Raw genomic sequence first — 57,671 nt, 5'->3', positions numbered from 1 at the left:
CTGCCTTCCTCTTTTTTGGAAATTTTTTTTATAATCATGATCATTCCACCCGTATCGTCGAACTGGTTTTAATGGTGTACGGGACAGCCATGCTTCCCAATCCTTCCAAAAGAGTTTCCGGATATGAAATAGCAACGGTTACATAGGTTCCCGGTTTTCTCGTTCCGGCAGGAGAAATATCTATTGTAAGCCGGGAAGAATCACCTTGTGTAAACTGATTTTTGGCATATGCCCGAATTTCGTCATCCGTTTTTCCAAGGCCACCAAGCCTTACTGACTCCTGCGAGACAAGCTCAAGCTGCATCTGGGTATAGAGGATTCTCCCAAAATCAATCACACCTATTAATAATAGAAGAAACAAGGGCAGAATGAGCGCAAACTCTACCAATGACTGGCCATCTTCCTTTCTTACCATAGGCCAGGCATCCTTTCGAACAGCAGCGAAAGGGCAGTGCCTGCTGCAATTGCCACTCCATAAGGATATGTGGCTGTTAAGGACCCCCTTGAAATGATTGCCGTATTCCGTACACCTTTTAGGAGACTATAAAAAAAGTAAATCATTGACTTCAGCACGCCGCTTCGGAACAGAACAATCCCCAGTGCGATGATTCCTCCGATCACGGCTATATATAAGAATGACTGGAAAACAAATGCTCCGCCCTTTAAGGCGCCAATTAAAGCAAGAAGCTTAACGTCCCCTGCCCCCATGCCTCCCATCAAGTAAGGAATTAGAAGGAGTCCAAGCCCGATCAAAAAGCCAATGAAAGAATGGAATAAGGCATCCCAGCCGCCGCTGGCCAGATGATAGACGAATCCTGCCAAAAGGGCTGGATAGATTACTTTGTTGTAGATTTTTCTGCTCTTTACATCGGTAATGACACATATCAATAGGATAATTACTAGAAAAAGATTCATTTGGATGCCATCCTTTCATTGGGTTTTTGAGTAATTCTTTTAAAGAGGGTGTCCCAAAAGGTTTTTGCACCCTGTTGATTGGAGCGGAAGGGGCGAGACTCCTGCGGGAGAAGCGAGTCAGCGGGAGACCCCGCAGGTGCGAATGCACCGAGGAGGCTCCCGGACCGCCCGCGGAAAGCGAGTCCCTGGAGCGGAAATCAACAGGCCAAATTTTAAAGAGCTATTGCCTTACCAAAAGAGGGTGTCCAAAAGCAATACTTTTGGGACACCCACTTTCTCTTTTCTTTTAAAGTGTTGGCTCTTTGAAACTAATTCCATTAAATAGATCGACGATTTTACCTTTTAAAGCTACTAACGCTACTATTACACCTACAGCCACTAGCCCAAGAATCATGCCATACTCAGTCATCCCTTGTCCTTCTTCTTCGATAAATAATCCTTTAATTCTGTTTAACATGTAAACTCTCTCCTTTTATATAAAAATATGATTTTATTAAGATTGTTCGTTTTTCTCCACAAAGGCTACAGCTTGTCCAGCCGCGGTTGAGGTTTGTTTTATTTTTCCGGCAGGCAGCTCGATGACCGATACAGCTTCCGGAAATCTTTTGCCTGTTTTGCCAGGCGCAAGGCTTTCCTCCAGTCCGACGATTTCATTCCGATCATTCAGATATAAAACATCAATGTTATATCTCATTAGAAAGGTATGAATGCTCGGACATGGCGAAAGATGAAGGGCCAGGTTCTCAGGCATGCTTTTTGTCAGCATCAGGCCTTTAAATCTTTTCCAAAAGGTATTAGCCGGTTTGACATCCTCCGCGATCACTTGCTTCGTATCAAGGTTCAGCAGATTCGTTTTCAGCACCTCCTGCCTTTGTGTTGATCACTTACAATGCTTATTATGCAGGGATTTATGAAAATAAAATATCCCCCGCCTTTCCCTTTATCAAAAGCGGTTTTTATAAGAATGGTTTCCTATATCAGCCCTAACACTCTTTCCAGTATTCCTATATCTATAGGAATTAAAAAAACCTCCTTAATCAGGAGGCTACGGATTGGCTGAACCATTATAGGTTAATTGATAGACTTTTGAAATCGCCTGGGTGCGGTCTGGTACATCAAGCTTTTGAAAGATTTTGGTGAGATGATTTTTAACAGTGTGTTCACTAATGAAGAGTTCCCGTGCGATTTCCTTATTATTTAGTCCCTGGATGACCAGGTCCAGAACTTCTTTTTCTCTGGAGGACAGATTCTTGTGGTTTTTAATGGTGCTCTCTACAGATTTGCTTTCCATAGTATGGCTGCTTTCAGGTTCCAGGGGTAGCTCCTGCTCCACTACCTTGCTGTCTTCCAGGTGCGATAAAAATTCCTGGCGGATCCTTTTCATGTAAGGACGGGCTATAACCGCTTCCATATCTCCTTCGTTCTTGGCATAGGAAACAGCAAGGGCAAATATCTGACTGCCAATGCCTTGTTCTTCGTTTTTAAACGCGGCATCTTCAGCAAGGACCCTAGTTCCATCCTTCACGATCTTAGGAAATTCAGCCTCCGGAAACATTTCAGCCAAATATTCATGTGAAAAGCAATGAAGCTTGCAGGCTATTAAGATGTTTTTAATAAGAGGTTTAGATATATCCAGCTCAGCAGTGAATTCTCGGGCAATTTTAACAGATTCCTCTGCAATCCGATAGGCTTCAGCATCAAACTCTTTGATCGAGGAATGAAGGACTTCGATCTTCCTTTCCATCATATTTTCCTGTCCCTCGCCTGCCAGCTGCAAAGTGACTCCCGCAATCAGGGATAGAGTCTGCAGAAATGGCAGCAGCTCTTCTGTCTCTTGATCCACGGGGCTGTTTGTCCCAGTACAAATTAGCCCTAAAAGTTCTCCCCTAAAATAGAGCGGGCATTCGATAATGGCAGAGGATCCTTCCAGCTTCTTCATACTTGGCACTAACCGATCCGGGGGTAAATCTGATGTTGCAGTGAAGTAATCCTTTGCAGCTCTTTTAAGGTAGCTGCCTTTCTCTCCCTTGATATCCCCTCTGGAAACCAGCATCATTTTTTGCTTTTGGGAATCTTTCAACATCACGGCAGAAAACGGACCTTTGACTAAACTCATGGATATATCTACAAGAATATAGGATATCTTTTTTAAATCAGGTGCAGAGACCAGCATCATGCTGATATCCGCCAGTGCAGATTGCCTGCTGAGATGGCCGCTGTTTTCTTTTCTCAGTGACTCAGCCGAAAGAACCACTTCCAACAGCATTGCCATATTCCTATCTAAATCCTTTACCGTATCCGTAATTACTTCACTTGTTCTGCTTCCGCCAAAAAAGAGAGAAAGGTTTCCATCCCTAAGCTGAATAGGAAAACAGAATAATGACTTTGGATAAAAGTGATAATGCTGAAAAAAAGTATACTTCGGATCTTTTTCGATCTCTTCCCAAAATGCCTGCTCTCCGGTCAGGAGCACCCTTCCGAGAAAGCTTTCCCCAGGCGAAAAGCTGGCTCCCTGTATTCGTTTAGCTTCTTCCCCTGCTGCATGGGAAACCTCATAAAGATCATCATTTCTCTGTTCACATATCCCCAGAAAATCAATTCCGCTGTTTTTTTCAAGGAAGCTGTAAAGAAAACGGGAAACATCCCCCTCTTCCGTTTTTACGGCTTCCTGAAGAACCTTCAAGTGTTCTGAAAACAGAGAATCTCCGCCACCTATTAATCGGGATATCATTTTTGCCGCTTTCTTTGCGGAAAGGAGCCACTCTTTCTTGTTTTCCAGTGTGAAGAGTGGTGTCTGAGACAAGATGCTATCTATATCCCCATCATCTATCAAGTGATCGATTTTATTTTTAATCATATCTCTTGAGCTTGGCTCCATTTTTACACCGCTCCATAATAAATATCCGGGGTGGCCTTCCACCGGGGCAATACAGGCATAAACACCCGGCAAAATGTCAATAAAGAAAGTTTTTGAGAGTTCAAATTCCTTTGTTACAGTCTCTATGATTTCATTCACCGCGCCACGTTCGAGCAGCAGATTAAAAAGCGCGTTATGGCCCTTTGCCAGCATTATGATATCGCCTGATTCATCCGTAATGAAATTCGTCAGGCCATATTGGCTCGCATACATTTCCTGCAATTCTTCAATGAGGTCAAATGATTGAATCATAAAGGTTCCAGCTCGCTTGTAAAACTAAATTCAGCAATAACGGCAGGTTCCTTATACCGGAAATACGCCATGGCTCCTTCTCCAGTCCTTTGAAGGATGCCTTGGGCAGTTAAACTCTCCAGGATCGGCTCCAGATCGGACATTTTTCTCCCCAGCCTTTTCTCCAGTCCCTGTATGGTCTCAAATAAATAAGGGTTGGACTGAAACAGCGTCAAACATTCCATTTCAAGTGACAAATGCTCTCTTTTCACCATATTCTTCCCTCCTCTATACTAATCGGATATATGGCTTTTGACCGATGCTTTCCAGCAGATAAGGCTTTGAAATTTGACCATCCGGAGATTTGGTTACCTGCAAGTACTGATAAGAACCATCCACCCAGGTTTTAAAAACTCCATTTGATGTGCGTTCCAAAAACGAGGCCGCCTGTTCACCGACTTCTTTAAAATTACACAGAACGAGGACCGTCATTCCAAAAGACCTTGCGAATGCTGTTTCTTTTGCAAATGACCTTAAGACATACTCGGCTCCCCGCTCATTAAATATCGTACTTAAATCATAATAGGCAAACCAATCTTTATGATTTTCCTTGCATTCTTTCACCAAGCCTTTGCACTTCTCCCACAGAAAACGGTCATAATCCTTATTTTCCATCCCCTGAACATGGAAGACTGAGCCCTCCCAGCCCGCAGGAAACGGCCGGTTATAATGCTCAATAAAATATAATCTCTTTTCTCTTGCTAATTGGTCGATATCAATGCCATAAAGATCCATAAGGGCTTTCAGCTCAGTTACAGTTTGGGTGCTCGACAGAAGGCTTAAGATACGGTTTCCAGCCTTTACCCGTTCTGCATAAATTGCCCCTACAATATGGCGGTAATTTGCCTTGCTGTTTGTATCCAGCATATATACCGCCCCTTTGGCCATGCCTCCTCCAAGAAGATTGTCCAGCTCTGGAATGCCAGTTTTAATTTTTTCATTCTGGTCGCTAATATATTTATCCGTTACGATTTGAGAAGCCAGCAGGAGGTAAATGCCTTTATCCGTTATTTGGTAGATATGCTCTCCTTCATTAATTTTCGTTCCCCTCATCTTCGTTACTTCCAATGTTCTTTTCCGGAAAATATTCATATGCTCTTTCAGTGATAAGCGGATCACACCATCTGCAATAAAATGTTCAAACGGAATCTTCCTTCTATCAAGGCTGGAAAGCTCTTGGATGAACAATGAAGTAAGCCCAAACTTTCTCACAATGTTGCGTAACGTATATAAAAGACTTCTTCCATTCTCACCTGTTTTATCTGGTAAATACTCAAATAGGCTAATGCTATCAATCACAATCCGCCTGCAATCAATCTCCCGGACCAGCTGCTCAAATAAACCATCCTTAGAAGTCATTTGGTCCAGGAAAATATCAGGAGAAATGCCAATAACCCTTAGCCTATTTTTTCTTTCTAAATCCTTTAAGTCCCAGCCGTAGCTTTCCATATCTTCATAGATTTGATCCGGAAATTCTTCGAATGTAAAAAAGATTCCTGGCTCATTATGATCAACAATTCCCTTGTACAAAAACTGCATCCCTAAAGTTGTTTTCCCTGTACCTGGCGCTCCTTCCAGGACAATGGCAGAACCTTGAGGTATCCCGCCATCCAAAACCTTGTCCAATCCCCGTATTCCCGTTGATACCTTCATAAGATTAACACCCTCTCTCTGTTGTTCGAAAAATCGCATCAGGAATGAGAAAGAGTTCATCTTATCTTAATCTAACCCTTGCGGACTGAATATCCCCCACCATTCCCATTCTGAATCGATTATTACTTATGTTCCGTATTGCAGCTATGTATTTTCCATGCCAGAGAAATAAATTTCCATCCTATAACATTTATACCCTCTATACCCAGTTATGTTTTAAACTAAAAGTTTTGTGAAATATTTCTGAGTAATTGGGAATATAGTAGGAAACATCTTTAAACAATTACTAAAAAGGGAATTTAACTAACTAAAACATGTGATTTTTTATTAATGAAGAAAAAGCAAGCTGCCCCCATCCAAAATAGGAAGGGGGCAGCTTGCTAAATATCCAAAAGATCCTGTGGAATTTTCCCGGAATTGCTTGCCGTTAAACTTTCTATATTTTTCGTAACTTTCGTAGTGTAGGTGAAGTCCCCATAACAATATGGGTAGCGGAAGTTATTTTTATCACCGCCGCAGTTATAAACTTGAGGGTTCTTTTCTGCCTGCGCAAGTGAGAACTCTTTGGCTATCTCTTCACTATGCTTCCCGCCTTGACTGGCTACAAAGTCAATATACCCAATTCCCATATTATAAGCCTGGATTACGGTTGGAAAATCTACATTTTTCTTGTTTCCGTAATTTAAAGCTCTCTTGAAATGTTTTACTCCCTGTTTGATGCTCTGTTCCGGATCCTTGATGGAGTTAGGAGGCAAGCCCGCAGATTCAGAGGCCTGCATCGGGTCTCCGCCCTTCCCTTTGCTTTCCTGCTGCATAATGGCCGCCAAAACGAAGGTATATTCTTCGAGATTTACCTCTTCCAATTCCCTTTGAAGGATAGGTGTATATTTTTGTACATCTTCAGCTACAGGATTAGGAAGGAAAGAAATTGCTTTTTCCTCTACCTTCATTTGTAAAAATTGATCGATCAATACAAAGGAAAAAATAATAAAAAATAACAATAAAGCAATATTTGAACTTCTTTTTACCCGTTTTTTACTCTTTTTGCGCTTCATCGCTGCTCTCCCAGTTTTTCTATTATTTCAGATGTTTCTATTATACTAATTTAATAGGATTACAGCAAAATGGTGATTATTTTTATATACTTCACTAGATTTCAAAGGGCTATTTTTTTACTGATAAAGATTTATCGGTCAGTTTTTTATGTTTATCGGTCAGATTCTTGATATATCGGTCATTTTTCCGATTTAACGGTCAGATTTGAATTATATCGGTCACTTCGCTTCATACCAACATTCTACTAATACAAAGGTTGGAATAATAAAAACGGAGACTCTGCGCCTCCGTTAATGTTTTAATGAATTATAATGAATAAGCCCTACCTATTTATTCCTTTTAACAACAACCCTGGCTTGCTCCTCCAGCGGCTGAATGACTGCAGACATATCCAGGTCATCCAGCCCTTTTTCTGCTGCCTTTTTAAAAGCTTGTTCAGCCAACTGCCCTGTGTATCGTTCTAGCCCTGCTTCATGCAGAAGCTGGTTGGCCAGACGGACATCTTTATGGACGTATTTCACTGCTCCGCCAGGCTCGAAATTTCGGTCAAATACGTACTGTTCCATATGCCTCCGCAGGATTCGGCTGTCTCCATAGCTTACTTTTAAAATGTTAAACAGCTGTTCGGAATCCAAACCATATGCAGCCCCGGCAACCATTGCCTCTGATGCTGCGAGTGAATGGACAGCAACAAGATACTGGTTAATCAGCTTGGCAATGCTGCCTGAACCTGGCTGGCCGAGATATTCTATCGTTTCACCAAGCACCTCCAGGATCGGTTTTGCTTTTTCAAAAGCATCCTTCTCACCGCCAACCATGATGGTTAAAGTGCCGTTTTCCGCTCCTTCCGGCCCTCCGCTTACAGGAGAGTCGAGATAGCTGATTCCTTTCGCGTTTGCCTGCCCGAAAATGGTTTTACTCGTATCAGCCCCTACGGATGTCAAATCAATGCAGACCGTTCCAGGCCGGGCATTCTCGATAATGCCGTCCGGGCCTGTGTATACCTCATTGACATCTTCAGGCATCGATAAGCATGTACAAATGACATCACATCGGCTGGCAAGGGAACTGATGGATTCAGCATATAAGGCTCCCTGCTCCAAAAGGGGTTTCGCTTTTTCAACTGTCCGATTGTAAATGTATACTTGAAATTCACGATCCAGGAGACGCTTTGCCATCCGCGAACCCATTACCCCGGTACCGATAAAGCCAATTTTCATGCTAGGCTCCTCCTTTTTCTGCTGATTTGATCCACTTAAAGCTCTCTTCGCTTCGGCCCTGAGGATTATATTCAAGGCCAATTTCGCCTTTATAAGATTCATTCAGATACTCGAAGATATCCTTATAATTCATTCCGCCAGTTCCAGGCTCATTCCTCCCTGGATGATCGGCAATCTGCACATGGCCCACGAGATCCTTATATTGTTGATAGATTTTCAGAGGATTCCCATGAATTCTCTCAATATGATAAAAATCAAATTGCAGCTTTACATTAGGCAAGCCAATGACATCAATGATTTCCACGGCTTGATCGATGTTATTTAAGAAGTATCCTGGCATATCATAAGGATTGATCGGTTCAATAAGCAAAGTAATGCCATACTTCGCCATCTCTGTTCCAGCATATAAAAGATTATCCATAAAGACCTGCCTTGCTTTTTCCAGATCACTTTCTGCAACGATTCCAGCCATACAGTGGACCTTGTCAGCATCCAGCGTTTGAGCATAGCGAATGGCTTCATCCACCGACTTTTTGAACTCTGCCGTCCGGTTTGGTATTGCCGCAATTCCCCTGTCTCCTTTTTCCCAATCGCCAGGCGGCAAATTGATCAAAACCATTGATAGCTGATTCCTTTCAAGCTCCTTTTTGACTTCTTCTTTTGAAAAAGCATACGGAAACTGGCACTCTACTTTTGAAAAGCCAGATTCGACCGTTTTTTTAAAACGCTCCAAAAAAGGCACTTCTGTAAAAATGGTTGAAAGATTAACAGCAAATTTATTCATTACAACCTCCAGTTATTAAAAAGGAAACTTCTGATCTTCCTCGAGATTTAAGATAAAAGCTTTAACCAAATCCTTAGTTGCTTCAAGATCAGTGTAATCAATTACTTCAACAGGCGAATGAGCATACCGGGATGGAATGGAGAGAACGCCCGTCGGAATGCCTTTGTTTGCATAAGCGACCGCACCCCCGTCTGTGCCGATTCCAGGGAACACTTCAAGCTGAAACGGAATGGAATTTTCCTTTGCTATCTTAACAAGCATGTCTTTCATTGTTTTATGAACAATCAAACTGAAATCCATCACCTTTATGCCCGCTCCCCGGCTCAGCCCGAGGCTTCCATCCATTGTTTCTTCCGGTGTATCACTGACTGCAGTCGTATCAATGGCAATGGCTGCATCAGCCTGTATATGTTCTGCAGCTGTTTTGGCTCCTCTTAACCCGACTTCCTCCTGAACAGCGAACAGTAATATCAATTCGCCAGCAAAAGTGGAATCTTTTAATTCATCGAGAGCTTGTATTAAAACGGCGCATCCTGCCCGATCATCCAGCGCCTTCGAACGAATTTTCCTGCTTCCTTCAGGGCCAAATACCAGGAATTCCGTACCCCAGGTTACGGGTGTTCCGACTTCAATCCCCATTTCTTCCGCTTCCTCTTTTGATGAAGCGCCAATATCAATATACATTTGCGAATGCTTTCTCACTTTATTGGGATCATCAAATTTTACATAATGAGCAGACATTGTGCCGATAACCCCGTGCACCTCACCTTCAGTTCCCATTACTTTTACAGGCTGGGCAAGAAGGATGCGGTCATCGTTTCCACCTAATTTTTCAAAACGGAGCAAGCCGTTTGACTCAATCTTTTTTATCATAAAGCCGATTTCATCCATATGGGCAGTTAATAAGATAGCAGGTCCCGGCTTGCTGCCTTTCTTGCGTGCAATTACATTGCCGATTGGATCGATCATGACAGAGTCCGTTTTATCTTCCAGATACTCTTTTATATAATAAGAAACAGCGTGCTCATACCCGCATGGCTCCGATAGATTTGTCAGTGTTTTTAATAATTCAATCATTTTTAAAGCTCCTTTTTCTGTTCAAGGTCGTAGCCATTTACAAAATACTCAATAACCTCAAGTTCATTTTCATTCAGTTCGCGGTTTTTATAAGCTCTATAAGCTTTCTTTATTTCTGCCTTTTCCCCATTCAGTTGCATGGTTAGTTGAGCAGCCTTTCTAAGCAATTCTGCTTCTTGCATATATTCAGCTCTTGAGAGTGCTTTCCAGTGGGAAAGAATATAAGTATCAGCATCGAACTTTTCGATAGAGTCCAATAACTTGAGCATTCGTCCTGAAGTGAAATTCCATTTACTTGAATAAAGATTCGCATAAATGGCATCTCCCAAAAATAAAATTTTTTCTTCCTTAATATATACCACTACAGAATCGGCAGAATGGTCCCCTCCAACATGCTGCAATTGGCAAGTAACACCCCCAAGGTCGATTTCTAGCCTTTTCTCGAAAGTAATGTCAGGCAGCTTAATCTTAATATCCCGGTCACTGCCAAACTCTTTTTTGATCGCGCTTGCGCAAAATTCAATCTCGACTCCTGATCTTACTCGTTCATCCAATGCTTCATCTGTCCATTGAAATGGCTTTAGCCTCTCCATTTCTGTTTTAGTAAGGCTTGATGCGATTGAAAGCATATCGAGTGCCGGCAATCCGAAAATATGGTCCCAATGCCAGTGTGTCAGCACCGCCATACTTGGTGCCGGTATATGATGCTTCTCTAGCTCACTTAAAAAATAACTTGCATGTGCCTCGGAATTGCCTGCATCAATCATCAGCGTCATCTTGTCACCAATTACCGCGCCTAAAATGGGCCTGTCCGTCTCTGAAACAGGGGTCTGGTACCAAAATCTATCGGTGATTTTTTTTAGTGTTTGCAAAAGATCTCCCCCTAAGGTTGCTTTCTTACTTAATTCGGTAAAAATAAATAGAACCCTTTTTTTCTTATCTTAAAATATTAAAAAGGCTGCTCTCCAGCTTAACAGCCAACATCCAGCAGACCCTCCAAATTTATTAATTATTTCATTCCATCACGGTTATTAGGGAAAAATCTAACCCTCTCCAGAGAAAAGAATTTCGCGCTCCCTGGTCAACAGCCAAAAGCAATCTGAGTAATGATCATTTTATCTTATGAAAACATCCATATAAATTTTCCACTGCTGTGCTCACAGCGAGTTTGGTCAAAATTTCATATTCAAGAAGCTTTTAATGAAAAAACCAGGTAACCTCCTTTTTCGGGAAGCTCCTGGTTTAATATAAGAATTATTGGATGTCCTGCTCGTGATAAAGATGAGGAACTTTTTGCTCCTTGCCTTTCACCGCTTCTGGCCCATGGTTTTCAGGACGGACAAGATCATATACAGCCGTTCCTACAATTTCAGCAACGTCTTGCAGCTTTTCCTTGCTGATTTTATCAATTGTATCTTCCGGAGTGTGATACCAAGGCTCCAGGGCTCTATGGATAAAGGAAGCTGAAGGAATCCCAACTTCATAGAATGAAACATGGTCACTGCTTCTGCCAGGCTGAATCGGAGTTGGTTCACCGTTTAAGCGGGCACTAGATGCCTGTGCATGACTTGAAACGACGTTATCATTTCCATCCACTGTATTTATAACGAGGTCGCCAGCATCACGGCTGCCCACCATATCAAGATTAAAGTAGCCTACAAATCGCTTCTTTTCTTCTTCAGAAAGCTGGCTTGCATAATAGCGGGACCCGATCAATCCAAGCTCTTCTGCACCAAATGTCATGAACCGGAGCTCTTTATCAGTAGGAAGATCTTTTAATATACGTGCAAGTTCGAGTGTCATGGATGTGCCGGATGCATCGTCGTTCGCGCCTGGTGCACCTGGAACAGAATCATGATGAGCACCGATTGCGACGATATCATTTGTCCCTTTATTTTTGTTTGTTGACGCCTTTGTAGCAATTACGTTGTGTGAAGTTCTGATTCCGCCTTCAGCACCCTCGATATTAACAGTTGCTGTTAAAGTCTCCCCGTTATTTAAATCTGCCAAAATAGCTTGTCCAGCGTCCCTTGTAATAGAAACAACAGGAACATAGGCATCATTTGGTCCACCAAGAGTGCCATTAATTACTCCATCTGCATTGTTAAAAATAATGACACCTTCAGCACCTTGAGCTGCAGCGTTTAAAACCTTATCAGCAAATGAGATGGCACCTCGCTCAACAAGGGCAATTTTTCCAGTTAAATCCAGCCCCTCGACTTCCGCTTTTGTCCCCAAACCAATGAACACCAATTCACCCGTTACATCTCCATCCATGCCATATGTAAAGGATTTAGGTTCCAGATTCCCTTCATATCCGTCAACGCTTAATTCAACAGTAGTTGGCGCCGTGTAGCCATAAAACTGGAATTCCTGGAGTTTGGTCTCATAGCCATAAGATTCAAATTGCTCTTTCACATATTTAATTGCATTTTGCTCTTCTACCGTTCCGGCTACACGCGGAGTCCGTGATAGATATTCTATATTATTATATATATTATCAACATTAATATTGTTTACGACCTTGTTATCGAACACATTGAAAGGCTGAACCTGCTGTAAATCGACAGGTTTTGCGTATACTTGTGCCCCCAGTGAACTTACCGCTAATCCTGCAGCTAAAGCAATTGTTAAAATTGGTTTCTTTTTCATATATTTCCTCCTAAAATAGTAAAATAGTTATTACCAGGAAAATATTAAAATATTTAGAAAATATTGAAAAGGTAATATTATCCTATTTTTTGTAGGTATAAAGACATTTTTCTAGCAGATTACTTGGAAAGAGAATTTTTAGATGAGACTTTGTCCTTGTTTTTATTTTTTCGTAGAATTTCCATATTGTGAATGGATTCGCAAATAAAAAAGCTGCTCATGCAATTGAGCAGCCCATAAAAAGGATATTAAAGTTATTAAATTTCAACGATCATTTCAATTTCCACCGGAGCCCCTCCAGGCAGGGAAGCCATTCCCACTGCTTTGCGTGCATGTCCTTTTTCTTTCCCGAAAATGTCGTGCAGCAGGTCAGAGGCGGCATTAATGACGGCAGGATGTTCTTTAAAATCGCTTGTTGCAGCAACATAACCATCCATTTTGATAATTCTTTTGACTTTATTTAAATCTCCAATGATTCCTTTAAGGGCTGCCAGCAAATTTAACGTACAAATTCTCGCAGCTTCCTGCGCTTCTTCAATGCTGATGTCTGCTCCAACAGTCCCGGTGTACTTCTGAGCGCCATTTACTCTTGGCGTTTGTCCGGATAAGAATACCGTATTTCCTGAGATGACACCCGATTCAAAGGGCATCTTAATATCAACCAGAACAGGAAGCTGTATATTTAACTCTTCCAGTCTTTCTTCAATCCCCTTTTTTAACCCTTCCATTTCTAAGCCTCCTGGGAAACACTTTGTTTTAATGAAGAATATAGTTTTTTAGTGAACTTGAAAGAGCGGTGAGTATAATAGACTTTGGCAAAAGCATGATTTTCACACAGCGAGCATTTGATTTGATATGGAGCTTTTCTGATATGAGGCGTTTCTAATAGCATCATGACTTCCTTTAGATGACTGTTGCAAACCCACATAATTTCACCCTCTTATATTTAATTTAGAGCTTTTAAGCTTGTCTGTTGATTTCCGTTCCAGGCGCTCAGCGAACCGTGGGCGGTCCGGGAGCCTCCTCGGCGCTTGCGCCCTGCGGGGTCTCCCTTTGACTCGCTCCTCCCGCAGGACATTGAAAGCTTCCCCGAGTAAACACCGCACGAAGAAAATACGAATGCATTTTCGCGGGATTAGTGCCTTCCACTCCAATCAACAGAGTGCTATAATCAATTTTGCGTCTAACAAGCCTCGTATTAAGATTCTTTTATACTCTTTCAATCCGTAGTGGGCGATGCCGCTAATATTCGTCCATTACAGTTTGAAATGCTGATGATCAGTTGCTTGCAGATACTGTCGGCTTTAATTTATCCGGCTTTCTTTTCTTCACCACGTCTGTGACTTGATCATCCCATGAAATGGAGATATCCCCGTTTGTTACGAAAGTTTGGCATCCTAAGCGATAGCCTTTGCTGAGCCACTCTTCTCCTAGTTTTCTTCGTTCCTGAACTTTGACATTATCCAGGTATTCGGATCCTTCTTCTGCTTTAAAAACACAATTGCCGCAAATACCGCCTCCGCAGCGATTTGGAAGCTCTCCATCATAGCGGAGTGACATTCTTAAAATATTTGAATCTTCAGGTACCTCTAACTGTTTATTGCTATTAATAAAATTAATCTTTGGCATAGTTGACTTCCTCCTTTAATTCTTCCTCTTGGTATACAATATACCATATATTTAATTTTCAGACAATATAAAACTTTTAAATAACTTCATTTTTTTCCTTCGCTAGAATCTGATTATTGAGGAACTACCTTTTAGATATGAAAACAGGCTGCTTAAATGTAGCGGCCTGTTTATACCTTTTGACTATTAAACTTCTTTTTAATCCGATCCATATAAGCTATATATGCTTTCTTGGAATTTTCAATATGAATTCTCATCAAGTACTCAGCTATTTCACTCTCTCTGTCGCGCAATGCCTTCATAATGTCAATGTGTTCCTTTAATGAGTCCTTTCTTCTGCCTGGTGTTTCATAACCCATATTGGCAGCCATATGAATAAAATCGATAAGGCCAGAAAGAATTTCATAAAGTTTCGGACTTTTGGATGCTTTATTAATGAGCTGGTTCATGTGAATATGTTCAGAGTTAAAATTCTCTTCAGCCTGTCCGTCCAATTCCATAAGTTCCTGGATTTTTTGATCTAATTCTTTTTGTGTTTCCCTATCCATTCTTTGAGCTGCCAATTTGACAGCAAGAACTTCCAGGGATGAAAGTATCGTAAATACTTCCAATACTTCATCTTCTGAAATATTGGAAATAACAACTCCTTTTCTTGGGACGGTTTTCACAAAGCCTTGTGATTCAAGCCGGAACAAAGCCTCGCGGATCGGGGTGCGGCTTATGTTCAGCTTGGCAGCCAGCTCTCTCTCAACTAGACGGTCGCCAGCCTGGTACTCCCCTTCTAAAATAAGCTTTTTTAAGTACAGATAAGCATGTTCGCGTATTGATATTAGTTGATTTTCCTCCCATATTTTCTCCATTTTTCCACCTGCTATTATTTTTTTATAGACCGATAGAGATTAAGATAAGAAAATCCCTCCATAAAACAATGCGCCAAAAATGACGAGTGAAGGATGTACCTTAAACTTGATTAATGTTAAATAGCTGACAGCTGCAAGCAGCACAAGATGAAGAACGCCGCTGTTTTCGAAGGCTGTTAAAAAGAATTGGTATGCCATGACAGCCAGCAGGACAGCAATGATCGGCTGCACGGACTTCGTCATAAGTTTGACCTTAGGCGAGTCTTTAAATAAGTTAACAAACTTAAACAACAAAATGACTGCCAAAGCGGATGGAAGAATGGTTGTTGCAAGAGCGATAACCGCTCCTAAAACCCCGCCTAATTCGTACCCGATAAAGCCTGCCATTTTTGTGGCGATGGGACCCGGCAGAGCATTCGCTATAGCAAGTACATCGCCAAACTCAGATAGTGTCATCCACCCATTGTTGTTTACCACTTCAATCTGAATCAGCGGTATGGTTGCCGGTCCGCCTCCGTAGCCTAGTAAATTCGCCATAAAAAACGCCCAGAAAATATCCCAATAGATCATGAGCTTTTCTCCCTTACTGGAATGAATTCTTCATTAGCACTCTTTTCAGCCTTTTCTTTCCGATGCGCAATATAAAAGGCTGAAATCAGGACAGCCGCAATCAATATCCCCGGATGCCACTCCATAAACTGGACAAAGATTAATGATACCGCCGCGAGCAATAGTGTTTTGGTCATGCCCAGTCCCTTGCTGCCTTTTTGGAAAAACCGGTAGGCCATTTCCGCAAGCATAAAGCCGATAACAGGCGTTACGCCTTGGACCATCCCGCTTACGATGGGCGATTGGCGGAACGAGTAAAGTACACCCAGCAAGCCAAGCATGGCAATGATGGATGGCAGGATATGCGTAAGGATTGCTACGGTCGCCCCAAGCCCTCCTTTTACTTTAAAGCCAATATAAGCTGCCATTTTTGTTGCAATAGGCCCTGGCATCGTATTGGCTAAAGCTAAAATCTCCCCAAATTCTTCCTCACTCATCCATTTATATTTTTTAACCGCCTCATATTCGATCAGCGGTATTGTCGAAGGACCTCCTCCATACCCTGTCACACCGGTGCGGGCAAATCCAATCGCCAATTCAAGATAAGGTTTCATGCGATCCTCCCTCTCTAATGTTTCTATAACTCTTTTGACTGAATAAGGACCTCATTTCGCTATTATTTTTATAACGAAAGAGGTCCCTTTCTATTATTTTTTAATGTCTGCTTCTGTTACGACTTCATATCCATCCTTCTCCAAATAGGATTGAAGAGCTTTCAAAGCTGCAGTGCCAACAGCCGTATCCTGCTCGCCATTTCCGCCGCTGATGCCAATGCCCCCAACTACTTCACCATTTACAACAATAGGGAAACCCCCAACAAACACAGCAAACTTGCCGTTAAGCATATGCTGAATGCCGAACGCTTCATTGCCAGGAAGCGCCGGGCCGTTTGGCTCTTTATTAAATAAATGAGTCGAACGTTTATGGCCTGAAGCTGTATAGGCTTTAGCAATGGCAATTTCAGGGCCTGTGATTCTTGCTCCGTTCATCCTTTCAAGAGCAAGCAGGCTTCCTCCATCATCTACAATCGCAATTGTTTCAAGAACATTAATTTCTGCTGATTTTTCCTTCGCTGCTTCTATCATTAATTTTGATTCTTCTAACTCCAATTTAAGGGCTGTTTTCATATTCCATTCTCCTTCTGTCTATTTAATAGCCGATATAAACGGTTTTTACTTGTGTGAAGAATTCAAGGCCTACTCTGCCGGATTCACGGAAGGTAGCCGTGCTGGATTGTTTCAACCCTCCAAACGGAGCATTGATCAAGTTGCCAGTTGTTGTCCTGTTCACTTTTACCGTCCCTGCCTGAATATCTTTTGTGAACTGGTTAGCCACTTTCAAGTTGTTGGTCACAATGGAAGCGGACAATCCATAGTCAACGTCATTCGCAATCGCTATGGCTTCTTCATATGTATCCACTTCAATCACGGCAATCACCGGACCAAAAATTTCTTCCTTGGCAATGCGGTGATTCGGTTTTACATTGGTGAAAATGGCTGGTGAAACAAAGAATCCCTTTTCGTATGCCCCAGTGGTTAAATGTTCGCCGCCATATACAAGATCGGCTCCGTCTTCTTTGCCGAACTCAATATACTTCAACACATTTTTTAATTGCTTTTCATTAGCCAGCGGGCCGATTTTAACTCCTTCTTCAAAACCGTTTCCAATTTTGAGAGCGCTTGTTTTTTCAATCAGTTTTTGGACGAAAGCTTCTTTTACTTCTTTCATAACGATGACTCTGCTTGTTCCCGTACATGCTTGCCCTGTAAGGGAAAATCCGCCATTCACGGTTAAAGTGGCGGCAAGGTCCAAATCAGCATCATCCATAACAACAAGGGGATTTTTTCCGCCAAGTTCCATTTGAGTGCGAGTGGTGAAGGAGCACTTACGATGGATGTCCTCGCCTGCAGCGGTTGATCCAGTAAAGGTAACAGCTTTAACAGCAGGATGAGTGACTAATGGATCCCCTACATCTGATGCCTTTCCTGTAACAAAATTCAGGACACCTTTTGGTATACCAGCCTGATGCAATGCTTCAACAAGCCGAACAGCAATTAGCGGGGTATCTGAAGAAGGTTTAAAGACAACTGTATTTCCTGTAATTAAAGCTGGAGCGATTTTTCTGGCAGCAATGGAAATAGGGAAGTTCCAAGGTGTAATCACACTCACAACCCCCAGTGGTTCTCTTTCTGTTGATACTTTCATATTCGGATCATCATTCGGGAAGGTTTCACCTGTGAAGCTTTGCCCTTCAACCGCATAATAGCGAAGGGTCTGTGCTGATCTCAGCACTTCATTTTTAGCATCATTAACATGTTTTCCTTCTTCCCTTGACAGTTCTTCCGCATATTGGGCCGCATTTTCCTCCAGAATGGCAGCAGCTTTGTTTAAAATAGCCGCCCGCTTGGATGGGGCTGTTTGCGCCCATTCTGGAAAAGCAGCACTTGCCGCTTCGATCGCCTGTTTGACATCCGTTTCATTGGATGCCTGAAAAACGCCAACAACGTCTTCGGTGTTAGCAGGATTTACGCTATAAAACTTCTTTTGGCTGGCCGACTCCTGCCATTCTCCATTAATGAAATTATTAAAAGTTTCTACTTTTGTTGTAATCAAAACGATCACCTTACTTTCTGTTTATTTCTCCCTTTACTGCGCCAAATTCACTGATTATAGAAATAGCCGCCACTTAGACCTCGATTGACAAGATTTAGTGTGACGGCCTGGAATTGAAAATTCTTCAATTTGAATGAGTCTTTTTTTGTTATTTAGCTCTGGTAAATTTGGCCTGTTGATTTCCGATCCAGGAGCTCGTTTTCCGCGGGGCGGGCGGTGAGCCTCCTCGCCGCTACGCGCCTGTGGGGTCTCACCTGTCCCACTCCTCCCGCTGGAGTCTCGCGCCTTCCGCTCCAATCAACAGGGTGCTAAATCACCATTTGGCTTTCATACAGCCAACACTTTCATTAATTATTTTGCTTCTACTAAAGATCCCAAATCCTGTTCCAGGTACTCTCTCCATAGGCCATCCATGTACATACGGCGCATTTTTGCTCCTGTGCGGACAACTTCAAGGCAGCGCTGCTGCAATTCTGGCGTATCTGCATGATCTAAAACGATCTTATAGCCGCGTTCTCCATGGATTTCATCGGATACGATATGAAGATCAAAGAATTCGATTTCTTCATCTGTAAATCCATATTGTGCACGTAGAGCAGGAGTTTGTTTACGATAGATATCAGGAACTTGCGACTCAAGGCCAACAACTAGAGCAGCTGTCGCAACAACGAAGTTTTCACGGGCAGCCACGGCGTAGCACCAGCTTTGCAGGCCTAATGTTGTTGGAGCCATATTTTCAGGATCGATTACACGTTCGCGAGTTGTTCCGCAAGCTTCTGCGAAGCGAATCAGCAAGTCTGTATGACGGTCAGCAGCAATTTCTTCTTCATACATATTCTGAAGTGTGAAGTCTTTTGCTGCTTCGAATTTTGGATCGGTTGGAGTGTTGTGATAGATATACGCTAAGTAATCTGCGAAAGGTCCAACATAGTGGTAATGGTTTTCAGCCCATCTTGCAAAGTGCTTTCTTTCAAGCTTCCCTTCAGCCCAAGCTACTGTAAATGGAGCTTTCTGGCTATGATTTCCTTTAATCGCTTCCTCTAGTTCTTTGCGAAATTCATCTTTTGATAATAATTCTGGCATGTGTAAACTCCTCCTCGATTTTTATGTAGTCTATTGGCATTTGATATTTTGTATACCAAAACTTTTAAAAAAATAATAGGTTGCTGATTAACAACCTCTATTCTTCTTATTTTTTGGTCTTTGGTATACCTTAATTGAATAATAACCTATTCTTTTTCACTTGTAAACATAATTTTTAGAATTTTTTAAAGATTAATTAACATTTCTTTTAGACACTAGAATTAATAGAGCAATTCCGCTTTGAGATCAAGCAGCTCGGAAAGTTCTTCAGTAAGATTCTTTAAGGCTTCTTCTACAATCTGCTTACCGATTTCCCTGCTGCCCTGTCTGCCATCTCCAATACACCCGTTTTGGGTCATTTCTTCATAGAAATAGAACCCCTGGACGGCTTTGCCAGGCCGCAGCCTTTTCCACCTTCCATCTTCTCGGATATCGCCTTTTTCTAAAAGTTCGGTTCTGACCAGTTCAGGTGCCAGGTACAAAGCTTCGGAAACTTCCCGCTCACAGCTGTGGCCAAAAAGAGGCGATTTAACAAATTTCCCAATTGACTCCTTGGCTGATGCGGTTGTTTTTGCATAATAGACTTCAACATCCAATTCTTTTGTAATCGTCATGGCGGCAAGATTCAATGTAGATTGGTTGCCTCCATGCGAATTCAGAAAGAGAAACTTCTTAATGCCATGCTGCTTCAATGATGAAACCATGTCTTTCAAAACAGCAATCAAGGTAGCTGGCTGCAGAGCGATTGTTCCAGGAAAATGTATGTGATGCTCGGAAACGCCCATATTCACAACTGGAGTCACAATGGTATATGGAAACATTCTTTCTCCCAGCTTTATTGCCATCTTCTCCGCAAGCACTGCATCACAGCTTTCAGCCATATGTGGCCCATGCTGTTCATGCGCACCGACTGGAATGATTGCAAATTCAACTGTTTCTAATGACTCTTCTACTTCTTTCCAAGTCATTTTCGTTAGATCATAACAATTCATTTAAAAATCACCCGCTACTCTAAGGTATTTTGTATACCAGTAAAAATTAAAAAATAAAAAACTATTTCGTAATGGCTGCTGTTGTCTTCTTTGGAGGCTTTACAGAGATATTTTCCTGGGATATTTCAATATCCTTCTGAATTGTTAATTGGCAAGTTAATCTGTAGCCCTCATTCACCTTATCACCTAGCATTTTTTCCTCTTTCCAGTTAGGCGGTGCTAAATCTTCTCCCCCGCTAATAACAACGCAAGTACACTTTGTACATCTTCCCATTCCGCAGCCATACTTTAACTCAGGTAATTGGCGGATCCCTGCTAATACTACTAAATTAGCATTATCTTTTACTTGCTGTTCCACTTTCTTCCCATCAACATGGAGAGTAACCTTTGGCATATCATTACCCCTTTCAGTTTATTCTAAAAATTTAGATACTTTCCCAAGAGTATACAACCTTTCTGGAAGATTGGCAAATAAGATTTTTTAATTTTTTTGCAGAATCTTCCGAAAAATGTATATAGTCTTTATCTTATGTCGCAAACATTTTTGAAGGACACCTGTTAACGGGGGTGTTGATTTCCACTTCAGGATGCTCGCTTTCCGCGGGGCGGGCGGTGAGCCTCCTCGGCGAAATGCGCCTGTGGGGTCTCACCTATCCCACTTCTCCCGCAGGAGTCTCGCACCTTCTGCTCCAACCAACACGTACTATAAGATAATTTGCATTATCACAGCCTTTATGTAAAATTCTATTATTTTAACCGAATTATTAAAAAATTTAGAATATATCATTGAACATTTCTTCTCCTTGTTATAAAATACATGTAAGCTAATGGTATACAATATTCCAGATTGGAGGAGATATGCACGAACCTTACATATTTTGAAGGACATACTTTTCACCTGATCTAGAACAATCAAAAATATTAAAGGAGTGTTTAATATGGGGAAATATATTGTTTTAACAAATAAAGATACCTTCCAAACGATTCTTGAGAATGAGGGCCTAAAGCCGGTTGAAACCTATCATTTCTATTTTTTCGATAAGTTAAAGGCAAAGTATACAATTGCAGAGGTTTTGGATGAGAATATGAAAATCCAGCTTTTTGAAGAATATGAAGGAAAAGAATATGTGAACCATATTGGTGTTAAATTTTTTGAACGATTTGAAACCCTTGAAGCAGCCCGTGAAGAATTAGATGAGATTGTAAAAGCTTCAGGCAATAGCGAGGATTCAATCCACTCCAAGCTTGTTAAGTCTGATGAAGTAGCTGTATAAACCTTCTGTTAATAAGAAGATATTGAACCCGGAGGAAGCTTCTCTTCTTCCGGGTTTGTTGTTCAGGAAGGGAATTTATTAAAAAAAGGCTGTGTTATCAACACTCAAGCTTAACAGCCACCAATTAAAAAATTTTTCCGGTTAAAAAAGTTTTTATCAGTTTCTGGTAGTGCAAAAAAACCGCCAAAGAATGGCGGCCTGGTTAAAACTTTAATGTCTTTCTCAATCGTGCTAATTTTCTTTCGGATTTTTCAATTGCATATTTAGAACCAAATAGAAAGTTGAACATTTGGGGTTCCTCCTTTATTTATCTTTCCTGTTATTATTATTATATTACGGGTTTTAATGATTTACAACAAAATTGTATACCAAATACCATGTTTTTAATTAGTTTATGGCAAATTGGTGAATTAAACACTCAAAATAATCATTTTGGTATACAATTTTTACGTAAAACAAAATCTTTTTTTCGCATCCTTTATCAAAAAGGAATTTATTTACGATATTATTAGAAAAAGGATTATTAATGATTGTGAGGGTGTCTGAAATGCTGAGAGTTTTATTTTTATCTGTGATTAGCCTATATTTGCTGTCCACTCTGATGTCTGAATGGGAGATCGGTCCCCTCCTCTCCATATTATGCTTCATTATTGTTGTTTTAACATTCAGGCTTGCCAAGAGATTCGTTCAAATACTGGGGGGCATTTTCCTCGGGCTAGGGGTTTTGCTGCTTTGGACAAGCGGCTCTCAGTGGCAAAATTATATCCTTGCTTTTGGACCGATGCTTGACCTGCTTACCATGTTTACATTAATTCCAATCCTGGGGATACCCATTAAGATTGGGAGATATGGCGAGGGGATACAGGCGATTATTCAGAAAAAAGTAAAGACTTCAGGCCATTTATATATGATGACTTCAGGAATTTCTTACTTTTTCAGCATTTTCATGAATCTTGCAACCCTTCCCATGACGTATTATTCCATACGTCCTGCGTTGGCAAGCTTTCCGGTCCGGAACAAGGAACGGTTTATGAGCAGGGCGATCTCGAGAGGCTTTGCCATGCCTTTATTATGGGCTCCTGTTACACCCATTGTTGGGATTGTGATTACGATGACAGGAGTTAGCTGGGGATCCATCCTTCCCTATGTCATTCCGTTAAGCGTGTTGGGTTTAGGTTTGGATTGGTTTATTGGTTCCCGTAAATCCCAAAGGATGGCCATCCCACACCCTGGGGAATCCGTACATGAAACGGCAGCAGCTCTGGAAACAGGCTATGCAGGGCGGCCTGGTCGGGTTTTTCAAATTCTCGTGGCAATCGCTATTTTTAATCTTATTGTTTCCCTTGCAGAAAAACAATTCTCATTGCCGTTCTTAATTCTTGTCTCATTGATTGTCATTCCATTTGCGTTTAGCTGGTCCCTCTTCCTGAAAAAAGGAAAAGAATTTGGCAATCAGCTGATTGAACACCTTCAAACTTTTTCAATGAGCATGAAGGATCAATTCTTCATCTTTCTATCTACCGGATTTTTCATTTCAGCTATTAATTTTTCCAATTTCAATGAAACCTTGTATGGATGGATAGCAGCTTTTATTGACGTTGCAGGTGTGGAAGTTTTTCTGATTATCCTGCCTCTCATTCCTTTGGGACTGGCCTTTTTGGGCCTTCACCCTGCCGTATCACTTGCTTTAATGATTGAAGGCGTCAACCCGGATGCAATCGGAATCTCTCCGCACATTTTGACAGTCGCGATGCTGTCAGGAGCAGTTTCCTCCTTTTTAGTAGGTCCTTATAATGCTACGCTGGGCCTTATGTCAAACATTATTAAAGTCAATTCCTATAAAGTGTCCAACTGGAATATACCATTTGCAGCTGTATATGTTGCTTGTGTTATGCTGTATTTGTTCTTATTAGAAAGACTGTTAAATTAATAGATTTCCAGGTCCCCGCTGCCAGACGCAGGGGGATTTTTATCGATTTGGCCGATAAAAATGAATTTTCGTTGATATATTGATGGATTTCGTTGATATATCTGTGATTTCGTTGATATATGCCTGGTTTTCGTTGATAAATCCGAAAACAAGGCTCAACATAATTGCTCCATAGGTAAAAAAAAGATGCTGATGTAGCTAATCAGCATCTTTTTCACTGTTTTCTTTTATTTCTCTCACAATCTCTTGTGCAAAATGACCCAAATTGCCTTCGCTATAGGAGCGGATGACTTCAGGCGCGAGTGATGTGAGTGCTCTTTTTATATAAGCGGGAGGGTAGCCTTTTTTAGTGAAGTCATTTTCGATTTCTACAGCTGTTCTAACTGCATAATAGGTAGCCAGTTTGTTAATTTTGACTAACCTTTCTTCCCTATCTTTTATGATTTGGCCCAATGGTTTGCAAAGTTCCATTACTGTATCCGGCAAATGATCCTCGGTAATAAACAATCCATTTCCGTGTTCCAATAAATCTCTTGAATGTCCCATATATTTTAGGCCATATACCTTGTAAGATGGAAATTTCCCCTTGATTTCTTTTGTAGGCAGGGCAGTAGCCATATTGATAAAGCTAACCGAAGAAGAATTTCCTTCAGCTAACCTGTTTTCCATAAAGGGAATCACCTTGCCGGCCGGCAAAGCCAATATGAGGATATCCACCTCTCTCAGATCCTGTTCCGTTAATAAATGACCGTTTGGAAAACGCTGAATAAATTGTTCTGCTTTCGTCCTGCTTGGATGATAGACACCTATTTTGATATTTAATTTATTCCAATGCGCCATCATAGCAGAACCTAATTTTCCAATGCCCGCTAAGGCTACCTTAAGGTTCTTCACCAGATCACTCCTTATCTGCTAATCATTTTAATTATAAAAAGGGCATCCCTTCAGTTAGTTTATTTCTAACTTTGCAGGATAGCCCTCTATTTTTCAAGCATGCTGATTATTCTTTTACCAGATTAATATTCCAATTAAAGTTGCAAGGAATAGGCTGGTGATAACTGGTATAAAGTTTTTTCTGGCCAATTCCAGCGGAGAAAGCTGCAGAAATCCTGCTACTGCCACAAGGGATGACCACGCTACAATGGTTCCCCCTCCCCAAATGGCACCCATTTGTCCAATCGCTGCCAGTGTGGAAGGATCGATGCCGCTTCCATTTGCTAATGCGCCAGATAATGCACCTGTTAACGGCAGGCCTGAAAATCCTGAACCGTCCAATCCAGTGATGAGACCCACTATTAAAATACCAAACCCCGCAATAAACGCATTTTCAGGAATATAAGATTGTCCTGCCTGAATCATATCAAACAGAAACGCCGGTTTGACAGCGCTTTCATCCAGTGATAGGATCGTGCCCGTAAAGTCTGCACTTCCCATAAAGAAGAAGCCTGCAATCGGAATTACCGGAGCCATAGCCCTAAAAGCAAACACAAAACCTTCTGTCAGATGGTCGCTAATCTTATCCAAAGCATGAATGCGGTTGAATGCAATGGTCGCGAGAACCAATAGGAGCGTTGCCACCCCTCCGATAAATGCAGCTCCATCTGTTCCTTCAAAACCTGCTGCACCAGTTAACTTTGATTGGAACATATAAATCATAACGGCCAGCATGGATAATGGAACTAAAATCGCAAATACTTTACCCCATGTATTTTTTCTCTGGGTTGCTTCAGCGCTTTCTTCAGCTGTTGCAGCAAGTTCATTGGCTACACCAAAAAAAGCGGCATCATCAGGATTAAGCACGGTTTCAGGGTTATCATTCTTGACGATTGATTTTCTATGCGCAAAATAGATATATGCGAGTGCACTTACTCCAGTAATCAATGAAAGAACTAACGTTTTATCAGCAACTAAAACTTTATCAATGCCAGCTGCTTTGGCACTTAGCATCGGGGCTACTTGCATAATATAATCGGAAGAAAGAGCCATACCCTGGCCTGCGATGACAATGACCATCGCCGCCGTCATGACCGGCAGCCCTGCACGCACCGCTGCAGGGACCAGCAAGGCGCAAATAAGCGGAACTGCAGGAGTTGGCCAGAAAAAAAGGGAAATGACGTATGTTGTAATCATTAAAACAAAGTACGAAACATGCCCATTTACCATAATTTTTTCAATCGGACCAATTAGCTTCTTATCAGCTCCCAGGTCTTTCAGAGAATTTAGCAGAGCAATCATGAGGGAAATGATTAAGAATATGCTAAAAAGCTCTTTTGCGGCGAGGAGATTTGCGTTAAATACGGCCTGGAAACCTGATATCAGATTGCCTTTATACACGACTGCCACCAAGAAGGTTCCGATGATAACAGGCAGCACGACGCCTCTCCTAAAAAGCATCGTTCCAATAACTGACACAGTAACAATGGCATATACCCAATGAGCAAATGTTAATTCCATATATTCCCCTCCATATTAAGTATGAAATGTAACTCTCTATTTAAGTAAAGCAGTTCTTTGTTTCAATGATGCAAATTGGGAAGAGGCAATAATTATGCTCGTTCTAGCTGTCTATGTATACCTCATTCTCATAAATTGAAAAATGACCAGGAGGTTAAGAATTTTTTACCAAATAGCACACTGCATTTGGTGGATTGTATACCAAATACGTTAAAAAAACATGTTGCATTCTCCAGATTAAATCATGAAAATTTCTTCTACTCAACAACTAATATAATGATTTCAACTTTCTTTTATCTACCCTTTTTAATCCAACTCTTTGAGACTGGTAAGACCCTACCGGATAATCACCTCCCATTGCCACTATTAATAACTTGTATACTATAATAACACTAAAAATAGCTATTGTGCAAATAATTTTGAAAATTTAGATGTTTTAGCATATTCTTGAAAATCCCTTGCGTTTTTATCTCCATTTCGGTAAAATCAAGGTTAAATTTGTATATAATATATCGTATACCAACAAAGACCCCCAGTCGCTCTCCCCGAGGAGCCTCCCGGGCAGCCCGCGATCGCTGCGTACCTTTAGCGGAAATCAAAAGACAAATTTAACAGAGCTTTCACCATATAAATAAAATACATTAAATAAGGAGTGTCCGATATGCTAAAAGCTGGAATCATCGGTTATGGTACACTGGGAAAAAGTATTGCAGAGTTAATAAAGGGAGGCCAGGCCGGCAATATTGAATTAAAAACAGTACTTGTTAGAAGAAAAACAGAATTTATGGAAGCATCTCAGCAAACTTTTGGTTTTACTGCAAATGAAGAAGAGTTTTTTAATGGGGATTTAGATATTGTCATTGAAGCAGCAGGCCATCAAGCATTACAGATGTACGGGGAGAAAGCACTGGCAAGCGGCAGCCATCTTATAATTCTTTCTGTTGGGGCGTTGGGTGACACGGATTTCTTTGAAAATCTTAAAGAAACAGCCCAAAAATATAACCAGCAAATCTTTGTTCCTTCCGCAGCAATTGCCGGACTGGACCGAATCGCTGCCGGGGCTTTGGGAGAGATCGAAGAGATAACCCTAATAACAAGGAAACACCCGAGAAGCTGGGCAGGTACTATTGCAGAAGAAAAAGTAGATTTAGCAACCTTAACCGAGCCAGTATGCATTTATGAAGGCAATGCACGTGAATCCTCGAGGTTATTCCCGCAAAGCGTAAATGTTTCAGCTGCTTTAAGTCTTGCCGGAGTCGGCTTTGAAAACACAAAAGTACAGGTTTTTGCTGATCCGACCATTCAAACAAATACACATACCATCAAAGCGAAAGGCTATTTTGGGGAAACTGAGATATCCGTTTCAAATGTGCCTTATGAACAAAACCCTAAGTCCAGTCCGATTGTAGCTATGAGTGTGGCAAAAGTTTTAAAAAATTTAACTTCACCTTTAGTGATTGGAGTATAAAAACCTGGGTATTGTTAATTTTAGCACCTATCACCCCTGTATGGGGAGTTAATTGAGCTGATTAACGACGATTTCCGGGCACTCACTCCTGTTTTGGGAGTTAATCGGATGGATTAACGACCATTTGTCCGCATTCACTCCTGTTTTGGGAGTTAATCGAGTGGATTAACGACCATTTGACGGCATTCACCCCTATTTTGGTCGTTAATCGAGTGGATTAACGACCATTTGACGGCATTCACCCCTATTTTGGGAGTTAATCGAGCTCATTACCTCCGATTTTCAAGAGGTCAATCCTGATATGGGAGTTAATCCAAGTGGATTAACGATGAAAACCGTTGCAGTGTAAGTACATATATGGGTAATCAGGGGTCAGATCAAAAAATAAGAAAGAGCACTGCTCTTTCTTATTTTTTCTTTTCGCTTTGCTGAACAGCTTCTATGTAGGCTTTTTTAGAGTTTTCAATATGTATTTTTGTCAGATATTCTGCCATTTCTATTTCTTTATTTACTATGGCTTCCATGATTTTTAAATGCTCTTCCATTGACTGTTTTGCTCTTCCCGGATTTTTATGACCGATCTTTGCAAAAGCCCGGATATAATCGGATAGTCCACTTAGCATTTCGTAAAGTTTCACATTTTTTGCAGAGCTGTATAGGAGATGATTCAAGTCCCTATGAAGGTCGGAAGCATCATCATCAGGATTATTCAGGTAATCTTCAACCTTTTTAATGCTTGCTGAGAACTTGCTTTTCGTCACATCATCCAGCTTTTGCACTGCCAGTTTCGCAGCCAGAACCTCAAGAGAAGAAAGGATCGTGAATACTTCTATTATCTCTTTTTCAGAAATATCTGCAACGATAACCCCTTTTCTTGGTACGGTTTTGACAAACCCCTGGGATTCCAAGCGAAAAAGCGCTTCCCGAATTGGCGTCCTGCTGATATTCAGCCTTTCAGCAAGTTCCCGTTCCACTAGACGGTCTCCCGCTTTAAATTCACCATCCAATATTAAATCTTTAATATGAAGATAAACTCTCTCACGAATAGAGATCAAATTATCTTCCGTCCAATTATTCCCCATCAATTTCCCTCTTTCTCCTTGGTATACTTTATACTGATTATAACTTACCTATTTGCAGAACAGCAATTTTTCTGGTTGTTTTAACCAAAAATATCTTTTAAGTTACATTTGTTTTCTCTGCATTCCCTCTTGATATCCGGTCATTCGCAGCTACTCGTGCAATAATTTCACCGATAATCTCAGCCAGCTTTAAAACAGTGTATAATCGTGTACTGTTTAAGGAATGAATAGGCGATAAAGGATCCAGCGAATTGACGATCGCCTTCAAATGGTAATCCCCTACACTTGGCAAAACCCTATTGACAGCATTCCCAGGAATAAATGACCCTTCCCTTATTAAAATATAGCCAATTTGCCGCTCATCCCCCAGACAGGCATCAATCCCGAATACAAACGGATCCTGGTGGGTTTCATAAATTTTTTTTATAACTTTCTTAATATTTAAGGCATGGACCGGCTCTTTAAGGGTTCCATACACCGGGTAAGGAATGTTCCGTTCTTCTATAAGTTTTCCAACCAAAGGGCCAAGTGAATCACCTGTAGAACGGTCAGAACCAATGCACAATATCACAATTTCCTTAGAGGTACTGTAGAAGATGTCTTCCAGTTTGGAAACCATTTTTTCAATTTCAGCTTCTTCAGTCGTTTCCTTTAGCGAAATATAACTAGCTGCATCCACTATTTTTTTGCTCTTTTTGTTTATTGAAAAAGGCCACATATCCCTCTATCCCCCTTTCATGTAAATAATTGCTATTTTGTAAGGAACATATTTTTTCAGCAATGATAATTATTCTTAGTGTAAACAACGAAAGCAAAAAAGGGAAATATTAATATAGTTATACTTATTTCTTCATTATGTATTACCCTTCAACTACATATATATTCAAAAGATCCTTTTTACAATAATACTAAAAAGGACTGATTATTGTTCATCATCTTTCGTAACATTTTGAGGAATATTTTGGTCTCTTATACACATCATATTTTTAACGGAGGTGAACAACTTGGAAAAAGACTTTAATGAAGGAATTGAATATCAAAATAGCGGCAGTCCACAGGATGCGGTAATGAATCGTGTAAATCAGACCTTTGATAAAATGACAGAAGACGTGAAGAATATGGTTGATGAAAATGAACGGAAAAATAATAAAGAATAGAAAAAAAAGCTGGCATAATACCAGCTTCCATTCATTTATTACCGACTATATTTTAAAACCCCGATGATTCAACTGGAACAATTCCGTTATAATCTGTCCAGTAACCGGCTAATGGATAGGCCGGTATGTCATTCCAATGATTTGGATCAACCTCTTCTACCTCGCCAGTCACATACCCATAAACCAGAGATTTTAAGGCCAAATAGTTTTGTTTGGTTAAGTATCCATTCGATTTTTGGCCCAGGCTTCCTTCACTGGAATTACCCTTTGTTTCAAAAAAGACTGCAGGATGGCTATGGTTGTCAGGGTTCAAACCGTTGTAGTTCAATCCCATCATCATGGCTGATACAACTCCGCCCTTTATATCTATATCGTAACCAATCTGGTTTTGTCTATCGACAATTTGATAACGGTCAATATGGGTGTAGCCATAACCGCTCATTTCATCATATACGTATGCCAGCATTTGTCTTGTAACATCATTGTAGTTCTTATAGTTTGGCAATGTTGGCCCGTTTGGCGCCAGAGAGACTCCTAGAGAGAATGAAGTCGCTTCATTCGTACCATAAACCTGCTTCAATCCTTGATGATGCAAATCAATGGCAAAATCAGGCTTCAACTCTGCCCAGTATGAATAGACCACTTTGGATTCCTTTGCAGCAAATCCGCCTTCAGAAACCCAATCGCGATTTAGGTCGAGATACTGTTCGGTTTCGGCAATCTTTGTTCCGCGAGTATTCATCTCCGCTCCATCTGGATTGTACATCGGAATAAAATATAGAGTGGACTCTTCCAGGACTGTTTGTACATCCTTGGAATTGTTGCTTGCATAGGTTTTTAACAATTGCAGCGCTGCCTCTGTTACCAGTTTTTCATTCCCATGGATTTGCGCCTGGATCCAAACTTTCTTTTCCCCTGTTCCAACCTTGGCTACATAAATACTTCTTCCCTGTTCGGATTTACCGAACCGATCCAGAGTAAAGACTTCTACTTTCCCCTTGCTTGTCTGTTCGATATCAGTAAGAGTCTTAACAACTTCTTCATAGGATAGCATGCTGTTAATGTTCGTCTTTCCTTCTGTCGATGGTCCTCCTGGTACGGTTGCCGCAAAGGAAAGCGAGGAGAACAGCAAAACAAAAAGTGCTGTTAGCATACTAACCTTCCCTGCAATGTTCATCTTCTTCATATGTATTCACCCCTTCTTAGTAGCCCACATTTATTCGGGACCCTAAAGAAATAATATAAGATGAGGTTATTGACCAACAGAGATGAAAGTATGAATTTTCAGCAAATTTTAAAGCTAGATTTTTTTAATAACCCACTTCCTAATAGTACATATAGAGGAAAAAACTCAGTTTTTCGCTTTAAATCGATAAAGAACGATTAAAAATAATATATTTAATCGTTCTTTTTTCCTATATTTTACTGCAAGCTTATACCTTTCTAAAAAACTATTTCGGAATACGAATAAGATGCTATAATACTATTTATAAAAATTAAAAAAGAATGAAGGCGAAGACTTGAAAAAGAGATTATGGGTTATATATGGAATGCTGACTTTAGCTACTGCCACCTGGGGCAGCGCATTTATAGCTGGGAAGTTTGCCGTGCAAAGCTTTGAGCCGGCTACCGTTGCTTTTTTGCGTTTTTTTGGGGCAGCCATCCTGCTTTTCCCGCTTATGTGGGTTATGGAAAAAGATCGGAAGAAGCCGACTTTAAAGGACCATGGTTTGTTTGTTCTTCTCGGTTTAACGGGAATTGCTTTGTATAATATTTGTTTCTTTCTAGCCACCAAACATGCACCGGTTATTAAAAGTTCGTTATTTATTGCTTCTAATCCAGTACTAATCGTTCTTTTATCGGGATTATTTTTAAAAGAGAAGATTACCAGGAACAGCATAATAGGGATGGCAATTGCTCTGACTGGAGTTGTTTTTATCATTACCGAAGGACACATTCTCACCCTTTTCCAATATGGTTTTGAACCGATTGATTTCGTTTTGCTTGGAGCTGTTGTAAGCTGGGCCATTTACAGCGTAGTGGGTAAAGTCGTATTGAAGAAGTTTAGTTCAGTGGAATCAACAACCTATGCAGTTGCGTATGGTACTTTGTTTCTATTGCCCTTTGCTCTGGCTGAAACATCCTGGCTGGATGTCCAGGAAGCTAGTTTAACTACATGGGCAGCCATTGCTCATATGAGCATTTTTGTTACAGTTGTCTCGTTTGTTATGTACTATAACGGAATTAAAGAAGTTGGTGCAGCAAAGGCATCTATTTTTATTAATGTGATGCCAGTATCAGCTGTCATCATGGCCACCATCTTTTTAGGGGAAACCTTTACATTGGCTCATGGAATAGGAGCTGGATTCGTTCTAACAGGCGTTTATGCAGGCACAAATCCAAACCTATTTAAGAGAAAGCTCAAAGGAAATATCGTAAAAAATAAAACTGCTTAGGTCATTAAGATCTAAGCAGACTGATTACATAATTTTTTAAGTCAATATACCTTTCAAGGGGCGATTATCTATGAAACATACACTGACAATAAATAAGCAAAACCTGCATGGTTCATTTAGCAATGAGTACCAACCCATTTTAACGATCGATTCAGGCGATTCCATTCGTCTGCAAACTCCTGATATCCAATGGGGCTATTCAAGCTCAAAGGATGAGAAAAGAGTTGTTTTTCAATCAAGAGAGAATGAAGAAAAGCCAGGTCATCCAATGGTGGGACCAATCGAAGTCAAACAGGCAAAGCCAGGAATGGTTCTGGAAGTAAAACTCAATGATATTGTCCCGGGATGGTATGGACGGAATTGGGCAGGCGGGAATAAGAGCTGGCAAAATGATCAACTTGGTTTAACTGGCGGGGATCGAATTCAATTGGATTGGAAACTGAACCCTACCGCTATGACTGGCACATGCCAGATTTCTGATAGGCTCTTTCACGTAGCTCTTAATCCATTCATCGGATTGATGGGGGTAGCACCTGCAGAATCCGGCATCCATTCCACTTCTCCTCCGCGTTATTGTGGGGGAAATATTGATTGCAAAGAGCTTGGAAGAGGAAGCACTTTATATCTGCCGATTTCTGTAGAAGGTGCTCTTTTCTCCATTGGTGATGGCCATGCAGCCCAGGGAGATGGAGAAGTATCTGGTACAGCCATCGAGTGTCCAATGGATTTAGTTGATATTACTTTAACGATTAGAGAAGATTTGCAGCTGAAGCTGCCAAGGGCCAATACCCCTGCAGGCTGGATTACATTTGGTTTTAATGAAGACCTGAATACAGCAGCGGGTGAAGCTCTCAATGGAATAGTGGAACTGATCCAGGAGATTCATGAGGTTGAAAAAGCCGAAGCACTAGCATTAGCAAGTGTGACGGTTGATTTGAGAATTACACAGGTGGTTAATGGAGTAAAAGGAGTCCATGCTGTTCTGCCGCATGGGGCGATAAGATAAATAACTAGATTTAGGCTTGTGCCTGGCTAATATATACCTGCAGCCAGGTACAAGCCTTGTTTTATTTAGTCATGATCATAATAGCTTTTTTGTTTATGTATAAACGAACTTGCCAATTCCAAAGCTTTTTGGGCATCTCCCTTTCGAGAGTAATAATGAAACAGCTTTTTCTCGTAATGGTCGATTAAGATGCCATAGCCAATATTCTTAAAGTATGGCAATGCGGTTTCCTCTATTAATTGATAATATAATTTTTCTTCCTCCCTTAATAAATGGAGATGCAGTTGAAAGTAAATCCATGTATAAGAATCCAGGTCTTTTGCCTGCTTTAAGCCTTTTTCCGATAATTCTATTAAAGTCTCTTTAGGCTGCAGACTTCCTTTAAAACAGGTATGTATATATCCATCTAATGCCGTTAAGTAGTGAGGGGCATTTTCCTCTGTTAATTTTATAGCTTCCTTGTATAGTGCCGCAGAATCACGATACTTTTTCCTCCGAAAATATTCGAATGCAAGATTATGATAAAGTTTGGATTTCCGGGCATCTGAGTTACAAGCATCGCATAATTTAATAAGCTGTTCATATTTTTCTTTTGTTTCATTAAAGTCGTGAAGTTCTTTTGAATTAAGCTGAATGATCAAAAGCATTTCGGTATCGATGATACGAAGGATGTTTAGTGTTCTTTGAAAATATTGAAGGGCCTTTTTTCCATAATAATAGGCTGTGATATTGGAATGGATGGAATGGTACGCGATCGCCAAATGATAATAATATTCTTCATGGTTATATTGGTCTTGATCGATTGAAGTTAGACTGCTGATGCAATCAAGAAATTGGCCGGTAAGAAAATAATAGATGCCGAGTACATGCTTTAACATACCACGGTCATGCGGTGATAACGCCGTTTCATTCCTTTGCAGTTCCTGTATAATCCTAAAAGCTGATTCCAATTTATTAACAGATAAATAATATCTGGCTGAGAGCAAACGATATAAAACTTGAAACTCCGGCATATGTATGAGGGTTTCTTCTTCCAGTTCAATTTTAAGAGTTTCAGATTCTGGTATACGCTGCATAATCATAGCATCATGCCATTGATTTAGCCTTTTAGAAAGATCATGATACCGAACAATTTCATCCTGGGGGTTAATTTGCAGTTTTTTTGCAAGCAGATTTGTAATTTCTTCTGAGAATTCAGTGATTCCTCTTTCTATCTTGCTTAAATGGGTTACGGAACATATACCCTCTCCTAGCTGTCCTTGAGTCAGACCTGCTTTTTCCCGGTGAAATTTTATGATTTTCCCTATTATCATGATGCACCTCGGTTGTCATTGATTCTCTTATTATAATTAAAGCGCTCACAATTTTCTATCTTGCCATAAAAAAAAGCGGAAGATAGTTCTCCCGCTTTTTTCCTAGCTATTATTCTCCCTTTGGCGCCAAGCCAATCATTTTTAAGAAATCAGCAAGCCCCTTTTTCCCAATCGTTTCTTTTGGTGTGTTTCCGTTTCCTGCTAAAGGCCCCTTCGATAAGAAGTTCTTCTCAATCCATCTGACATCTGTTTCATTGACGACTCCATCCTGGTTAATGTCGAGGTTAGGATTCTCAGGGTTTTGTTCTCCGTAGTTTTCGACTGCTTCATTCATATCACGGATATCAATGATTTGATCCTGGTTAACATCACCGGCAAGATTGTCCTCCGGATTGATTCTTACATATATACCGCGATACTCCCCATCAACTCCTATGCTTGCCAATACATTTTTATATTCTGCCGTATGGCCTGGGACCTCCACGCAGACTGTATAGGCCTTGCGATCAGCAGGTACGAAGACTTCAAATAATCCTTTGCTATCCATTGTTCCCTGGTAGACAGTTCCATCTGCTGCTCTGGCAAACTCTCTTCTCTGCAAGTACATAAATGGAATGGAAGCAGAAAATAATAAACTTGCGGCCAAGGTACCTTTTAAAAGATTCTTTCGTTGCTTCATGGTTTTCCTCCTAAAATTCGCAAATTGATTGAAAAATAAAGTAGTTGCCAATATTCATAGTTAAGGGGAACATTGTGAGTATAAATTGGGGTAATGAAAGGAGTACCATGCTACTAAATTGATACATTTAAAGGTGTGGGTTTATAAAAAATAGGGTGTTTTTAATCTTGAAAGTAGGTTTTGGGGACTAATTTGAAGAAGAATTTTAAAGCTACGAGAACAATAAACTTTTTTCAACTAATAAAGTTATTAAGCTATTTTGCAGCTTATCGTAAAAGGAGAGCAGTTAAGGAAAAAAGAGAAAATGAAAATACGATAAAAAGCAATAGCAACTTTTAAGTTTTGCTATTGCTTTAAAAAATTATCACAAACCTTTTGAATTTTCATATTCTCACTTAATTATTTATTATTTCACACCCTAACTCCATTAATTTTTTATCTATCCATTCTCGATTAAAAGAGTTATTTTCTATTGATTCAAAGACCTCTTCTTCCCATTTATTGGTTTTATTTGTTTTTTCGAGCAAAAATGGAGCATCTTTTGGATTGATTATTACTACACCATCTTTATCACCAACTACAATATCTCCAGGGTGAACCACAACACCGCCACAAGAGATAGGTACATTTATCTCTCCTGGACCGTCTTTATATGGTCCATTTGGAGATGTTCCAATCGCGTATACAGGAAACAGTGATTCAGTAATTGAATCTAAATCACGAATGACTCCATCAATTAAAAAGCCACCGATTCCTTTCTTTATTGCATAACGCATCATTATTTCACCCGCAACAGCATTTGATGTATCTCCCTGTGCATCAACAACAATTATATCACCAGGCTGTGCTATATCTAATGCTTTATGAAATAATAGATTATCACCTTTTCTTGATTTAACAGTCAGTGCTGGGCCTAATATTCTCCCCGAATTCATTGGCTTAATATTTGAATTCAAACAAGAACTCCGATTCATGTTGTCAGCGATATTTGCTACTGCCATATTCTCAAAGGCTCGGACAAGTTCTTTTTCTGGCCTTGTAAAATTAGTGTAAATCCTGCAACCAACGTTTGACACTTCACTCCCCCCTTATTAATTAATCAACTGCTCTAAGGCATAGCCAACCTGGTATAAGGTTGTTTCTTCATAAGGTCTGCCTATAAATTGAATTCCAATAGGCAGCCCATTACTAGATTTTCCTCCAGGTACAGATAACGATGGAAAACCAACTGTATTTGTAGGTCCTGTTAATCGAGCAAATATTCTTGGGTGCTCCTTTTTCTCATCAAAATAAACTACCCTTTGTTCAATATCCGAAGGTAATGCACAAATTGTTGGAGTAACCATTAAATCTATATCCCTCATGGCGTTTTTAAACATTTCTATTCCGAAGTTCTTCATTCTCAACATTCTTATATAGTCACTTGCTTGAGTGAGCATCCCTCCCAATATACGGCTTCTGACTTCATCATCTATCATTTCTGGTGCCTCGGATACTTCATTCTCTAAGGAAGTAAAGCTTTCTGTTGAAATAACCACTTGCTGTGAAATTAACAGTTCGTCCATATGCTCCAGCTTAACTGGGACAATCTCTACACCTTGACTCTTTAATAAATCGATAACCTTCTCAAATTTTTCCAAAACCTCTTCCTGTATGATGTCGAAGTAAAATGAACTTGGTACCCCAATCCTTAAATTCTTAATGCTTTTTCCTAATAAAGATGAAAAATCAATTGTTGGCTGGGATTTATCGGATTGTGGATCTTTAGAATCGTAGCCCGCAATGGCATTCAATAATAATGCATTATCTTTAACTGTTTTAGTCATAGGTCCTAAATGATCCAAAGACCAGCTGAGTGCCATTGATCCATGTTTGCTGACTAGGCCATATGTCGGTTTCATTCCTACAATCCCGCAAAAAGAAGCTGGAATTCGAATAGAGCCCCCAGTATCTGACCCTATAGAGGCATAACACATGTCTGCAGCGACAGCCGCTGCTCCCCCTGCACTTGATCCTCCTGTGACTTTTTCAGTATTTTTTGGATTTAGGGTCGGGCCAAAAAAAGATCTGTCTCCAGTTGTCCCATAAGCGAATTGGTGTAAATTTTGTTTCCCAATAATAATCGCTCCTGAGACATCCAATTTATTAACAATTTCAGCGTTCATATTAGGAATAAAATCTTTATACCTTTCTGCACCAAATGTTGTTCTGGTTCCCTTAGTATAAATGATGTCCTTCAATCCAATTGGAACTCCATGAAGAGTTCCTTTATATTCACCTCTGAGAATTTCTGACTCAGCTTTTTTAGCTTTTTCAGCAGCTTCGTCATACATAACAGTTATAAAAGCATTTATTTTGGTGTTTGTTTGTTCGATATATTTAATTGATTCCTCTACAACTTCAACAGGAGATATTTCTTTCGTTCTGATTGATTCACTTAATTTGGTAAATGACCATTCTAAAAATTCTACTTTATTTCCTGCCATTTTCTCCTCCTTGAATTAATTATTTCTAGTATTTTTGATGGCTAGTAAAAGTCGGTTCATAATCTGCTAAACGTTTATTTCTTTTAAGAAGTTGACTCTTTTCTTTTAAAAAATCAAGGTGATTACTTAACTCATCAATATTAAAACCAGTCTTAATGTCATTTTTCTTTAATAAAAACTCAATAAAATGTTTGTTATTCATCGTTTTCACCTTTCTGTTTGATAGTTTTTCACCTTATTAAGATGTTTTGTCAGTGTTTCCGTTAAATGGTAAGTGTCAACGGCCGGGCTTGTAACGAATCCAGCTCCCATTTCTATTACCTGACCTGTTTGGACTTCATCATAGGCCGGCACTCCAACTTTAATCCCAGCTGCATTGGCCTTTGAGATAATTTCTTTAATAGCTTTCTGCACCGTTGGATGGGTTACTTGATGCGGCAAATTATAAGAAGTCGATAAGTCTGCGGCCCCAATGAAAAGATAATCCAACCCTTCCACCTGTAAAATTACATCCAGATTCTCTACAGCTTCCTTATCTTCAATCATACCTATTACACTAACATTTTCATTTTGAAGTCTCATATGCTCGGTCATTGATACATTTCCGTATTTTGCTGACCTTGTAGAACCGTCAATACCGCGTCTTCCAACTGGCGGATATTTAGCCATATCCACAATTTTTTGGGCATCCTCCTTAGACATAACGTGCGGGAACATTATTCCTTCAGCCCCCGCTTCTACTACTCTTAAAATGGTTGGAAAGTCTCCTTGAGTCATTCTAACTATTGAAGTGACATTTGCTACTTTTGCAGCACGTATAAAATGTTCAACTGTGGATAAATCCAAAGTTGAATGCTCCAGGTCAATAATGGCGAAATCATAACCCGCATATCCTAAAATCTCAATTATTGCTGGATCTTTTAGTGCACAAAATGTTCCAAATGCAATTTTATTTTCTGATAGTTTTTTTCCAAATTTATTCATCTTTTTCCCTCTCAATCTATAATTTAATAGCCAAGCAAACTTGGAATCCATGTGGTAAGTGCCGGGAAGAAAATAACTAATAGAAGTACAAAATAGGCAACGACAATATATGGTACAATAGCCTTTATCAATGCCTCAAATTTGATATCTGCAATGCCTGTTGCAACAAACAAGATGACTCCTACAGGAGGAGTGATCATTCCTATCATTAGATTCATAACTAACATGAAACCAAAATGAATCGGGTCTACCCCGAAGGACATAGCTACTGGTGCAAGTATCGGAGCTAGCATAATAATGGCTGCCGAAGATTCAATAAAACACCCAACAATAAAAAGCAGAATTGAAATAATAATGAGAAAGATCATGGGACTTTCTGTTACACTTAATAGAATTTCTGACAACATACTTGGAACCTGCTGAACAGTTAACACCCATGACGCTATTTTTGAGACTCCCAGCAGCATCAGGACAATTGCTGTCACTACTGAAGTATTGACAAAGTACTCTGGCAAATCTTTAAGCTTTAAATCCTTATTGACAACAAACCCGATAAATAAGGCATATACAACGGCCACTACAGCTGCTTCTGTTGCTGTAAATATACCGCTAATCATTCCCCCTACAATAATTAACGGCATAAAAAGTGCCCATATCGCCTCTTTTAAACTCCTTAAAACATTCGCGAAGCTAAACTTTCCTTCAACAGGATGTTTCTCTTTAATTGCAATAATATAGGAGACTATCATGAAGAAAACTGTAATTAGGATTGCAGGAATGACACCTGCAAGAAAAAGACCTGCAATTGAAACACTTCCACCTACTGATAAAGCGTAAATGACCATTGGAACGCTTGGGGGAACGATAGGGCCCAGCGTAGAACTTGCTGCAACAACCGCTGCAGCAAATGATTTTTTATATCCCTTCTTATCCATTGCAGGGATTATAATTGATCCTATTGCTGCAGTTTCAGCGACCCCTACTCCTGTAACACCTCCAAAAAACATGGAAGAAAGGGTAGTGACCTGTGACAGTCCTCCTCTTATATGACCAACTAATGAAGAAGCAAAGTTGATAAGTTTAGTAGTAATAGATTTGCCCATTAATTCACCTGCCAGGACAAAGAAGGGTATCGCCATAAGTGGGAAAGATTCCATGCCTCTAAAAACCTTTTGGCCAATTACTAACAGAGGCGGTACTTCACTGCCTATAAATAAAGCTAATGATCCTCCCAGACCCAGACTGAAAGCAATTGGAACACCTATGACCATCGTTAGAAGAACAGTCAAACCTAATATAAGCAGCAAAACTTAACTCCCCCTTTGATCAATCATGTTTCTTACTACTTGCATTATCATCAACAAGGTTCCTAGAGGAGCTCCTAACGCCGGCCATGTAATCCGAAAACCTAGAGTCGCACTCATTTGTTCCCATGAACTAACTGCAAATGTAATAGTTGAAAGCAGTAATATAACCAAAAAACCAAGTACGAAAATATTACTCATAAAAATCGTAAACTTTGCTTTTTTACCCTTTAGCTTTTTAATAAATAAAGTTAGAGAAACATGTTTCTTGTATGTGAAAGCAAGACTGGATCCAATAAATGCTGTCCATATTAAACAGTAAGTCGCAATTTCACTTAAGTAGGCAGGTGTTGAGTTAAATAGATATCTGCCGGGAACCTGTATAAAAACCAAAAAGGTCATCAAAGTCACAATTAATACAAGTAAATATTTTGTCAGCAAAGTTACTTTGTCCATAAAATTAAGATATAGCTGCATAGGACCCTCCCTTTCCTTTGCCATTTAAAGGGATAGAAAGCAGAATCTATCCCCCGGAACACTCTAAGAATATCTAATTATTTCCCTACCGCTTTCCATACTTTTTCTGTAAATTCTTTACCTTGCGCTTGTTTTAAGAACTGGTCATATACAGGAGCTGATTTTTCCTGGAATTGCTTAATTTCTCCCTCTGATGGTTCATATACCTTAGTTCCTTCTTTTTTTAGTAATTCCAAAAATTGAGATTCCTTTTCTGTGTATAAATCTCTGTGAAACTTAACCGCTTCCAAGCCTGACTCACTCACAATTTTTTGAAGATCTGCGGGCAGCTGATCATAGAATTCCTTGTTCATCCATAACCCAGCATAATCATAAAAATGCCCGGTCAAGGATAAGTAATCTTGAACTTCATAGAATTTATTAGTGTAAATAATATCAATAGGGTTCTCTTGACCATCTATTACATGCTGTTGCAAGCCAGAATAAACCTCAGAGAAATCCATAGCTGTAGGGTTAGCACCCATCATTTTAAAAGTTTGAATATGAACATCATTCGGTTGTAATCTAATTTTTAAGCCATTTAAATCATCTGGAGATTTTACTGGATGTTTACTATTAGTTATATGTCGAAATCCAATTGGACCATAGCCAAGAGGAAGGATTCCTACTTTACTCATTTGGTCAGCCAGTTCCTTACCAATTTCACCATCTAATGCAGCATAAGCTTTGACAATATTTCCTTTTGTAACTAAAAAAGGCAAAAGTAAAGAATTATAGTTTGGATTGTAACTTCCTCCCATATAAGCGATTGAACTATACGTCATTGTTACAGTCCCAGACTGTACTCCTTCATTCATTTCTGCTTGAGACCCTAGTTGATTTGCAGGGTATACCTCCACCTTTATACGACCGTCACTTTCTTTTTCTACTAACTCCTTGAACTTATTCATTGTCGTTGTCATTGGGTGGTCCGCTGGTTGAGATGCACCAAGTCTGATCGTATATTCTCCTTTACTCGTTCCTTTACTTCCTTCAGTAGTTTTCTCATTACTACCGCATCCTGCTATAGACAAAACTAAAGATATTAAAAGCACCACTAAACGAAATTTTTTAGTAATTGTAATCATTACTTTTCCCCCTTTTAACGTTTATTTAAATTAAGAAGCTTTTCTTCAAAAAATTACTTTTTAATAACTCCTCCCCCAATGATTTTCAGCTTTCTCTCTGCATTGATTAAATGTTTCAACATTATTTGTCTTGCATCATTCGAATTTCCATTTTTTATAGCATTAATAATTTTTGTATGTTCTGAAATGATGAGTTCTTTGCGGGAATCTATATTGACACTTTGACGCAGCCTTTCAAACAGTTCATGCTGTTCCAAATGTGAGCTAGATTTGTTAGCCTCAACAAAGATTGGATTTTTCGTGGATTTTGCAATCTGCAAATGAAATTCGTAGTCTAATATAGATGTCTCCTTTCCTTCCTCAATATTCTTTATTAATTGCTGTTGAATAGCTTCTAGTCTTTCAATGTCTTCTTCTGTCCGTCTTTCAGCAGCTATGGCTGCAGCTTCAACTTCAAGTCCTCTTCTAAACTCAAGCCAACTAGCCAAGTCAACCCCCTCCAGTTTTTTTAAAAACGGTACCTCAGGTTCCAAAGTTAATCTTTTTATAAATATTCCACTACCTTGAGTAACCTCTAATACACCTGAAGAAATCAGAACACTTAATGCTTCTCTCAGTGTAGGCTTACCAACTTCAAATATCTTAGTGAGTTCAGTTAAGGATGGAAGTTTATCCCCGATTTTATAGTCACCACTTTGAAGCATTTTTTCGATGTGACTAATAACCTCTTCAAATAACTTCTTCTTTTTTACAGCATATTTATTAGTCAAATGATCACCTCGTAAAGGAATTATTAATTAACCTTATGAGTCACTAATACAACTTAGTACAGTCATCTTACCAATTTTCAATTTTATTAACTTCTGAGGCTTTAGTTAATTAATGCTGGCTTTACACAACAAATATTTATAAAAAAGTAAGTGTTTGCTGCTTCCAAACAAAATTAAAAAGCCGCACATTGTAATAATGTACGGCTGGATAAATGATTTAAGGATTAAGATAACCCTAGATTTACAGTTTGGCAAGAAAAATAAGTGAGGCCATATTATATGTAGCCCTTGCTTTAAAAAAACTGTTGTTTTAGGTAATAGTTAGTAGTTTTTAAGGACTTAGAGGAGAAAATAAATGTAAACAACTACAGTTATTTTATTTAGTGCAATGAAACACTATAAGTGCCTAAGATAATTAAGTTAGGAAAGTTCAGATGCCTATTAACGAGCTCCTGATTGGTAACAAAATCTGTCTCATTCCACTCTCAATTAGAAGTCATAATATAAACTATACGTTGAAGTACCATTTTTATGGTGCTGTTTGTGACTTCTTTTCTTCCATATTGTCGATATCGATAAAAATAGTCAAGTAACATTCGTTTTTGAAACAATTCTAGAATATTATCTGAATCAAGGATAATCTTTATTTATTAAAAATGTTGCAGAAATTCCCTGGTTAGATATTCAAAGCAAAAGATATCCAATTGTGGATTTTTATGAAGATTTATATTTGTAGAAAAACAAGCAGCGCATCTTATCAATGTTATATCAACCTAGCAGAAGATCCTGAGGAACGGATTGAGTTTAACTAAAAAGGACACTTCATCTATAGAAGTGCCCTTCCCTGCCCATTATTCTATTATTTAGACGCTACACTGCCCTGGAAAATCCGATTCAATGCATCTGCCGCCTGCTCAATGGATTTCCTTCCCTGCTCCAAAACCCCCGGCATCCAGAAGAAGCCGTGGATCATGCCGTCATATCGCTTTGCTTCGACTGGTACCCCTGCTTCTTTAAGACGTTCAGCATAAGCTTCCCCTTCATCACGGAGCGGGTCGAACTCACCAGTAAGAACCAATGCAGGAGGAAGTCCGCTGAGATTTTTTGCTTGCAGCGGTGAAGCATATGGATTTTTGCCATCCTCTTCAGTCCGTAAGTAATGGTTCCAGAACCAGACCATGCTGTCTTTGGTTAACAAATATCCATCTGCATTTTCGGTATAAGATTCGGTTGCATAGGAGTGGTTGGTTACTGGATAAATAAGCATTTGATAGGCTAAAGAAATTTCGCCTTTGTCTCTTGCCATCAAGGCAACAACGGCTGCGAGGTTTCCGCCGGCGCTGTCGCCGCCTACGGCAATCCGATTCGGATCAACCCCAATGGACGCTGCATTTTCTGCCACCCACTTGGCTGCAGCATATGAGTCATCAGCAGCTGCCGGGAATTTATGCTCTGGAGCCAATCTATAATCCACAGAGACTACCACACAATTGGCAAGGTTCGTCAAAAGCCTGCAAGGCACATCTACTGTATCCAGGTCGCCGATGACCCAGCCGCCGCCATGGTAATAAACCAATGCAGGAAAAGGACCTTCCCCTTTTGGTGTATAAATTCGGACAGGGATTTCTACGCTCAGGCCTGGGATCTTTCTATTCTCTATCTTCCCTACTTCTTCCGGCTCTCCTGCCAGCGCACTAAAATCTGTTGTCTGCCTTGCTTCTTCAGGTGATAGCTCGCTCATCGGCGGAGCTCCCGCTGCCTCCATTTGTTCCAATAAGAATTTTGCTTGCGGATCTAATGCCATATTCCTTTTCCCCCTTAAATATATTAGTAGATAGGGGCAAGGCGAAGGACTTGCCCTATCTTTTTTCACCTAGTTCACAACACTTTCCTCAGATGCTGTCAACGTAAAACCTTCATAGCCTTTTCCTGCGACTTCATCACAAATTTTGCGGTATGTCCCAACGCCGCCAAGGTAGATTTGGAAGCCTCGAGCTTTTCCTTCAATATTCGCACCCATGTACCAGGAATCTGTCTTTGTGAATAATGTTTGGTCGGCAATTTCCCGGCAATGCTTGCTCCAGGTATTTTCCGCTTCATCTTTAACCTCAATAACCTCTTGTTTATGATCACGCATATAGTTAATGCAATCTGAAACCCATTCTACATGCTGCTCAATGGACACCATCATATTGCTCAGAACAGACGGACTCTCAGGACCTGTCAGCATGAACATGTTCGGGAAGCCGGCAGTACCAAGACCCAGGTAAGTCCTTGTCTGCTCTCCGGCTCCCCACTTCTCTTTAAGGGAAACCCCGTCTTTTCCACGGATGTCCATTTTGAAAAGCGGTCCGGTCATGGCATCAAAGCCTGTCGCAAACACAATCATGTCAAGCTTATATTCAGCATCCGCAGTCCTTACACCTGAAGCTGTAATTTCTTGGATAGGCGCTTTTTTTACATCCACCAGCGATACATTATCACGATTATATGTTTCAAAATAATCTGTATCAATGATCGTGCGTTTTGTACCGTAATAGAATCTTGGGAGCAATTTTTCCGCCACTTCCGGCTTTTTGATTGTTTCACGGATCTTCGAGCGAATGAACTCAGCAACAATTTCATTGGCTTCTGGAGTTATGGACAAGTCATTATATGTGTAAGATAGTGAAAGAAGTCCTCCTTTTTTCCAAGCTTCTTCAAATACCCTTTGCCGTTCATTCGGAGAGTCGTCAAATACTGAGATATTGCGAGGTGTTTCTGGTATGCCAGTTATGGAATGGCGCATTTTTTCTTTGATCTCAATGTAATTTTTACGAATACCTTCCAGATAATCAGGATCGTTCGGCACATTTCTGGCTGGGCTGCTATACTGCGGGGTTCGCTGAAAGACAGTAAGATGCTCCGCTTCTTTTGCGATGACTGGTATTGCCTGAATGCCGCTCGAGCCGGTTCCGATAATACCAACACACTTCCCCTTAAACTCGACTTTTTCATGTGGCCAGTGACCGGTATGGTACCATTCACCCTTAAAGGTTTCCAAGCCTTTAAATTTAGGTACATTGGACGCTGACAAGCATCCTACAGCTGTAATAAAATATTGGGCAGATACTGTTTTACCGTTATTTAACTGGACATTCCATCTATTTTTCTTTTCGTCAAATCGCGCTGAAAGGACGCGTGTATTGAACTGCACATCGCGGCGAAGATCAAACTTATCTGCTACAAAATTTATGTAGCTTAAGATTTCAGGCTGTTCTGCATATTTGGCAGACCAGTTCCATTCCTTTAGGAGCTCCTCAGAAAAAGTGTAATTATAATAAATGCTTTCAACATCACAGCGTGCACCGGGATATCGATTCCAATACCATGTTCCGCCTACATTATCACCTGCTTCAAAAACACGAGTTGAAAAACCAGCCTCCCGCAAACGATAAAGCATATATAACCCTGAAAAGCCTGCCCCTACGATCACTGCATCTAGATCCGTGAGAGAGTTCGATTTTTGATTGGATGACATACTTTCTACCTCCTCATCTTTTTAAACACGCTTGTTTTCATCATTGACGGGACAATAAGCAACCCATTTAATTGTAAGCGATTACATTTCCTTGTGAGACTTACCAGGTACCTGCGATCCTCCTCCCAAAAATAATTACTGATTCTAGTTAAAGCTTACTATTTTACTTTTAATTTGAATATTCATAATTTTCCATATATAATATCCCTATAAAGAAGGTGAAAATATGTCAATGGATTCTACCTTTTTGGATAATATCCAGATTTTGGCTGAGGTGGACACGCACGAAGAGAAGCTGTATAAAATTCTTGAGGTTTATATGAATACCTTCCCTGTTAAAAACGCCTATTTATTCAGGTACTCACCTTTAGGGTTCATAGGAGAAGGAATCATTGCAATCACTTCTATTGGATTATTGCATATCAGGGATATCCGGGATGATATCCGCTCACTGCCGCTCATTTACTCAGCTATTTATGAAAGAAAAGCCAAATATTGTACAGGGATTGAGTATCTCAAGCAAATAAACATTAAATATATAACCACCGCAAATGTGAATTCATTCCTGGCAATCCCCATATGTTTTGGCTCTGTTGCAATCGGCTACATTTGTACGAATGAGTTTGACGATGATGTAAAAATAACGGATCAGCTGCTATTTTCTTTTACCGAATATGGGCGCCAGGTAGGAAAGATTCTCGAAAAAACAAACGGTCCAGAAGATCTGCAGATTTTAAGCAGAAGAGAAATGGAAGTGATGAAGAGGATTTCCTGGGGAGAAAGCATAAAAGAAATGGCAGATACGATGTTAATCAGTGAAGTCACCATCAATCAATATATTAAAACAGCCATCAAGAAACTGAAGGCGCAAAACCGGACACAAGCAATTGCGGAGATGTTTCGGAGAGGGATTATTTCCTAAATTTAATACCTGAAAAAGACCGCTCTTCTTTGTCATCCGTTTGACAATGCCGGGCGGTCTTTGTTTTATTTGCTAAATGGACGAGAGCTTTTCAAATGGACCTATTTTTCCATCATTAATTTTAAAATTAATTCGTCCGTATGACGCGTTCCTTCATTTCCAAGTTTGCAGAAACTTTCTATACTTTTCTCCACATCATCATGAATAAAGCCGTCCGTTGACCTAATTTCTTGGTTGTTAAGTGCAAGCAACGCAGATTGTACGGCAACGTTTGAGCAGGTGGATACTTTCATGGCACATCCAGCCTTTGCCCCGTCACAAATCATTCCAGACACGTTCCCGATTGTGTTTTGAATTGCCGCTTTGACTTGCTGCAGATGTCCATCCAGTAAATAGACAATAGCACCGCTGGCACCCATTCCTGCTGCTGTAACACCGCATAACGCGGAAAGACGGCCAAATTTTGATTTTATATGAATCGTAATAAGATGGCTGAGTGCAACCGCCCGAATCATCTTCTCCTCTGTAACCTGCAGTTTCTCTGCGACTGCAACAACTGGAAGGGTGACGGCTATCCCCTGGTTCCCGCTCCCGGTGTTTGCCATGACAGGGAGAGTAGAACCTGCCATTCTCGCATCTGATCCAGCAGCTGCAAAGGACATCGCGGCAGTGGCAATATCATCTGATAGAATGCCTCTCTTTACATTTTCCCTGATTGTTTTTCCTACCTTTAGCCCGTACTCTCCCGTAAGACCTTCTCTTCCTATGATTCTATTTAGCTCAATACTCTTTTTCACAAGAGATAAAGAGCTAATATCGGTGTTATGAACCCATTCATAGATTTCATCAATTGTGAGTTTGATTAATTCCTCTTCATCCGACTGGATCCCAATATTCTCGCATCCCCCCTGGTAGATTAACTTACCATCGGCCTCTATTAAGGAAATATTACTATGGTTATCAGAAATAATGACTCTTGATATATGCTTATCTGTTTTAAGACTCACTTCGATGTAAAGTCGTTTCGGCGTGTCAGCCTGGCCGGAAACTACTTTGCCTTCTTCTATTAGCTTTAGCGCGGCTTGCTCATTTTCAGGGCTAACTCCATTTAAAACCTCTAGCTGTTTACTAGGATCTCCAGCAACTGCCCCGATGGCAGCCGCGAAATCCAATCCGCTCGAAGTCATGCCAGGAATCCCTACGGATTTAGCATTTTTGATAATATTACCGCTGGCTTTTAAGCAAAGGTCTATTATTTGCCCTTCTGCATAGCTCCTAGCCGTAGCTGCTGCTAAAGCAATCGCAACAGGTTCGGTACAGCCAAGGGCAACTACTAATTCTTTTTCCAGTATTCTTAATATCTTGTGCTTCGCCATTATGTTCGCCTCATCTTTATCATATTTAAAATTAAGAACAGACTCTTTGGGGGTTACTAATTTTGCAGACCTTATCTTTGTCTGATCCAGGTCAAATTGTGAAGTTATTAACTTTATTTATTATAAGCCAAATTAAAATAAAAAGAGATATGCAATATTTCCTAGGCAAAATATCAAGATAGCGGTCAGCACATCTCTCCCTAGAGCAGAAGCCAAACACGCACGCCTAAAAATATCTGTCAAAAATCCCATTTGCATGCATATATAGATATAGATGCATTGGTGAGGGAGATGTGATGCGAATGTATGATCGTTATATCGTTCAGCCCGGAGATTCGTTATATACAATAGCGCGAAAATACAAAACAAATGTTGATGGTATTAAATATGCTAATCGCCTACCGACAAATACGATTTATATCGGCCAGTCATTGGCGGTTCCGGTTCACAATCAGCGAAATACTTATATGGTTCAGCCTGGAGACAGCTTGTCCACAATTGCAGCTAAATTTGGTGTTTCCATGAAAGAACTAAGAAAAGCGAATCAATTGCAATCCAATTTCGTTTATATTGGAGAACATTTCGTTATTCCAGAAGTAAAAAATGATGAGGAAAGACAAACGGAATATGTGGTGAAGGCGGGAGATTCTCTCTATGAAATAGCCAGAAGATACAATACAACTGCTGAGAGCATTATGGTTTTGAATAATTTAGAAAGCCCGGATCTGTCAATCGGGCAAAGACTCAGGATCCCGGTATACTCTGATGTGGTCGTCAACGCAGATAATGCAAACATCAGGCAGCGGCCAGGCACTGCTTTTAATACAATCGCCCAGATGGACCGTGGAGCAAGGCTTCCGCTAATTGGTGTTCAGGGAGATTGGTATAAAGTTGCGCTATTCAATGGAGATCCCGGATGGATTTCCAAGACTGTATCCACCTTAAGAGCATTTGATGGCTCTGTGCCAACTTTACAAATTTTAGGTTATTATACCTTATCAGAAGGCCCTACATTGCCAAGTTCTTATGAATCCTTTGTGACAAACACAGCGAATATCTCGCAAAATGGATTATTCTTATTTAGAATCAGCAAAGATAATCCAACAACCATTGAGAAGTTTGGGGAATTCACGGATGAAGAAGTACGGCAGCTCGTCCGAATCGGCCATCGCAATAATGTAAAAATGCTGGCTACCGTTCATAACCTTTTATATGAAGAAGGCGTGGAGCTTGCAAAGCAGGTTGTTCATGAATTGGTTTCCTCTGAAGAGAATATGAATGCTTTTGCTTTAAATTTAGCCAGGTTAGTTGAAAGATATGGCTTGGACGGGGTTGATATTGATATTGAGGATGTATTGGAAGAGGATCGAGATCGTTTAACCCAGCTATATAGAGTAATCGGGCGCGTTTTTGATGAACGGGGATATTTCTTCTCAACCGCTGTACCATCCAAAACTGGACCAGAGGACCCGAGTGTTTTTGCCAAACCATTTGATTATCCAAATCTTCATCAGCCTACTGATCAATTTGTCATAATGCTTTATAATGAGCATGGCTGGCCAGGAAGCGGCCCGGGACCGGTTGTGTCCATCGGGCGAATGGAGAGAGTCCTGCGATATGCGATGTCCGTAATGCCAAAAGAAAAAATCGTGGCAGCTGTATCTGTATTCGGGTTTGATTTTAATCTTGAAACAGGCCGTGCAGCCTATGCATCATTTGACCGTGCGATGGCCCTGGCTGAGCAATATAATAAAGAAATTATTTTTGACGAAGAAACACAAACCCCGATGTTCGCCTATACAGATGCAAACGGGGTCAATCATGAAGTATGGTTTGAAAATCGGGCAAGTATTAAAGCGAAAGCTGAGCTTGCACACCGCCTTGGCATAAGAGGCCTGGCACTTTGGAGACTGGGAATGGAAGACGAAAGCATATGGGATATGTTAGAAAATGAAGCAGTGGTTAGAAAACATGGATTAGAACAATGATTTTTTAGAATAAGTACTTTATGAAGGTGTTTTTTAAAACTCTTTGAGTGTCCTTTTGTCCTTCAGTTACCCTATGAAGGACTTTTCTTTAACTACTTGATTGTTTTTTGGCCTTCAAGAACGCTATGAAGACCCTTTCTATAACTCTTTGATTAGTTTTTGTCCTTCAGGAACGCTTTGAAGGACTTTCCTATTACTCTTTAACTGGTTTATGTCCTTCAGTTACCCTATGAAGGACTTTTCTTTATCTACTTGATTGTTTTTTGGCCTTCATGAACGCTATGAAGACCCTTTCTATAACCCTTTGAGTGGTTTTTGGCCTTCAGTGACCTTATGAAGGCACTTTCTATTACTCTTAATCTGGATTTTGTCCTTCAGTTACCCTATGAAGGCACTTTCTATTACTCTTTGAGTGGTTTTAGGCCTTCAGTTACCCTATAAAGGACTTTTCTATTACTCTTCCACTGGTTTTTGGCCTTCAGTGACCCTATGAAGGACTTTTCTATAACGGTTTGATCGTTTTTTGGCCCTCAAGAACGCTATAAAGGACTTTTCTATTACTCTTCCACTGGTTTTGGGCCTTCAGTGACCCTATGAAGGACTTTTCTATAACGGTTTGATCGTTTTTTGGCCCTCAAGAACGCTATAAAGGACTTTTCTATTACTCTTCCACTGGTTTTTGGCCTTCAGCGGCCCTATGGAAGGACTTTTCTTTAACTACTTGATTGTTTCTTGGCCCTCAAGAACGCTATGAAGGACTTTTCTGGTTTTTGTCCATTAAAAATAGATCAGACTCATGAGTTGGCTGATCTATTTTTAGTTTGCGACTGTATGTTTCGCTGCATTTGCTCTTTCTTAAAACTCTTTAAAGGATGAGCTAAGGTTTTTTAAAGTATATATTCTCCCTGTCACCATGAATAGGTCATTGTAGTTTCTTTCTATAAATTCATCGATAATGCTCAATCCTTTTCTAAATCGATCAACCAATAAATGAGTGTACTTTTCATCCCAAGTAAACCGATTAATTCTTAAAAGTTCAGCTGCAAGTATGTGAAACTTATAATCCTCAACAATAAGTTTTATTTGATACAATTTATTCCTATCCAAATTGAAGATATTGTTATCAAGATTTTTTTCAACAAAATTGATAAAATCATTTATATTCTCAGCCAGCAGATTCGCTTTCTGCATTTCGAAGTTCACGGCATCCTCTCCTCATACTCTTAAAAATCTAAACATGATTAAGAAGAATGTATGTTTTTGGCGATATTTTAATACCGACAATTTACCAGTCCTTAAAAATGAACATCTCCGGCCAGAAACATGGGCTATAACCACTTTATTAATAAATTCCTGGAAGGGGATACCAATCCTTAAATATGAACATCTGCTGCCAGAATCATGGGCTATAACCACTCTTTATTAATAAATTCCTGAAAGAGGATACCAATCAATAAATAATAAAAAACCGTCCGGAAAGGTTCTATTCCAAACGGCTTTTTGCAATTATTTATTTAAGCAATCCTTCTTTCTCTAAATACTCTCTAGCTGTTTCTTCAGGACTTGCCCCATCAACATTTACTTTATAGTTCATTTCACGCATTTCGTCATCGCTTATTTTCCCGCCCAGCTGATTTAAGGCTTTTACCAATTCCGGATAATTTTCAGCGGTTTCTTCTCTTAACATAGGTGCTCCTTGATATGGCGGAAAAAGATTTTTATCATCCTCCAATACAGTGAGGTTATACCTTGCGATTTCACTATCGGTAGAGTATGCATCCACCAGGTTGATTTCCCCTTTTTCAATTGCACCATACCGAAGCTTCGGTTCCATAGTCAGAACGGTTGGAAAATCAAGGCCATAAAGCTTTTGAATGCCTCGATATCCGTCTTCCCGATCGGAGAATTCAAGTGTAAAGCCTGCTTTAATATTTTGCTCGACAGCCTGGAGATCCGAAATAGTTTGAAGCTGAAACTCACTGGCCAATTGATCAGGTACTGCCAATGCATACGTGTTATTAAAAGCCATTGGTTTTAGCAGCCTCATATCAAACTGTTCCTGCATCCCCTTTCTTGCCTGCTCATAAACCTCTCCCCGGTCAGTACTTGCTGCTGTTTCTTTTAAAAATTCAGCAATGGCTGTACCGGTAAACTCAGGATAGACATCGATGCTTCCTGACTTCAGAGCATTAAATACAAACGAGGTCTTCCCTAGCCCAGGTTTTAGCTCAACGTTAAGATCTGTTTCATTTTCAATCAGCAGCTTATACATATTAATAAGGATTTCCGGTTCAGAACCCATTTTTCCGCCTATGACGATGTTCTCTTGAGATTCTTTTGCCAGTAATGGCATGGCCATAACCAATATCATCGCTGCGATGAATACACCCATTGCAGTAAGCGACTTTTTAAAGGACATATGCTCGAATTTGCGCAGCAGTATATCAAAAAGAATGGCCAATAATGCGGCAGGTATAGCTCCAAGAATGATAAGAGACGTATTATTTCTGTCAATTCCAAGCAGTATGAGTTCCCCTAATCCGCCTGCCCCTATAAGGGCTGCAAGGGTAGCCGTACCTACAATTAACACCATAGCCGTACGGATTCCGGCCATAATGACTGGCATGGCTAATGGAAGCTCCACCTTCATGAGCCGTTTTCGCCTGTTCATTCCCATGGCCCTTGCCGCCTCTATGATGGAAGGATCAACTTCCTTAATGCCTGTGTATGTATTTCTCAAAATAGGCAGGAGTGCATATACGACCAGTGCGATGATGGCGGGCACTTTGCCTATCCCGAACAATGGAATAAGGAGTCCCAGCAACGCTAAAGAAGGAATGGTCTGCAAAACTGCTGTAACCCCAATGATTCCCTCTGCGATTTTTTTCTTTTTTGTTAGATAGATCCCAAGCGGTATCGCTATTAACACGGCAAAAAATAAAGCTATTATGGAAATTTGTATATGCTCAATCAGAACACTAAGAAGCTGGCCTTTTCTTTCATTAAATACAGAACTCAGGGTACCCATCTATCTCACCTCTTTCTGCATATCGCCAGCCAGCTGGCGAATGATTGCCTGCCTGTTGATGATTCCGATTATTTTTCCATCTTCTTCAACAGCAACTTCATTATATTGTGTTAATAATTTAAGAATCTCATCTTTAGAAGCTGAAGTAGATATTGTTCGGTCAATTTTTTGCGAGATTTCATCCTCTGAAGCTGGCAGGATGAGATTTTGTAAATGAAACGTTTTCCTTGTGATTTCCTGCTCTTCCCCAACAAAATTACGGACAAATTCATTTTCTGGATTGGCAAGGAGTTCCTCTGGAGTACCAATTTGTATGATTTCTCCATCTTTCATAACGCATATTCGGTCACCAAGCTTTAAAGCTTCCTTCATATCATGTGTCACGAAAACAATCGTTTTTTTAATTTTCCGCTGAAGATGCAATAGGTCATTCTGAAGCTTTTCCCTGCTCAATGGATCCAGCGCACTAAAGGGCTCATCCATTAAGATGATGGGCGGATCGGCTGCAAGTGCTCTTGTAACTCCCACTCTTTGCTGCTGTCCTCCAGAAAGCTCGTGCGGCATACGATTTCGATAGATTTCCGGCTCCAGTCCAACCATTTCCAGCAGCTCATCGATTCGCTTTTGAATTTTGTCCTGATCCCATCTTTTCAATTCTGGCACGATAGAGATATTTTCCCCAATTGTCATATGCGGAAAAAGAGCAATCTGCTGCAGTACGTATCCGATTTCCCAGCGTAATTCGTGAATATCATAATCACTTACCCTTTTGCCATTGATCAGGATTGTTCCTTCTGTTAGAGGAATAAGCCTGTTAATCATTTTTAACGCAGTTGTTTTTCCGGACCCGCTTGGTCCGATAATAACAAAAAACTCACCTTCTTTTATGTTTATGTTTATTGAATTAACAGCATTTGTGCCATCAGGATACCGTTTTGACACATTGTCAAACTGAATCATTGCTCCACCCCTCTAAATTCTTCACTCCTGCAATATTCCCAAAGAGCTCTTATGGAAAACCAATTCTGTAAATAATATTTTTCACAGTTAAACGTGTAACTATAATACATATAGAAATGATGTTTTTCCACTATTTAAGGTTAGTGAATGTGATAGCTGGCATGATATTAGAACAAAAAGCCGGGACTTTTAAGAAAAATCGATCTTGAGAAGATGGCATTCTAAATATTCCCCGCTATAGATGAATCATAGAACTGAGCAAAAAAAAGGACAGTCTCACTAATCAGAGACTGCCTTTTTTCCTCTTTTAAAAACTTCCTATAAAATTGACTTGTTTCCCACATTCGTTGGCACTTTAAACGCAGCAGGAGGGCAGGTACTTAGTTGGTGCTTATTTAATGTATAATACTGTTTAACTGGCAAACTGAACCTTTTTAAATAAGCCCGGAAAGTCATTTACTATTATTTTGCGGATATTTCTTACGTCCTTAATAGGATATGTTTTAACTTTTTGTAAAGTGGAATTCGAATTTCCTTTATATACATTAATGGTCCTTACAACAAAGCTTTCCTTTTGAAATAGATAATTATCTTTATTTTCAAAGACCATATTCTCTATCTGTTCGTAAATGATGTAATAGTCTTCCATGATCTCACCACAGAACATTTCCTTAGTTTCAATTACTTCGTGTACTTTCATCGTTATCATTCTCCCATATATTTAGACTTTTATTGACCAAACAATTAATTGACGAAAGCAAGTAATTCTATGTTCGTTCTGGTCCGGACACCAAGCTTAAACATCCCAGCCGCGGCAAATGAATTCGGCTATGATTGGTTTACCAAAGTACTCTTTAAGATTTCCTTACGGGCAACTCCTGTTTCCTGGGCAGCCTTCACTACAGCATCTCTAACGGCAGGAACCACTCTGCTATCCAGCGGACCCGGTATTACATATTCCGGGGACAACTCGCTGCAATCAATCAAACCTGCAATAGCATCCACGGCAGCCATTTTCATTTCATCATTAATATCAGTAGCCCTTACATCTAATGCACCTCTGAATATACCCGGAAGTGCAAGAACATTGTTCACCTGGTTGGGCAAATCAGAGCGGCCGGTCCCAATAATTTTTGCGCCTGCTTCTTTTGCATCCTCTGGCATAATTTCCGGTACCGGATTGGCCATGGCAAAGATGATGGAGTCACGGTTCATCGTTTGCACCATTTCCTTCGTTAATGCCCCCGCAGAGGAAACACCAATAAATACATCAGCACCTGCAATGATATCTTCAAGCAGCCCTTGGTGTTTCGCTTTGTTCGTGATTTTGGCAACGGACTCTTTTATCGGGTTCATTCTTTCCTGTCTGCCTTCATAGATCGCTCCCTTTGTATCGCACATGATCACATCCTTAACACCCATATTAATGAGCAGTTTTATAATCGCGATTCCAGCAGCACCTGCCCCATTGATCACTACTTTTATTTCAGCGATCTTTTTATTTACAAGCTTCAAGGCATTTATTAAGCCAGCTGCTGTTACGATTGCTGTTCCGTGCTGGTCATCATGAAAAACTGGGATATTCATTTCCTGTTTCAAGCGTTCCTCAATGTAAAAGCAATTTGGTGCGGCGATATCTTCTAAGTTAATGCCACCAAATGATGGCTGCAGCAGTTTGACCGTTTTGATAATCTCATCCGGATCCTTCGTACCGAGGCAAATAGGAACTGCGTCAATGCCAGCGAACGCTTTAAAAAGGGCAGCCTTCCCTTCCATGACCGGCATTGAGGCTTCCGGGCCAATATCCCCCAGCCCCAGTACAGAAGTGCCGTCAGAAACAACTGCAATTAAATTGCCTTTAATCGTATAATCATAGACTTTCTCTGGCTTATCATGAATATGCCGGCAAGGTTCAGCCACTCCAGGGGAATAGGCTAAGCTTAAATCTTTCATACTATTCAGCGGCATTTTCACGTCGACAGATAACTTCCCTTTAAACTTCTCATGCAGTAATAGTGATTCTTTTTGCAAATCCATCTGAACCAGCTCCCTTTATAAAGTAATTTCCTGTGATTCGAATATTAATAATTTTCAGTATTCTAATGTTGTAGTTTATTATATAATGAGAGTTACCTATAAATGAAATACATATAATCTATATCCATTATTCCTTTTGGTTATAGGAATAACATTATCAAAGGAGAGAGTTCTGTTGGACATAAGGCATTTAGAGTATTTTGCGGAAGTCGCCCAGCATTTAAGTTTTACAAAAGCGTCGCAAACACTGCATGTAACACAACCTTCGATCAGTAAAGCCATAAAAAATTTGGAAGGCGAATTAGGAGTGCCCTTGTTTTATCGTTCATCGAAACAATTAGAATTAACCGATGCAGGAAAAGCGGTTTTAATCAATGCAAAGAAAGTACTACATGCCTTTAAAAACCTGACTTTGGAGTTAACAGATATTATGGAGCTTAAGAGCGGAGAAATAAGGATTGGCATTCCGCCAATTGTAGGTGCGGCTTTCTTTTCAAAGTTGATCAGCCAGTATAAAGAGAAATTACCACTCGTAAAAATTACTTTAACGGAAGTTGGAACGAAAAAAATAAAAAAAGGCGTAGAAGACGGTTCTCTGGATATTGGCTTGATTTGTACAGTGCCTGCACAGGGCAGCAGTTTTGAAATCATTAATGTCTTAAAGGATCCATTAAAGCTAATTGTCCATCGTGAACACCCTATGGCTTCACAAAAAGAAGTCCACTTCTCAGAATTAGCAAATGAGCCATTTATTTTATACCGAAAAGACTTCACACTTTACGACCTGATTATCGAAGAATGCTCGAAAAACGACTTCCAGCCCAATATCGTGTGCGAAAGCTCCCAAAAGGACTTCCTGCTGGGAATGGTTGAAGGAAAACTGGGAGTCGCCTTATTGCCCAGTAAAATATGCAATGATATTAACAATAGAGAACTTATTGTACTCCCTATGTCTGAATCTGCGGTAAATTTGGAGCTAGGCATGATTTGGAAAAAGGATAAATATTTATCGTTTGCAGTTAGGGAGTTTATAGCAGTATCTGAGGAGTATTTGGAGAGTGAGGTTTAATGGATGGATCAGCCAGGGAATCGGGCTGGTCTTTTTTGTAGAAAGAAACTATGTAACGAAGAACCGCTTCCTCTTTTCTAGGTCCTTGGAACAGGTCTTTATTTCTGTTATTGCTGATATTATTTAACACACTGGGGGTCAGCGTATAATGGCAAATAAGTCAAGGGTCCAATTAAGATAAAAAAGACCGACCTTAAGCAGAACTCTCATTTTCCAATTTTTGAAAAGTTCAACTACCACAGAATTTATAATAGATCTCCTCTAGAACGTGAAAGGATCTTGTTTTTTCATCCTACAGGGATACCGCCTAGCAAGTATAAACTACATTTTTCACGTATTATTCGTATTTGAAGGACAAGACCCATAACGCTGACCCGCGAGGTCTTTTTGCCTCAGGCACGATGTTCCTATGTGATCTAACGTCCTAGAGGAGCTCCATTTTTATTTAAGGCA

At 40.1% G+C, this 57,671-nt stretch carries 57 protein-coding genes (1 of these 57 running past the window's edge); 10 read left to right on the top strand and 47 right to left on the bottom strand.

From position 1 onward, the window contains the following. The 24 genes from IQ19_RS13365 to IQ19_RS13235 all read right to left on the bottom strand — a co-directional run. Positions 1–38, bottom strand: partial view of a pilus assembly protein TadG-related protein gene (locus IQ19_RS13365; RefSeq protein ID WP_144542897.1) — the start only. 877 nt of this gene lie to the left of the window's left edge; 38 of the gene's 915 nt are visible here — the first part of the coding sequence; it begins with the start codon at positions 36–38; the stop codon falls past the left edge of the window. Between the two features lie 2 nt (positions 39–40). Further along, positions 41–415, bottom strand: coding sequence for a TadE/TadG family type IV pilus assembly protein (locus tag IQ19_RS13360; RefSeq protein WP_144542896.1), 375 nt, complete (start codon positions 413–415; stop codon positions 41–43). Continuing rightward, the gene (locus tag IQ19_RS13355) at positions 409–915 is read right to left on the bottom strand and encodes an A24 family peptidase (protein ID WP_144542895.1); all 507 of its coding nucleotides are present in this window, start codon (positions 913–915) and stop codon (positions 409–411) included. The genes IQ19_RS13360 and IQ19_RS13355 overlap by 7 nt, the downstream gene beginning before the upstream one ends. 286 nt (positions 916–1,201) lie before the next feature. Further along, positions 1,202–1,372, bottom strand: coding sequence for a Flp family type IVb pilin (locus tag IQ19_RS13345; RefSeq protein WP_144542893.1), 171 nt, complete (start codon positions 1,370–1,372; stop codon positions 1,202–1,204). A 36-nt stretch (positions 1,373–1,408) separates the two neighbouring features. Beyond that, positions 1,409–1,777, bottom strand: a complete 369-nt coding sequence (locus IQ19_RS13340) for a DUF192 domain-containing protein (RefSeq protein ID WP_144542892.1) — start codon at positions 1,775–1,777, stop codon at positions 1,409–1,411. 183 nt (positions 1,778–1,960) lie between these two features. Further along, the gene (locus tag IQ19_RS28515) at positions 1,961–4,084 is read right to left on the bottom strand and encodes a LuxR family transcriptional regulator (RefSeq protein WP_242020995.1); all 2,124 of its coding nucleotides are present in this window, start codon (positions 4,082–4,084) and stop codon (positions 1,961–1,963) included. After that, on the bottom strand, positions 4,081–4,338 hold the full coding sequence (locus IQ19_RS13330; protein WP_144542891.1) for a hypothetical protein: 258 nt from the start codon (positions 4,336–4,338) through the stop codon (positions 4,081–4,083). Before IQ19_RS13330 ends, IQ19_RS28515 begins: the two co-directional genes overlap by 4 nt. A 13-nt stretch (positions 4,339–4,351) precedes the next feature. Continuing rightward, positions 4,352–5,776 (bottom strand): DUF7125 family protein, encoded by a 1,425-nt coding sequence (locus tag IQ19_RS13325; protein WP_144542890.1) that lies wholly within the window; start codon positions 5,774–5,776, stop codon positions 4,352–4,354. Between the two features lie 380 nt (positions 5,777–6,156). Continuing rightward, the gene (locus IQ19_RS13320; RefSeq protein ID WP_144542889.1) at positions 6,157–6,831 is read right to left on the bottom strand and encodes a lysozyme family protein; all 675 of its coding nucleotides are present in this window, start codon (positions 6,829–6,831) and stop codon (positions 6,157–6,159) included. A 327-nt stretch (positions 6,832–7,158) separates the two neighbouring features. Then, positions 7,159–8,052: an NAD(P)-dependent oxidoreductase gene (locus IQ19_RS13315; RefSeq protein ID WP_242020994.1), complete on the bottom strand. Its 894-nt coding sequence runs from the start codon at positions 8,050–8,052 to the stop codon at positions 7,159–7,161. A gap of 1 nt (position 8,053) precedes the next feature. Further along, entirely contained in the window at positions 8,054–8,836 is a 783-nt protein-coding gene (locus tag IQ19_RS13310) for a hydroxypyruvate isomerase family protein (protein ID WP_144542887.1), read from the bottom strand. Positions 8,837–8,851: 15 nt separating this feature from the next. Continuing rightward, positions 8,852–9,913 (bottom strand): M42 family metallopeptidase, encoded by a 1,062-nt coding sequence (locus IQ19_RS13305; RefSeq protein WP_144542886.1) that lies wholly within the window; start codon positions 9,911–9,913, stop codon positions 8,852–8,854. Between the two features lie 2 nt (positions 9,914–9,915). Continuing rightward, a complete protein-coding gene (locus tag IQ19_RS13300; RefSeq protein WP_144542885.1) occupies positions 9,916–10,785 on the bottom strand; it encodes an MBL fold metallo-hydrolase in 870 nt (289 codons plus the stop codon). A 382-nt stretch (positions 10,786–11,167) separates the two neighbouring features. Next, a complete protein-coding gene (locus IQ19_RS13295) occupies positions 11,168–12,565 on the bottom strand; it encodes a M28 family peptidase (RefSeq protein WP_144542884.1) in 1,398 nt (465 codons plus the stop codon). 257 nt (positions 12,566–12,822) lie between these two features. Then, positions 12,823–13,293, bottom strand: coding sequence for a RidA family protein (locus IQ19_RS13290; protein WP_144542883.1), 471 nt, complete (start codon positions 13,291–13,293; stop codon positions 12,823–12,825). Between the two features lie 550 nt (positions 13,294–13,843). After that, positions 13,844–14,194: a 2Fe-2S iron-sulfur cluster-binding protein gene (locus tag IQ19_RS13280; protein ID WP_144542882.1), complete on the bottom strand. Its 351-nt coding sequence runs from the start codon at positions 14,192–14,194 to the stop codon at positions 13,844–13,846. A gap of 170 nt (positions 14,195–14,364) precedes the next feature. Beyond that, the gene (locus IQ19_RS13275; RefSeq protein WP_144542881.1) at positions 14,365–15,054 is read right to left on the bottom strand and encodes a GntR family transcriptional regulator; all 690 of its coding nucleotides are present in this window, start codon (positions 15,052–15,054) and stop codon (positions 14,365–14,367) included. Positions 15,055–15,093: 39 nt separating this feature from the next. Beyond that, on the bottom strand, positions 15,094–15,624 hold the full coding sequence (locus tag IQ19_RS13270; RefSeq protein WP_144542880.1) for a chromate transporter: 531 nt from the start codon (positions 15,622–15,624) through the stop codon (positions 15,094–15,096). Continuing rightward, positions 15,621–16,217, bottom strand: coding sequence for a chromate transporter (locus IQ19_RS13265; protein ID WP_144542879.1), 597 nt, complete (start codon positions 16,215–16,217; stop codon positions 15,621–15,623). The genes IQ19_RS13270 and IQ19_RS13265 overlap by 4 nt, the downstream gene beginning before the upstream one ends. A gap of 93 nt (positions 16,218–16,310) precedes the next feature. Next, positions 16,311–16,790: a GlcG/HbpS family heme-binding protein gene (locus IQ19_RS13260; RefSeq protein WP_144542878.1), complete on the bottom strand. Its 480-nt coding sequence runs from the start codon at positions 16,788–16,790 to the stop codon at positions 16,311–16,313. A gap of 22 nt (positions 16,791–16,812) precedes the next feature. Continuing rightward, positions 16,813–18,285, bottom strand: a complete 1,473-nt coding sequence (locus IQ19_RS13255) for an aldehyde dehydrogenase family protein (protein WP_144542877.1) — start codon at positions 18,283–18,285, stop codon at positions 16,813–16,815. 342 nt (positions 18,286–18,627) lie between these two features. Next, positions 18,628–19,359, bottom strand: a complete 732-nt coding sequence (locus IQ19_RS13245) for an iron-containing redox enzyme family protein (protein ID WP_053436120.1) — start codon at positions 19,357–19,359, stop codon at positions 18,628–18,630. A gap of 221 nt (positions 19,360–19,580) precedes the next feature. Further along, positions 19,581–20,351: a creatininase family protein gene (locus tag IQ19_RS13240; protein ID WP_144542876.1), complete on the bottom strand. Its 771-nt coding sequence runs from the start codon at positions 20,349–20,351 to the stop codon at positions 19,581–19,583. Between the two features lie 61 nt (positions 20,352–20,412). Then, positions 20,413–20,745: a 2Fe-2S iron-sulfur cluster-binding protein gene (locus tag IQ19_RS13235; RefSeq protein ID WP_144542875.1), complete on the bottom strand. Its 333-nt coding sequence runs from the start codon at positions 20,743–20,745 to the stop codon at positions 20,413–20,415. 544 nt (positions 20,746–21,289) lie between these two features. Between IQ19_RS13235 and IQ19_RS13230 the strand changes: the two genes are divergently transcribed. Together IQ19_RS13230 and IQ19_RS13225 are read left to right on the top strand one after the other, a co-directional pair. Next, positions 21,290–21,625: a hypothetical protein gene (locus tag IQ19_RS13230; protein ID WP_048008850.1), complete on the top strand. Its 336-nt coding sequence runs from the start codon at positions 21,290–21,292 to the stop codon at positions 21,623–21,625. A gap of 547 nt (positions 21,626–22,172) precedes the next feature. Then, positions 22,173–23,555 carry a hypothetical protein gene (locus tag IQ19_RS13225; protein ID WP_144542874.1) on the top strand — a complete coding sequence of 461 codons (1,383 nt, stop codon included), beginning with the start codon at positions 22,173–22,175 and terminating at the stop codon, positions 23,553–23,555. 198 nt (positions 23,556–23,753) lie between these two features. On the opposite strand, the gene IQ19_RS13220 is transcribed toward IQ19_RS13225, so the two are convergent. Together IQ19_RS13220 and IQ19_RS13215 are read right to left on the bottom strand one after the other, a co-directional pair. Next, on the bottom strand, positions 23,754–24,449 hold the full coding sequence (locus tag IQ19_RS13220; RefSeq protein ID WP_242020992.1) for an NAD(P)-binding domain-containing protein: 696 nt from the start codon (positions 24,447–24,449) through the stop codon (positions 23,754–23,756). A gap of 114 nt (positions 24,450–24,563) precedes the next feature. Next, positions 24,564–26,009 carry a hypothetical protein gene (locus IQ19_RS13215; RefSeq protein ID WP_144542873.1) on the bottom strand — a complete coding sequence of 482 codons (1,446 nt, stop codon included), beginning with the start codon at positions 26,007–26,009 and terminating at the stop codon, positions 24,564–24,566. Between the two features lie 661 nt (positions 26,010–26,670). Between IQ19_RS13215 and nadX the strand changes: the two genes are divergently transcribed. Further along, a complete protein-coding gene (gene nadX / locus IQ19_RS13210) occupies positions 26,671–27,477 on the top strand; it encodes an aspartate dehydrogenase (protein WP_144542872.1) in 807 nt (268 codons plus the stop codon). A 407-nt stretch (positions 27,478–27,884) separates the two neighbouring features. Here the strand turns inward: nadX and IQ19_RS13205 are convergent, their stop codons facing one another. Next, complete coding sequence (locus tag IQ19_RS13205) at positions 27,885–28,559, bottom strand: GntR family transcriptional regulator (protein WP_144542871.1); 675 nt, start codon at positions 28,557–28,559, stop codon at positions 27,885–27,887. 97 nt (positions 28,560–28,656) lie between these two features. Beyond that, positions 28,657–29,277 (bottom strand): spore protease YyaC, encoded by a 621-nt coding sequence (gene yyaC, locus IQ19_RS13200; RefSeq protein ID WP_144542870.1) that lies wholly within the window; start codon positions 29,275–29,277, stop codon positions 28,657–28,659. Positions 29,278–29,563: 286 nt separating this feature from the next. Here yyaC and IQ19_RS27755 point away from each other — a divergent pair, with 286 nt between their 5' ends. Continuing rightward, complete coding sequence (locus IQ19_RS27755; protein WP_158638780.1) at positions 29,564–29,716, top strand: hypothetical protein; 153 nt, start codon at positions 29,564–29,566, stop codon at positions 29,714–29,716. 52 nt (positions 29,717–29,768) lie between these two features. Here IQ19_RS27755 and IQ19_RS13195 read toward each other — a convergent pair whose 3' ends face one another. Next, a complete protein-coding gene (locus tag IQ19_RS13195) occupies positions 29,769–30,902 on the bottom strand; it encodes a M14 family zinc carboxypeptidase (RefSeq protein WP_144542869.1) in 1,134 nt (377 codons plus the stop codon). 364 nt (positions 30,903–31,266) lie between these two features. Between IQ19_RS13195 and IQ19_RS13190 the strand changes: the two genes are divergently transcribed. Next, entirely contained in the window at positions 31,267–32,172 is a 906-nt protein-coding gene (locus tag IQ19_RS13190) for a DMT family transporter (RefSeq protein ID WP_144543047.1), read from the top strand. A gap of 70 nt (positions 32,173–32,242) precedes the next feature. Further along, a complete protein-coding gene (locus IQ19_RS13185) occupies positions 32,243–33,178 on the top strand; it encodes an acetamidase/formamidase family protein (protein WP_144542868.1) in 936 nt (311 codons plus the stop codon). Between the two features lie 65 nt (positions 33,179–33,243). Here IQ19_RS13185 and IQ19_RS13180 read toward each other — a convergent pair whose 3' ends face one another. From IQ19_RS13180 to IQ19_RS13130, 12 genes are all read right to left on the bottom strand, one after another. After that, complete coding sequence (locus IQ19_RS13180) at positions 33,244–34,491, bottom strand: helix-turn-helix domain-containing protein (RefSeq protein ID WP_144542867.1); 1,248 nt, start codon at positions 34,489–34,491, stop codon at positions 33,244–33,246. A 109-nt stretch (positions 34,492–34,600) separates the two neighbouring features. Then, positions 34,601–35,170 carry a dockerin type I domain-containing protein gene (locus tag IQ19_RS13175; RefSeq protein ID WP_144542866.1) on the bottom strand — a complete coding sequence of 190 codons (570 nt, stop codon included), beginning with the start codon at positions 35,168–35,170 and terminating at the stop codon, positions 34,601–34,603. Positions 35,171–35,565: 395 nt separating this feature from the next. After that, positions 35,566–36,246: an RraA family protein gene (locus tag IQ19_RS13170; RefSeq protein WP_144542865.1), complete on the bottom strand. Its 681-nt coding sequence runs from the start codon at positions 36,244–36,246 to the stop codon at positions 35,566–35,568. A gap of 15 nt (positions 36,247–36,261) precedes the next feature. Further along, a complete protein-coding gene (locus IQ19_RS13165) occupies positions 36,262–37,656 on the bottom strand; it encodes an amidase (RefSeq protein WP_144542864.1) in 1,395 nt (464 codons plus the stop codon). Positions 37,657–37,681: 25 nt separating this feature from the next. Next, positions 37,682–37,858: a hypothetical protein gene (locus IQ19_RS27750; protein WP_158638779.1), complete on the bottom strand. Its 177-nt coding sequence runs from the start codon at positions 37,856–37,858 to the stop codon at positions 37,682–37,684. A 5-nt stretch (positions 37,859–37,863) separates the two neighbouring features. After that, a complete protein-coding gene (locus tag IQ19_RS13160; RefSeq protein ID WP_158638777.1) occupies positions 37,864–38,640 on the bottom strand; it encodes an HpcH/HpaI aldolase family protein in 777 nt (258 codons plus the stop codon). A 23-nt stretch (positions 38,641–38,663) separates the two neighbouring features. Next, complete coding sequence (locus IQ19_RS13155) at positions 38,664–39,947, bottom strand: TRAP transporter large permease (RefSeq protein WP_144542862.1); 1,284 nt, start codon at positions 39,945–39,947, stop codon at positions 38,664–38,666. 3 nt (positions 39,948–39,950) lie between these two features. Then, complete coding sequence (locus IQ19_RS13150; RefSeq protein ID WP_158638775.1) at positions 39,951–40,421, bottom strand: TRAP transporter small permease; 471 nt, start codon at positions 40,419–40,421, stop codon at positions 39,951–39,953. A gap of 77 nt (positions 40,422–40,498) precedes the next feature. Further along, entirely contained in the window at positions 40,499–41,548 is a 1,050-nt protein-coding gene (locus IQ19_RS13145; protein ID WP_144542860.1) for a TRAP transporter substrate-binding protein, read from the bottom strand. 53 nt (positions 41,549–41,601) lie between these two features. Next, on the bottom strand, positions 41,602–42,318 hold the full coding sequence (locus tag IQ19_RS13140; RefSeq protein ID WP_144542859.1) for a FadR/GntR family transcriptional regulator: 717 nt from the start codon (positions 42,316–42,318) through the stop codon (positions 41,602–41,604). 859 nt (positions 42,319–43,177) lie between these two features. Then, positions 43,178–44,122 carry an alpha/beta hydrolase gene (locus tag IQ19_RS13135; RefSeq protein ID WP_144542858.1) on the bottom strand — a complete coding sequence of 315 codons (945 nt, stop codon included), beginning with the start codon at positions 44,120–44,122 and terminating at the stop codon, positions 43,178–43,180. 69 nt (positions 44,123–44,191) lie between these two features. After that, positions 44,192–45,838: a flavin-containing monooxygenase gene (locus IQ19_RS13130; protein ID WP_144542857.1), complete on the bottom strand. Its 1,647-nt coding sequence runs from the start codon at positions 45,836–45,838 to the stop codon at positions 44,192–44,194. A 226-nt stretch (positions 45,839–46,064) separates the two neighbouring features. Here IQ19_RS13130 and IQ19_RS13125 point away from each other — a divergent pair, with 226 nt between their 5' ends. Then, entirely contained in the window at positions 46,065–46,760 is a 696-nt protein-coding gene (locus IQ19_RS13125) for a response regulator transcription factor (protein WP_144542856.1), read from the top strand. Positions 46,761–46,861: 101 nt separating this feature from the next. Here IQ19_RS13125 and IQ19_RS13120 read toward each other — a convergent pair whose 3' ends face one another. Next, positions 46,862–48,136, bottom strand: a complete 1,275-nt coding sequence (locus IQ19_RS13120) for an L-cysteine desulfidase family protein (protein WP_144542855.1) — start codon at positions 48,134–48,136, stop codon at positions 46,862–46,864. Between the two features lie 302 nt (positions 48,137–48,438). Between IQ19_RS13120 and IQ19_RS13115 the strand changes: the two genes are divergently transcribed. After that, on the top strand, positions 48,439–50,124 hold the full coding sequence (locus IQ19_RS13115; protein ID WP_144542854.1) for a LysM peptidoglycan-binding domain-containing protein: 1,686 nt from the start codon (positions 48,439–48,441) through the stop codon (positions 50,122–50,124). A gap of 855 nt (positions 50,125–50,979) precedes the next feature. Here the strand turns inward: IQ19_RS13115 and IQ19_RS13110 are convergent. The 5 genes from IQ19_RS13110 to ystJ form a co-directional block, all read right to left on the bottom strand. Beyond that, positions 50,980–51,327 carry a hypothetical protein gene (locus IQ19_RS13110; protein ID WP_144542853.1) on the bottom strand — a complete coding sequence of 116 codons (348 nt, stop codon included), beginning with the start codon at positions 51,325–51,327 and terminating at the stop codon, positions 50,980–50,982. Positions 51,328–51,634: 307 nt separating this feature from the next. Continuing rightward, positions 51,635–53,152, bottom strand: coding sequence for an osmoprotectant update ABC transporter permease/substrate-binding subunit OpuFB (opuFB, locus tag IQ19_RS13105; protein ID WP_144542852.1), 1,518 nt, complete (start codon positions 53,150–53,152; stop codon positions 51,635–51,637). Continuing rightward, positions 53,153–54,112: an ABC transporter ATP-binding protein gene (locus IQ19_RS13100; RefSeq protein WP_144542851.1), complete on the bottom strand. Its 960-nt coding sequence runs from the start codon at positions 54,110–54,112 to the stop codon at positions 53,153–53,155. Positions 54,113–54,524: 412 nt separating this feature from the next. Then, a complete protein-coding gene (locus IQ19_RS13095; RefSeq protein WP_144542850.1) occupies positions 54,525–54,812 on the bottom strand; it encodes a hypothetical protein in 288 nt (95 codons plus the stop codon). 128 nt (positions 54,813–54,940) lie between these two features. Beyond that, complete coding sequence (gene ystJ, locus IQ19_RS13090) at positions 54,941–56,149, bottom strand: NADP-dependent malic enzyme (RefSeq protein WP_144542849.1); 1,209 nt, start codon at positions 56,147–56,149, stop codon at positions 54,941–54,943. Between the two features lie 175 nt (positions 56,150–56,324). Between ystJ and IQ19_RS13085 the strand changes: the two genes are divergently transcribed. Together IQ19_RS13085 and IQ19_RS27745 are read left to right on the top strand one after the other, a co-directional pair. Next, positions 56,325–57,218, top strand: a complete 894-nt coding sequence (locus IQ19_RS13085) for a LysR family transcriptional regulator (protein ID WP_144542848.1) — start codon at positions 56,325–56,327, stop codon at positions 57,216–57,218. Further along, positions 57,208–57,345: a hypothetical protein gene (locus IQ19_RS27745; protein ID WP_158638773.1), complete on the top strand. Its 138-nt coding sequence runs from the start codon at positions 57,208–57,210 to the stop codon at positions 57,343–57,345. Before IQ19_RS13085 ends, IQ19_RS27745 begins: the two co-directional genes overlap by 11 nt. The last annotated feature ends 326 nt before the right edge of the window (positions 57,346–57,671 follow it).

Origin of the sequence: Cytobacillus oceanisediminis (assembly GCF_007830235.1) — a bacterium.
Taxonomy (GTDB): domain Bacteria; phylum Bacillota; class Bacilli; order Bacillales; family Cytobacillaceae; genus Cytobacillus; species Cytobacillus oceanisediminis.
This window is presented reverse-complemented; position numbering and strand designations above follow the sequence as displayed.

Bases quoted from the DNA above. Each gene is read 5' to 3' on its own strand.
- yyaC (WP_144542870.1), bottom strand. From the start codon at position 29,277: ATGTGGCCTTTTTCAATAAACAAAAAGAGCAAAAAAATAGTGGATGCA.
- IQ19_RS13280 (WP_144542882.1), bottom strand. From the start codon at position 14,194: ATGCCAAAGATTAATTTTATTAATAGCAATAAACAGTTAGAGGTACCT.
- IQ19_RS13245 (WP_053436120.1), bottom strand. From the start codon at position 19,359: ATGCCAGAATTATTATCAAAAGATGAATTTCGCAAAGAACTAGAGGAA.
- IQ19_RS13135 (WP_144542858.1), bottom strand. From the start codon at position 44,122: ATGGCATTAGATCCGCAAGCAAAATTCTTATTGGAACAAATGGAGGCA.
- IQ19_RS13205 (WP_144542871.1), bottom strand. From the start codon at position 28,559: ATGGGGAATAATTGGACGGAAGATAATTTGATCTCTATTCGTGAGAGA.
- IQ19_RS13120 (WP_144542855.1), bottom strand. From the start codon at position 48,136: ATGGCGAAGCACAAGATATTAAGAATACTGGAAAAAGAATTAGTAGTT.
- opuFB (WP_144542852.1), bottom strand. From the start codon at position 53,152: ATGGGTACCCTGAGTTCTGTATTTAATGAAAGAAAAGGCCAGCTTCTT.
- IQ19_RS13295 (WP_144542884.1), bottom strand. From the start codon at position 12,565: ATGAAAAAGAAACCAATTTTAACAATTGCTTTAGCTGCAGGATTAGCG.
- IQ19_RS27750 (WP_158638779.1), bottom strand. From the start codon at position 37,858: ATGAATAACAAACATTTTATTGAGTTTTTATTAAAGAAAAATGACATT.
- IQ19_RS13310 (WP_144542887.1), bottom strand. From the start codon at position 8,836: ATGAATAAATTTGCTGTTAATCTTTCAACCATTTTTACAGAAGTGCCT.
- IQ19_RS13320 (WP_144542889.1), bottom strand. From the start codon at position 6,831: ATGAAGCGCAAAAAGAGTAAAAAACGGGTAAAAAGAAGTTCAAATATT.
- IQ19_RS13215 (WP_144542873.1), bottom strand. From the start codon at position 26,009: ATGGAATTAACATTTGCTCATTGGGTATATGCCATTGTTACTGTGTCA.
- IQ19_RS13355 (WP_144542895.1), bottom strand. From the start codon at position 915: ATGAATCTTTTTCTAGTAATTATCCTATTGATATGTGTCATTACCGAT.
- IQ19_RS13190 (WP_144543047.1), top strand. From the start codon at position 31,267: ATGCTGACTTTAGCTACTGCCACCTGGGGCAGCGCATTTATAGCTGGG.
- IQ19_RS13100 (WP_144542851.1), bottom strand. From the start codon at position 54,112: ATGATTCAGTTTGACAATGTGTCAAAACGGTATCCTGATGGCACAAAT.
- IQ19_RS13145 (WP_144542860.1), bottom strand. From the start codon at position 41,548: ATGATTACAATTACTAAAAAATTTCGTTTAGTGGTGCTTTTAATATCT.
- IQ19_RS28515 (WP_242020995.1), bottom strand. From the start codon at position 4,084: ATGATTCAATCATTTGACCTCATTGAAGAATTGCAGGAAATGTATGCG.
- IQ19_RS13160 (WP_158638777.1), bottom strand. From the start codon at position 38,640: ATGAATAAATTTGGAAAAAAACTATCAGAAAATAAAATTGCATTTGGA.
- IQ19_RS13180 (WP_144542867.1), bottom strand. From the start codon at position 34,491: ATGATAATAGGGAAAATCATAAAATTTCACCGGGAAAAAGCAGGTCTG.
- IQ19_RS13240 (WP_144542876.1), bottom strand. From the start codon at position 20,351: ATGAATTGTTATGATCTAACGAAAATGACTTGGAAAGAAGTAGAAGAG.
- IQ19_RS13230 (WP_048008850.1), top strand. From the start codon at position 21,290: ATGGGGAAATATATTGTTTTAACAAATAAAGATACCTTCCAAACGATT.
- ystJ (WP_144542849.1), bottom strand. From the start codon at position 56,149: ATGGATTTGCAAAAAGAATCACTATTACTGCATGAGAAGTTTAAAGGG.
- IQ19_RS13150 (WP_158638775.1), bottom strand. From the start codon at position 40,421: ATGCAGCTATATCTTAATTTTATGGACAAAGTAACTTTGCTGACAAAA.
- IQ19_RS13360 (WP_144542896.1), bottom strand. From the start codon at position 415: ATGGTAAGAAAGGAAGATGGCCAGTCATTGGTAGAGTTTGCGCTCATT.
- IQ19_RS13325 (WP_144542890.1), bottom strand. From the start codon at position 5,776: ATGAAGGTATCAACGGGAATACGGGGATTGGACAAGGTTTTGGATGGC.
- IQ19_RS13265 (WP_144542879.1), bottom strand. From the start codon at position 16,217: ATGAAACCTTATCTTGAATTGGCGATTGGATTTGCCCGCACCGGTGTG.
- IQ19_RS13130 (WP_144542857.1), bottom strand. From the start codon at position 45,838: ATGTCATCCAATCAAAAATCGAACTCTCTCACGGATCTAGATGCAGTG.
- IQ19_RS13125 (WP_144542856.1), top strand. From the start codon at position 46,065: ATGTCAATGGATTCTACCTTTTTGGATAATATCCAGATTTTGGCTGAG.
- IQ19_RS13330 (WP_144542891.1), bottom strand. From the start codon at position 4,338: ATGGTGAAAAGAGAGCATTTGTCACTTGAAATGGAATGTTTGACGCTG.
- IQ19_RS13345 (WP_144542893.1), bottom strand. From the start codon at position 1,372: ATGTTAAACAGAATTAAAGGATTATTTATCGAAGAAGAAGGACAAGGG.
- IQ19_RS13275 (WP_144542881.1), bottom strand. From the start codon at position 15,054: ATGGAGAAAATATGGGAGGAAAATCAACTAATATCAATACGCGAACAT.
- IQ19_RS13165 (WP_144542864.1), bottom strand. From the start codon at position 37,656: ATGGCAGGAAATAAAGTAGAATTTTTAGAATGGTCATTTACCAAATTA.
- IQ19_RS13115 (WP_144542854.1), top strand. From the start codon at position 48,439: ATGTATGATCGTTATATCGTTCAGCCCGGAGATTCGTTATATACAATA.
- IQ19_RS13290 (WP_144542883.1), bottom strand. From the start codon at position 13,293: ATGGAAGGGTTAAAAAAGGGGATTGAAGAAAGACTGGAAGAGTTAAAT.
- IQ19_RS13305 (WP_144542886.1), bottom strand. From the start codon at position 9,913: ATGATTGAATTATTAAAAACACTGACAAATCTATCGGAGCCATGCGGG.
- IQ19_RS13185 (WP_144542868.1), top strand. From the start codon at position 32,243: ATGAAACATACACTGACAATAAATAAGCAAAACCTGCATGGTTCATTT.
- IQ19_RS13225 (WP_144542874.1), top strand. From the start codon at position 22,173: ATGCTGAGAGTTTTATTTTTATCTGTGATTAGCCTATATTTGCTGTCC.
- IQ19_RS13175 (WP_144542866.1), bottom strand. From the start codon at position 35,170: ATGAAGCAACGAAAGAATCTTTTAAAAGGTACCTTGGCCGCAAGTTTA.
- IQ19_RS13195 (WP_144542869.1), bottom strand. From the start codon at position 30,902: ATGAAGAAGATGAACATTGCAGGGAAGGTTAGTATGCTAACAGCACTT.
- IQ19_RS13235 (WP_144542875.1), bottom strand. From the start codon at position 20,745: ATGCCAAAGGTTACTCTCCATGTTGATGGGAAGAAAGTGGAACAGCAA.
- IQ19_RS13260 (WP_144542878.1), bottom strand. From the start codon at position 16,790: ATGAAAACAGCCCTTAAATTGGAGTTAGAAGAATCAAAATTAATGATA.
- IQ19_RS13095 (WP_144542850.1), bottom strand. From the start codon at position 54,812: ATGAAAGTACACGAAGTAATTGAAACTAAGGAAATGTTCTGTGGTGAG.
- nadX (WP_144542872.1), top strand. From the start codon at position 26,671: ATGCTAAAAGCTGGAATCATCGGTTATGGTACACTGGGAAAAAGTATT.
- IQ19_RS13270 (WP_144542880.1), bottom strand. From the start codon at position 15,624: ATGATCTATTGGGATATTTTCTGGGCGTTTTTTATGGCGAATTTACTA.
- IQ19_RS13315 (WP_242020994.1), bottom strand. From the start codon at position 8,052: ATGAAAATTGGCTTTATCGGTACCGGGGTAATGGGTTCGCGGATGGCA.